A 56686-nucleotide genomic window follows, 5' to 3' on the forward strand; every position below is an offset into this window, starting at 1 on the left:
CCGGGAGCTGACCGAGCTGTCGCTGCCGAAGATCGGTCAGCACTTCGGCGGCCGCGACCACACGACGGTCATGCACGCCGAGCGCAAGATCAAGCAGCAGATGGCCGAGCGGCGCAGCACCTACAACCAGGTCACGGAGCTGACGAACCGCATCAAGAAGCAGGCGGGCGCCTGACCCGCAGCCGTCCCCGCCCGGGGTTCCCCAGGACCCCGCAGCACGCCCCCGCAGCACGCCCCCGCAGCACGCCCCCTGAGCCCCGCCGGCACCGACGCCGGCGGGGCTCTCGTCGTCCTGCCCCCGTTCCTCCCGCAGCCCTCCGGCGGCCGCAGACACGCCTGTCCACAGTTGTCCACACGCTGGGGACAGAGGTGTGGACGACGACGCCGCGAACGGTGGACCACCCGGTGGACGAGCCGTGGACGCCGTGGGGACCGCCTGGGGGCGACGGTGGACGACGGCGGCGCCACCCACCGGCCTGTGGACGACGACGCCGCCCGGTCCTCAACCCGTCCACACGCCCTCAGCAGGCTGAATCGGGCTCTGACCTGCGACGACACCCCGTCGTCCACAGCCTCCACAAGGGTGACTACGACGACTGATCCCTCCATGGTGAAGTCCGCCAACCCACGTCTGGTGTGGACTGGTGGTGGGGAAGGCGCCTGGACGACGGGGGTCGGAGGCCCTGAGGATGAGGAGGGACACCGGACGACCGACTCGCACCACACGATGGTCCGGAGCCGTTCGAACACCTCGGGCGGAGTGGTCTGATGTCTCCTCACTCCCCGTGAGCACCGCCGGACCCGGGCCTCGATCCGCCGTGGAGGCGGGTGCACGCGTTCCCGGCCTCTCCACTACTGTCGGGAGGCGTCGCGTCCGCCCGTCAGGGCCGCCGGCGCGGGACGGAGCGGTGCGCAACCGCGCAGGACGACTGGAAGGCGGTGCCTGGTGGAGTTGCAGGTCGAGCGCGACGTGCTGGCCGACGCCGTCGCGTGGGCGGCCCGGGCTCTGCCCTCGCGCCCCCCGGTGCCCGTGCTGGCCGGTGTGCTCCTGGAGGCCACCGACGAGGGCACCCTGAAGCTCTCCACCTTCGACTACGAGGTCTCCGCACGAGCCGAGCTGCCGGCGGACGTCCGGACGAGCGGTCGGGTCCTGGTCTCGGGCCGTCTGCTGGCCGACATCTCCCGCAGCCTCCCGGCGCGTCCCGTGACGCTGACCACCGAGGGCTCCAAGGTCGTCGTCACGTGCGGGGCGAGCCGCTTCACGCTGCTGACGATGTCGGTCGAGGAGTACCCCGCGCTGCCGCAGCTGCCGGACTCCTCCGGCGTGGTGCCCGGGGGCGACTTCACCGAGGCCGTCGCCCAGGTCACCATCGCCGCCAGCCGCGACGAGACGCTGCCGATCCTCACCGGCGTCCGCATGGAGATCGAGGGCGACCGCCTGACGCTCCTGGCGACGGACCGGTACCGCCTGGCCGTCCGCGAGCTGCGCTGGCGCCCCAGCACGCCGGACCTGTCCGCCGTGGCGCTCGTCCGCGCCCGCACGCTGTCCGACGTCGCTCGCTCGCTCGGCTCCTCCGCGGACCTCACGCTCGCCCTGGCCGACGGCGCCAGCGACCTCATCGGCTTCCAGGCCGGCGGCCGGTACTCGACCTCGCTGCTCGTCGACGGCGAGTACCCCAAGGTCCGGGCCCTGTTCCCGGCGGAGTCGCCCACGCACGCCGTGGTCTCCACCGCCGCCCTGACGGAGGCCGTCAAGCGCGTGGCCCTCGTCGCCGAGCGCAACACGCCCGTGCGGTTGCGCTTCGAGGACGGCGTGCTGTCCTTGGAGGCGGGACAGGGCGAGGACGCGCAGGCGACGGAGGCCCTGGAGGCCACCCTCGTCGGCGAGTCCATCGCCATCGCCTTCAACCCGCAGTTCCTGCTGGACGGTCTCGGTGCGCTGGGCGCACCGTTCGCCCGGCTCTCGTTCACCCAGGCGACGCGTCCGGCGGTCCTGACCGGCCAGGCCGAACCCGACGGGGACGACGACGACAGCTACCGGTACCTGCTGATGCCGGTCCGCCTCGCCGGCTGAGCCCGGCGGTCACACAGCCCGGCTCGAGAGCAGCCGGGCGCGAGAAGGGAAGCGTCTGGTCATGCACATCGGTCTCGTCGGTCTCGGCAAGATGGGCGGCAACATGCGCGCCCGGCTGCGCGACAAGGGCATCGAGGTGACCGGGTACGACCCGAACCCCGACGTCACCGACGTCCCCAGCCTCACGGCCCTCGTCGAGGCGCTGCCCTCGCCCAAGGTCGTCTGGGTGATGGTGCCCTCGGGCAGGATCACCCGGGACACCGTCGCGAACCTCGCCCCGCTCCTGAAGGACGGCGACCTGGTCATCGACGGCGGCAACTCCAAGTGGACCGACGACGAGGTGAACGCCAAGCTCCTGGCCGAGCGCGGCACCGGCTACCTCGACTGCGGCGTCTCCGGCGGGGTGTGGGGCCGGGAGAACGGTTACGGCCTCATGGTGGGCGGGGCCAAGGGCCACGTGGACCTCGCGCTGCCCGTGTTCGACGCGCTGCGCCCGGAGGGCCCGCGCGAGGAGGGCTTCGTCCACGCCGGCGGGGTCGGTGCCGGCCACTACTCGAAGATGGTCCACAACGGCGTCGAGTACGGCCTCATGCACGCCTACGCCGAGGGGTACGAGCTCCTCGAGGCGAAGGGCATCATCACCGACGTCCCCGCCGTCTTCAAGGCGTGGACCCGCGGCACCGTCGTGCGCTCCTGGCTGCTGGACCTCATGGTCCGCGCCCTGGAGGAGGACCCCAAGCTCGACAACATCCGCGGCTACGCCCAGGACTCCGGCGAGGGCCGCTGGACCCTGGAGCAGGCCATCGAGAACGCCGTCCCGATGCCCGTGCTCGCCGCGGCGCTGTTCGCGCGCTTCTCCTCCCGCCAGGAGGACTCGCCCTCGATCAAGGCCGTCGCCGCGCTGCGCAACCAGTTCGGCGGCCACGCGGTGACGTCGGCCGGTCCGACCTCGGGTTCCGGGTCCACCAAGGACTGACGGGAGGGGCGGGGCCGCGTGCACGTCGCGCACCTCTCGCTGGTCGACTACCGGTCGTACGCGAACCTCGAGCTCGACCTGCGGCCGGGGACGACGACCTTCGTCGGCCTCAACGGGCAGGGCAAGACCAACCTCGTCGAGGCGATCGGCTACGTGGCCACCCTCGGCAGCCACCGCGTCTCCGGGGACGCCCCGCTGGTCCGCCAGGGGGCCTCCCGGGCGGTGGTGCGGGCCGGGCTGGTCCGCGGCGGCCGGCGAGCCCTCGTGGAGCTGGAGATCACCCCGGGCAAGGCGAACCGGGCGCGGCTCAACCGCAACCCGGTCCGCCGGAGCCGGGACGTCCTCGGCGTCCTGCGGACCGTGCTGTTCGCCCCGGAGGACCTCGCGCTCGTCAAGGGCGACCCCACCGAGCGGCGGCGCTACCTCGACGAGCTGCTCGTCACGCGCTGGCCGCGCCTGGCCGGGGTGCGGGCGGACTACGACCGGGTCGTGCGCCAGCGCGGCGCCCTGCTGAAGTCGGCCGGGGCGGCGCTGCGCTCGGGGCGGACCGACCCGCACACCCTCGACGTGTGGGACGAGCACCTGGCGGCGTCCGGCGCCGAGCTCCTGTCGGCCCGGCTCGCGCTGCTGGGCGACCTGCGCGAGCCGGCCGCCGAGGCCTACCGGTCCGTGAGCCGGGGGCAGGGCGACCTGGAGCTGGGGTACCGGTCCTCCCTGCCCCTGCTGGCCGAGGGCGTCGCGACGACCCCCGGCGGCGCGGTCCCGACCCCGGCGGAGCTGCGCGAGGCGCTGCTCGCCGCGACGGTCGAGCAGCGCAAGGCCGAGCTCGACCGCGGGGTGTGCCTCGTCGGCCCGCACCGCGACGACCTCGTGCTGACCCTGGCCGGCATGCCCGCCAAGGGGTACGCCAGCCACGGGGAGAGCTGGTCGGTGGCCCTCGGGCTGCGGCTGGCCAGCTACCGGCTGCTGCTGGAGGACGACGCGCACGAGGACCCGGGCGGTCCCGTCCTCGTGCTCGACGACGTGTTCGCCGAGCTGGACGCGGGCCGGCGCGAACGCTTGTCCGAGGTCGTCGCCGACGCCGAGCAGGTGCTCGTGACGGCCGCGGTCCCCGAGGACGTCCCCGCCGCGCTGCGCGGGGACCGGGCCGACCGCGTCCACGTCAGCACCGGCGTCGCGGTGCGGGAGGACGACGGTGACCGACCCTCCTGAGCACGGCCCCGCCCCGGTCGACCCCGAGGACGCCACGCCCGGGGCGCCGGAGGAGCCGGGCGAGCCCGACACCACGGGCGCCGACCTCGCGCGCACGGCGCTGGGCCGGGCCCGGGCGGCCGCGGCCGCCAAGGGGTTGCGGCCGGGGCGGGCGCCGGCGGGAGGGGCGCGGCCGTCCGGGGCCGAGGCCCGGCGCGCGGAGGCGTTCCGCCGCTCCGGCGCCTCCGCCCGCTCCGGGGCCTGGCCCGACGCCCGCGACCCGCAGAGCCTGGACTCCACGCTGGGCCGGCTCGTGGGCGAGCGCGGCTGGGAGCAGCCCGTCGCCGTCGGCGGCGCGTTCGGCCGCTGGGACGCCGTCGTGGGGCCCGAGCTCGCCGGGCACTGCACCCCCGAGACGCTCAAGGACGGCACCCTGGTGGTGCGGGCGGAGTCGACGGCCTGGGCCACCCAGGTCCGGCTCCTGACGAGCCACCTCGTGCGCCGGCTCGACGAGGAGCTCGGCCACGGGGTCGTGACCAAGGTCGTCGTGCGCGGGCCGCAGGGCCCGTCGTGGCGCAAGGGGGGCCGTTCGGCCCCCGGGGGCCGGGGCCCGCGCGACACCTACGGCTGACGCCGGCCCCGGGGACGGGTCGAGCCGGGAGACGGCTCAGGACCGCCCGACCCCCCGGTGCGTGGTCCCCCACGTCGGAGGGGGTCACGACGCTCAGGGACGCGCAGAGCCGCGTGCAGCGACGGGGAGGGCCTCGGACGGGGTAGACTGTCCACGAACCTGGTGGTCACGCGGGCCCCTGGATCGCACGGGCCGCCGGCTCGCCACGCCCGCGCTCGGCCGCCTCGACGCGGAGGGAGAGCACGCTCTCGTGCCAGACCAAGAGACGCCCGGTCCCGAGGACGCGAACCCGCAGGACGTGAACCCCGAGGACGCACCCTCCCTGGCCGACGCGGTCACCCCCGACGGGGTCCCGAACCCCGAGTACGGCGCGGACGCGATCACCGTCCTGGAGGGTCTGGAGGCCGTCCGCAAGCGGCCCGGCATGTACATCGGGTCCACCGGTGAGCGCGGCCTGCACCACCTGGTCTACGAGATCGTCGACAACTCCGTCGACGAGGCGCTGGCCGGGTACTGCGACACCGTCGACGTCACGCTGCTGGCCGACGGCGGCGTGCGCGTCGTCGACAACGGCCGCGGCATCCCCGTCGACGTCATGCCCGGCGAGGGCCGGCCGGCCGTCGAGGTCGTCCTCACCGTCCTGCACGCCGGCGGCAAGTTCGGCGGCGGCGGGTACGCCGTCTCCGGCGGTCTGCACGGGGTCGGCAGCTCGGTCGTCAACGCGCTGTCCACCCGGCTCGACGTCGAGGTCCGGCGGCAGGGCTTCGCGTGGCGGCAGTCCTACGAGAACGGCGTGCCGCTCGCGCCGCTGGAGAAGGGCGAGGAGACCGACGCCACCGGGACGACCATCACGTTCTGGGCCAACGACGAGATCTTCGAGACGACCGACTACTCCTACGACACGCTGCGGACGAACTTCCAGCAGCGGGCCTTCCTCAACAAGGGCCTCACGCTGAACCTCACGGACGAGCGCGCCCACCCCGAGGACGAGACGGCCGAGAGCGAGGACGACGCCCCGGCGCGGTCGGCGGGCTACCGCTACGACGACGGGCTCATCGACTACGTCAAGCACCTCAACGCGCTGAAGAAGAACGACCCGCTGCACGAGACGGTGATCTCGCTGGAGGCGGAGGACAAGGACAAGGGCATCGCCGTCGAGATCGCGATGCAGTGGACGACGGCGTACTCCGAGGCCGTCTTCACCTACGCCAACAACATCAACACCTCCGAGGGCGGCACGCACGAGGCGGGGTTCCGCACGGCGCTGACGAACCTCGTCATCGACTACGCCCGCACCGCCAAGCCGGCCATCCTCAAGGAGAACGAGTCCCTCGACGGCTCCGACATCCGCGAGGGTCTGACGGCCGTCATCTCGGTGAAGCTGTCCGAGCCGCAGTTCGAGGGGCAGACGAAGACCAAGCTGGGCAACACCCTGGCCCGCACCTTCGTGCAGGCGCAGGTGCGCGAGCACCTCGGGCACTGGTTCCAGGCCAACCCCAAGGAGGCCTGGACGATCGCGAAGAAGGCTCAGTCGGCCTCGATCGCCCGGCAGGCCGCCCGCAAGGCGCGCGAGGCCAGCCGCAAGTCGCTGCTGGAGCGCAACTCCCTGCCCGGCAAGCTGAAGGACTGCCAGTCCAACAACCCGGCCGAGTGCGAGGTCTTCATCGTCGAGGGCGACTCGGCGGGCGGTTCGGCCACCCGCGGTCGCGACCCGCGCACCCAGGCGATCCTGCCGATCCGCGGCAAGATCCTCAACGTCGAGAAGGCCCGGCTGGACCGCGCCCTGGGCAACCAGGAGGTCCAGGCCCTCATCACGGCCTTCGGCACCGGCATCGGGGAGGACTTCAACCCCGAGAAGCTGCGGTACCACAAGATCATCATCATGGCCGACGCCGACGTCGACGGTCAGCACATCCGCACGTTGCTGCTGACGCTGCTGTTCCGCTACATGAGCCCCCTCGTCGAAGGCGGTCACGTCTACCTCGCCCAGCCGCCCCTGTACCGCATCAAGTGGCTGGGCGGCATGGAGAACCACGAGTTCGCCTTCTCCGACCGCGAGCGCGACGCCCTCATCGAGGCCGGCCTCGCGGCCGGCAAGAAGCTCCCCAAGGAGGGGAAGACCCAGCGCTACAAGGGGCTGGGGGAGATGAACTGGGACGAGCTGTCCGAGACCACGATGGACCGCACCCACCGCACGCTGCTCCAGGTGACCCTGGAGGACGCCGCGGCGGCCGACGCCGTCTTCTCGGTGCTCATGGGGGAGGACGTGGACTCCCGCCGCACCTTCATCCAGCGCAACGCCCGCGACGTGAGGTTCCTCGACGTGTGACCGCTGTTCCCCGTGGAACACCCGCCGAGAACCGTGAGCTGAGAGGCACCACCCCGTGAGCGAGAGCACCACCGAACCCCCCACCGGCGACCGCATCGAGCAGGTCGACCTGCAGGCCGAGATGCAGCGCTCGTACCTCGACTACGCGATGAGCGTCATCGTGTCGCGCGCGCTGCCGGACGTGCGGGACGGCCTGAAGCCGGTGCACCGCAGGGTGCTGTACGCGATGTACGACGGCGGGTACCGCCCCGACCGGGGGTACTCCAAGTGCGCCCGCGTCGTCGGCGACGTCATGGGGCACTACCACCCGCACGGCGACACCTCGATCTACGACGCCCTCGTCCGCCTCGCCCAGGACTGGTCGCTGCGCTACCCGCTCGTCGACGGCCAGGGGAACTTCGGTTCGCCGGGCAACGACCCGGCCGCGGCGCCGCGGTACACCGAGTGCCGCATGGCACCGCTGGCCATGGAGATGGTCCGGGACATCGACGAGGAGACCGTCGACTTCTCCCCGAACTACGACGGTCACACGAACGAGCCCGACGTCCTGCCGAGCCGGTTCCCGAACCTGCTGGTCAACGGTTCGGCCGGCATCGCCGTCGGCATGGCGACGAACATCCCGCCGCACAACCTGCGCGAGGTCGCGGCGGGGGCGAAGTGGTTGCTGGACAACCCGGACGCCTCCGACGACGAGCAGCTCGCGGCGATGCTGCAGCGCATCAAGGGGCCCGACTTCCCGACGGGTGCGCAGATCCTGGGCCAGCGGGGCATCGCCGACGCCTACCGCACCGGTCGCGGGTCGATCACGATGCGCGCGGTCGTGACGGTCGAGGAGATCTCGGGCCGCACCTGCCTGGTCGTCAGCGAGCTGCCGTACCAGGTCAACCCGGACAACCTGGCCGAGAACATCGCGAACCTCGTGCGCGACGGCCGGCTCACCGGCATCGCCGACGTCCAGGACCACACGTCGGGGCGCACCGGTCAGCGGCTCGTCATCATCCTGCGCCGCGACGCCGTGGCGAAGGTCGTGCTGAACAACCTCTACAAGCACACCCAGCTGCAGCAGAACTTCGGCGCGAACATGCTGGCGCTCGTCGACGGGGTGCCGCGCACGCTGCCGATCCACGCGTTCCTCAAGCACTGGATCACGCACCAGTTGGACGTCATCGTCCGCCGCACGCGGTTCCGGCTGCGCAAGGCCGAGGAGCGTGCGCACATCCTGCGCGCGCTGCTCAAGGCGCTCGACGCCATGGACGAGGTGATCGCCCTCATCCGGGCCAGCGCCACGGTCGAGATCGCCCGCGACGGGCTGATGGAACTGCTCGACATCGACGAGATCCAGGCCCGCGCCATCCTCGAGATGCAGCTGCGCCGCCTGGCCGCCCTGGAGCGGCAGCGGATCACCGACGAGTACGACGAGCTGATGCGGCTCATCGAGGACTACCACGACATCCTCGCCCGCCCCGAGCGGCAGCGGCAGATCGTCGGCGACGAGCTGGCCGAGATCGTCGAACGGTACGGCGACGAGCGCAAGACGCAGGTCCTGCCCTTCGAGGGCGACATGACGGCCGAGGACCTCATCCCCGTCGAGGACGTCGTCGTCACCGTCACCCGCGGCGGGTACGCCAAGCGCACCCGGACCGACCTGTACCGGGCCCAGCGCCGCGGGGGCCGCGGGGTGCGGGGGGCCAAGCTGCGCGAGGACGACGTCGTGGAGCACTTCTTCACCACGACGACCCACCACTGGTTGCTGTTCTTCACGAACCTGGGCCGGGTCTACCGCGCCAAGGGGTACGAGCTGCCCGAGGGCGGCCGGGACGGTCGCGGGCAGCACGTGGCGAACCTCCTGGCGTTCCAGCCGGGGGAGCGGATCGTCGCCGTCCTCGACATCGAGGACTACGAGCAGGCGCCGTACCTCGTGCTCGCCACCCGCGGGGGCATCGTCAAGAAGACCCGGTTGTCCGAGTACGACTCGAACCGCTCCGGCGGTCTCATCGCCATCAACCTCCGCTCCCACCCGGGTCCGGACGGTGACGAGGAGGTCGACGACGAGTTGTTCGGCGCCACGCTCGTCGGGGAGGGGGAGGACCTGTTCCTCGTCTCCCGCAAGGGCATGAGCGTCCGCTTCGAGGCGACCGACGAGAACCTGCGCCCCATGGGCCGGGCGACCTCGGGGGTCACGGGCATGAAGTTCCGCGGCGACGACGAACTGCTCGCGATGGCCGTCGCCCGCGACGACCTGTTCGTCTTCGTCGTCACCGAGCTCGGGTACGCCAAGCGCACCAGGATCGACCAGTACCGCCGGCAGGGTCGCGGTGGGCTCGGCATCAAGGTGGCGAAGCTGACCGAGGAGCGCGGTGACCTCGTGGGGGCGCTGACGGTCTCCGCGGAGGACGAGGTGCTCGTCGTCATGCAGGGCGGTCGCGTCGTGCGCTCCCGCGTCGACGAGGTGCCGGACAAGGGCCGCGACACCATGGGGGTCACGTTCGCCCGCCCCGAGACCGGTGACCGGATCCTCGCCGTGGCCCGCAACGCCGAGCGCGTCATCGACGAGGAGGTGGAGGCCGAGGAGGTCTCCGCGGCCACGACGGAGGCCGCGACGGATCCCACCGACGACCCGCTGCTCGACACCGCGGGCGGGGGCGACGACCAGGCGGCCGCCGACGGTGCCGACGAGGCGTCCATCGGTGGAGCACCTGTGGAGGATCGGGGCGACGACCCTGTGGCGGGGGCGGCCGATGGCGTACCGTCGTCCGAGGCTCCGCCGAGTGAGCCCGACACCGGAGGTGACGAGTGACCCCCGCCGAACGCGCGACAGCTTCGTCGGCAGCGGCTGGCACGCAGGGCAAGGCCCCGGCGACCGGTCAGACCGGGCGCCCCGCGGCCGACCCGGCCCGGCCGGCGGCGTCCGGCCCAGCTTCCGGGCAGCAGACCGGGCCCCGTTCCCGCAACGGGGTGGACGCCGTTCCCCGGCGGGTGCGGCTGTCCCTGGCCCGGGTCGACCCGTGGTCGATCACCAAGCTGTCGTTCCTGCTCTCGGTGGCCGTCGGGATCGCCCTCGTGGTGGCGACGGCGGTCATCTGGAGCGTCCTGAGCGGCATGGGCGTCTTCACCGACCTCAACGGGCTGCTGACGGACGTCGTGGGCAACGAGGTCGACTTCGACCTGCTCGACTACGTCGGCTTCAGCAAGGTGCTCTCGCTCGCGACGGTCATTGCCGTGGTGGACGTCGTGCTGCTGACGGCGCTGTCGACGATCGTCGCCTTCCTGTACAACGTGTCCGCCGCCCTCGTCGGCGGTCTGCACGTCACGCTCTCGGACGACTGACCTCGCGCGGGTTCGGAGCACCCGCGCGGGTCCGGTAAGGTTGTCCCCGCTGCGTGCAGCGAGCGGGCCTATAGCTCAGTCGGTTAGAGCGCTTCCCTGATAAGGAAGAGGTCGGAGGTTCAAGTCCTCCTAGGCCCACCTCCGAACCCCCGTGGACGTGACGTCCGCGGGGGTTCCGTCGTCCCCGGGCCCGTCGCGCCTGCCCCGAGCGTCGGTGACCGCTGAACTACCCACGGTAAGATCGCAGGGTGGAGGGACGGCTGCTGGCCACGGCCGCGCAGGTGCGGGAGCTCGTGGAGAGCCACTGCGCGGGCGACGAGACCAGGTTCCGGACCGCGGTGACGGACGTCCTGGACACCGCCGGGCGCAAGGGCGATCGCGCGCGCGAGGTCGAGGAGCTGCGCGGCCTGCTCGGCACCCGGCGGTCCGCCGCCCGCCCCCAGACCCCGCCGCCGCCGGCCCCCACCACCGTCGTCCAGCCCCGCGGGGAGCTGGCGCAGGTCCTCACCGTCGCCCTGCCCCGGGCCACCCTCGGCGACCTCGCCCTCGGCAGCGACGTCATGGCCCGGTTGCACCGGGTGCTCACCGAGCAGCGGCACGCCGACGCCCTGCGCGCCCGCGGGTTCGAGCCGCTGCGCACCGTGCTGCTGACGGGCCCGCCGGGCACCGGGAAGTCCATGACGGCCGAGGTGCTGGCCGCCGAGCTGGCCGTGCCCGTCTTCACGGTCCACCTGGAGACCTTCGCCGACCTGCCCGCCGCCGAAGCGGGCGCCAAGCTGTCGCTCGTCTTCGACCTGCTGGCCCAGAGCCGGGCGGTGTGCCTGTTCGACGGCGTCGACGCGCTCATCGACCCCGACGGCGGCGAACGCAGCCGCACCAGGCTGCGGGACGTGCTGCGCACCTTCACCGGCCACCTCGACACCGACGCCTCCGCCGGGGTCCTCGTCGTGACCACCGACCGCCCGCAGCTGCTGGACCGTCCTCTCCTGCGGCACTTCGACACCGTCGTCGAGTACCCGCTGCCCAGCTCGGGGGTCGTCCAGGAGGTCGTGCTGCGCAGGCTCCGGGGGTTCGACCTGTCCTCGGTCGAGTGGCCGCGGGTCGCCTCGACGGCCAGCGGCCTCAGCCACGAGCAGGTCTCGGCCGCGGCCGTCCTGGCCGCCAAGCAGTGCATCCTCGACGGCACCGCCCAGGTCGAGACCGGGGCGCTGCTCGCAGCGCTGCGGGAACGGCGGCAGATGCTCAAGATGGCCCCGTGAGGAGACCGGGGTGAGGGCCAGGTTCGAGGTCCTCCTCGTCTGCACGGCCAACGTCAGCCGGTCCCCGATGGCGGCCTCCCTGCTGCGCCACCACCTCCTCGAACGCTTCGGGGAGCGCGCCGCGACCATCCGCGTCGCCAGCGCCGGCACGGCGGCCCTCGCGGGGGTCCCGGTGGACCGCGACGTCGCGACGGTCCTGCGCACCCTCGGCCGGCCGGACCTCACCGGTGGGGACCCGGCGCGTCAGCTCGACGCCGGGCTCGTCAGGGCCGCCGACCTCGTCCTGACGATGACGCGCGAGCAGCGCGGCGCCGTCATCGCGCTCGTCCCCCCGGCGCAGCGGCGCGTGTTCACCGTGCTGGAGCTGGCGCGCATCGCCCGGATGCTCGGGGCGCAGGGGCGGTTGCCCGCGAGCGCCTCGCCGGCCACCGGGTGGAAGGCGCTCGTCGGTGCCGCCCCGGCCTGGCGGGGACCGACGGCGCCCAGGGACCCGGCCGGCGACGACGTCGACGACGTCCACCGGGCCGAACCGGCGGTGCAGGTGAAGGCGGCGCGGCGTCTGGACGAGGCGCTGGCCGCGGTCGTCGCGGTCGTGTGAACCCGCACCGGGCCGGGCTCAACGCTCCAGCAGGACGTGCTCGGCGTCGTCGGGCGTCGCCGGCTGGTAGCCGTAGCCGTACTCGTAGGCGCAGCTGTACTCCGACGTCTTCGTCGGCACCATCGTCAGGACCCCGCCCAGGACGGTGGCGTCGACGGCTCGCAGCCGCTCGAGACCGCGGGCGAGGTGCTCACGCGTCGTCTTGGCGTGCTTGACGACGACGACGGCGCCGTCGGCCTGCCGGGCCAGGACGGCCGCGTCGGCGACCGGCAGCAGCGGCGGGCTGTCGACGACGACGAGGTCGGCGCGGTCGCGCAGGCGCTGCAGCAGTTCGCTCATGTGCCGCGAACCCAGCAGGGCGGCGGGGTTCAGCGGGATCGGGCCGGCGGCCAGGACGGACAACCCGGTGTCGCCGTAGGGCTGCAGGACGTCGTCGAGGTCGGCCCGGCCGGCCAGGACGGTCGTCAGCCCGGCGCTGTCCTCCACGCCGAGGTAGTCCGCCACCCGCGGCAACCGCAGGTCCCCCTCGACGAGGATGGTCCGCAGCCCGGCCGTCGCCGAGGTCAGCGCCAGGTTCACGGCCGTCGTGCTCTTGCCCTCCCCGGGCAGCGCGGAGGTGACGACGACCAGGCGCGGGGGGTGGTCCACGTCGGCGAACTGCAGGTTCGCGCGGATCTGGCGCAACGCCTCCGACTGGGGGGAGCGCGAGCCCTCGACGACGAGTTCGGGGCGCTCGCCGCCGGCGCCCGAGGGCACGGACCCCAGGGCGGGGGCGCCGAGGTCGGAGATCGTCGTCAGCGTCTTCACCGTCGTGTCCAGGACCTCGCGCAGGACGGCGAGCCCGGTCCCCAGGACCGCTCCGGCGAGCAGGCCCAGGGCCAGGGCCTTCGCCAGGTCGGGGGCGATGGGGTCGCTGCGGACCTCCGCGGGTCGCAGCACGGTGATGCGGACGGGGCTCACGGTCTCGGGGGTGGCCTGCTCGAGCTCGGTGACGGCCGTCCCGAAGTGCTTCGCGACGGAGTTCGCGACGTCGGCGGCCAGCTGCGGGGAGGACTCGTCGACGGTGACCTCGACGAGGACGGTCCCGAGGGGGGCGTTGGAGCCCACGTGCTCGGCCAGGGCGCGCGGTGTGGTGTCCAGGCCCAGGTCGCGGATGACGGGTTCGAGGACCTTCGGGCTCTCGAGGACGCTCGTGTAGGACTGGACGCGCTGCTGGGCGAACATGCTGCCCTGCATGAGGAGAGCGGCGTTGCCGGTGTCGTACATGGAGACGAACATCAGGCAGTCGGCGCGGTAGACCGGCGCGCTGGTGGCGTAGGTGCCGAACCCCGCCCCGCCGCCCAGCAGGACCGACAGGACCACGAGGACCCAGTGCTTGCGCAGCGCGCGCAGGTAGTCGACGAGGTCCACGGGACCTCCATCGGTCGCCGTCCACCGCAGTTGACCCGGGCGCTCGACCTGCCCGGTGACCCCGACGCGACGGGGGACCGCCGAACGGGTTGAAACGGTCGGGACGGTCCCGCCGACCTCAAGCGGACACGCCGCGAGGACGACGAAGAACGGTGTCGAGCCCGTGGCGCGTGCTGCGGGCGCCCCGCTCCGGAGGACCCACGTGACCACGACCAGCGACCCGGGGACGAGCCCGCGCTCGCCCGGTCCTGCGTCGACCCGTCCGACCCCGGCGGGAGCGGTGCGGCGGGCAGGACGCCCGCGCCAGCCGCTGACGGCCCTCCTGGTCGCCACCGACGCGGTGTGCGTCCTGGCCGTCGTCCTCCTGCTGGGTCACGGCGATCCCGCCGTCGTGTTCGTGTCCACCTCCGCTCTCGTCGTGAACGCCGTCGCCGGTCTGTACCGGCCGCGGATGGACCTCAGCGTCCTCGACGACCTGCCGCTGCTGGTGGGGTCGAGCATCGCCTCCCTCGGTGTCGCCGCCATCGCCGAGGGTGCTCTCGGCGTCGGCGACGTGGACCGGAGCACGGTGTGGGCCGCGCTGGCGCAGACGGTCCTGGTCCTGTCGGCGCGGGCCCTCGTGTACGCGCTGCGCATCCGCCACCGGGTCGCCGGCCGGGTCGCCGTGCGCACTCTCGTCGTGGGGTGCGGTGGGCTGGGCGCCCAGCTCGTCGAGCACCTGCGCTCCCGTGAGCAGGGGCTGCTGCCGATCGGCTTCATCGACGACGACCCGCGGCTGCCCGCGGTCGAACGCCCCCTGCCGGTGCTCGGCGGCATCGCCGACCTCGAGCGCCTCGTCGTCCGGCACCGGGTCGACGTCGTCCTCATCGCCTACTCGAACGTCCCCGAGATGGTCGTCGTCGACGTGCTGCGCGGCTGCCGGGGACTCGCCGTCGAGATCTTCGCCGTGCCCCGGTTCTGGCAGGTCACCACCACCCACCGCTTGCTGCAGTCCGTGCGGGGGGTGCCGCTCGTGCAGCTGCGCCGGCCGGCGTTCCGCGCCGCGACCTGGCCGTGCAAGCGCGTCGTGGACGTCGTCGCCTCCGCTCTCGGCCTCGTGGTGGCGCTGCCCGTCCTGGTCCTGTGCGCCGCCCTCGTGCGCCGCGAGGTCGGCCCCGGGCCGCTGTTCCGCCAGGAACGGGTGGGGCTGGACGGCCGGACCTTCGCGCTGCTGAAGCTGCGGACGATGCGCCCGGACGCCGCCTCCGACGTGCGGTGGAACGCCCACGACGACGCCGGGCCGGTGGGCGGCTGGTTGCGCCGGCTGTCCCTCGACGAGCTGCCGCAGCTGTGGAACGTGCTGCGCGGCGACATGTCCCTCGTGGGCCCGCGGCCCGAGCGTCCGCACTTCGTCGAGCGCTTCACCCTCGACTACGACGACTACCTGTGGCGGCACCGCGTGCCCGTCGGGGTCACCGGCTGGGCGCAGGTGCACGGGCTGCGGGGTGACACCTCGATCTCCGAGCGCGCCCGCTTCGACAACTTCTACGTCGAGAACTGGTCGCTGTGGCTGGACGTGAAGATCCTGCTGCGCACGGTGGGGCAGGTCCTCAGGGCGGCGGGACGGTGAACGCGCAGCCGCTCGTCCTCGTGCTGGGCACGGCCGACTGGAACGCCCCCGTCGCCACGAACCAGCACCACGTGACGGCGGCGCTCGCGGCCGCCGGTCCCGTCCTGTTCGTCGAGGGCGCCGGGACCCGCTCGCTGCGTCCCGCCGACGCCGCCCGCGTGCTGCGACGGCTGCGGGCACGGCCCTCCCTCGCCGGTCGCCCGGTCCCCGCGGGGGTGCAGGTCGTGAGCCCCCGGATCGTCCCGCACCACACGGCGCGCACCCGCCGGGTGAACAGCGCGCTGCTGCACCGGCAGGTCCGCCGCTGGGCGCAGCACCCCGGCCCGCGGCTGCTGTGGACGTACACCCCGTTCACGTACGGGCTGGAGCACGTCGCCGACCGCACGGTCTACCACCTCGTCGACCTGCTCCACGAGAACCCCGGCGTCGACCGCGGACGCCTGCTGGCCGCCGAGCGTGGACTGCGCGCCGACCTGGCGATCGCCACGAGCCCGGCGGTCGAGGAGCACCTGCGCCTGCAGGGGTTCACCCCCACGCGGTGCCTGCCGAACGTCTGCGACGTCGCGCTGTTCAGCGCCGCGGCCGCGGCCGGCGATGTTCCACGGGAAACATCGGCGGTCTTCGCCGGCACCCTCGCCCCCCACAAGCTCGACGGCGACCTGCTGCTGGACCTCGCCCGCGTCCTCGGGGACCGGCTGCGCCTGGTCGGCCCCCTCGTGGAGCCGGCGGACCCGTTGTGGCGCCGCCTCACCGCGGCGGGGGCGCAGGTCGTCGGCCCGCTCGCGCCGGCCGCGCTCGCCCGGGAGCTGGCGTCGGCGTCCGTGGGTCTCGTGCCCTACCGGATCTCACCCCTGACCCGGGGGATCTCCCCGTTGAAGACCTACGAGTACCTCGCCGCGGGGCTGCCCGTCGTCAGCACCCCGCTGCCCGCGGTCGCACCCCTCGACGGTGCCGTGTTCGTGCGCGACCGCGCGGCCTTCGTCGCCCAGGTGCGCGAGCTCGTGGACCAGGACGATCCCACGCGCCCCGCGCGGATGACGCAGCTGGCCCAGGGCCACGACTGGGACAGCCGCGGCCGGGAGCTGCGCGCGCTCGCGGGCGCCCTGCTCGCCGCCTGAGCGTTCAGCGCCCCGGGCCGCGGAGGTCCCGGTCCTGCGGGGGCCGCCGGCCGCGCCGCACGAGGAGCACGACCACCACGACGGCGACGACGGCGACGACGAGGAACGCCACGACCAGGGTGAACGGGTGGTCGACCAGGTTGCGGAACACCCCTCGACCCTACGGCGGAGCCCCGGACCGCGTCGGGGTCGACGCGATCCGGGGCCCGGTCCCCTCAGAGCCGGAAGGTCTCCACCAGGGCGTTGAGCTCGGCGGCCGAGCGGGCGACCTCGTCGGCGGTCGTCGCGGTGTGCCCGGCGCTGCTGGTGGTCTGGGACGCCGCCGCGGCGATGCCGGAGATGTTCACCGAGATCTCCTGCGAACCGGTCGACACCTCGGTCACGTTGCGGACCATCTCCGCGGTCGTCGCCGACTGCTCCTCCACCGCGGCGGCGATGGTCGCCTGCAGGCCGTCGACCCGGACGATGACCTCCCCGATCTGCTCGATCGCCGCGGTCGCGGCCTGCGCGTCGGCCTGCGTCGCACCGACCTTGGCGACGATCTCCTCGGTCGCCCGCGCGGTCTGCTGGGCCAGTTCCTTGACCTCCCCGGCCACGACGGCGAACCCCTTGCCGGCGTCGCCGGCGCGGGCGGCCTCGATGGTGGCGTTCAGGGCCAGCAGGTTGGTCTGCTCGGCGATGGAGGTGATGAGCTTGACGACGTCGCCGATCTCGCGGCTGGAGGTGCTGAGCCGGGCCAGCGTCTGCGAGGCGTCCTGGGCCGCGGCCACGGCGGTGGCGGCGGTGGCGGAGGCGTCGGCGGTGGCCGAGGCGATCTCGCGGATGGCCGACGTCATCTCCTCCCCGGCGGCGGCGACGGTCCCGATCGAGGCGGTGATCTGCTCGGTCGCGGCCGAGACGACGTGCGACTGGGCCGCCGACTCCTCCGCGCCACCGGACAGCTGCGTCGCCACCGCCGTCAGCTCCTCGCTGGAGGTCGCCAGGGTCGTGGCGTTCGCGCTGATCCGGCTCACCGTGGTCGAGAGCGAGTCCAGCGAGGCGTCCGCCGCGGCGGACAGGCGACCGACCTCGTCCTTGGCGGCGTAGCCGACCCGCTGGTCCAGGCGACCCTGGGCCAGACCCTCCATGACGGACACGGCCCGGCCCAGCGGGCGGGCGATGGAACGGGTGATCAGCACCGCGACGACGACGGACAGGGCGAGGGCGAGCAGGACGCACCCGACGAGGAGGGCCACGGCGTGCCGGTAGGAGGCCCTGCCGTCGGCGGCGATCCGGACGGCGTCCGCCGCCTCGGCCTCGTTGACCCGGTCCAGGGCCGTCGTGACCACGACGCTCTGCGGGTCCAGGGTGGCGGTGCGCTGCGCGACGAAGCCGCTGAGGTCGTTGGCCAGGGCCAGCGGGACCAGCGCCTGCGCCGCGTCGCGGTAGCCGGCGATGGCCTCGGTGTAGGCCCCCTGCTCCGCGTCGGTCGCGGCGGGGTCGGTGTCGAGGTAGGCCTGCCACGCCGCGTCGAGCGCCGCGCTGTCGGTCTTCAGCTGCTCCAGCACGGCCGCCGTGCCCGCCGCGTCGGGGGTCAGGGCGGCGTTCGCGACGTCCATCCGCACGACGCCGAAGGCGATCTGCACCTCGTCGGCGCGGTCCACCGAGGCGATCCCCGACGTGGCCAGGTAGTCCATCGTGTCCTGCGCGCTGCTCAGACGTTGCAGGGCGACCCCCGCCACGAGGAGCAGCAGCACCCCGACGACACCGAACCCGACGGCGAGCTTTCCGCTGACCCGCAGGTCGCGCAGCCGAGCCAGCACGAGGACCACCTCCCGACGACGGCGGTCCCGGCCTGCCCGGTCCCGTCCGCCTCTCCATCGGTCGAGGTGGCGCCGACCTGACGGGCCGGGGGCGCGTGCCACGCGCCGCCGCTACCCCCGCGGGCCGGGGGCGGACCCGCGCACGATGCCGACACCCACCCGGCGCCACGGACCGACCCCCAGCCAGGCCGCCCCCCACACCCCACCGACCGACCCCGCCACCGCGAGCAGCGCGAGCCACCCGTCCAGGCCGCGCCCCGCCCACCAGCCGAGGAACCCCGCGAGACCGGCGACGGGCAGGCACGCGAGCACCCACCGCCCCAGCAGCCCGGCCACCCCGAGGGGCCGGGCGGCGACGACCGTCGTCACCACCGCTCCCGCCGACGCCGCCAGCCCCAGCACCACCGGGCCGAGCACGGCGTGCAGCGACAGGTTCACGACCAGGGTCACGACGAGGCCCGCCAGGAGGGCTCCCGCGGCCGTCCGGTTCCGCCCCGCCGCGTTGAGCGCCTTGACGAGGACGTACGCGCACGACTGCGCCCAGAAACCCACCCCGAAACCCGTCAGCACGGCGGCGGACGTCACCACGGCCGACGCGTCGAACGCCCCGCGCGCGTAGAGCACCTGCACGACCGGCGCGCTGCCCACGGTCAGCACCACCGACGCCGGCACGACCACCAGCAGCAGCCCGGGCAGCGTCCCGGCGAGGCGCTCGCGGGCGGCGGCCCGGTCGAGCCCGGCCAGGGCCGCGAGCCCGGCCAGCCCGAGCGGGACGGCGAGCAGGTTCACGCCCGTCGTCGCCACGAAGCGGGCGTAGTCGACGGCGGCGACGACCCGGTCCCCGAGCAGGGAGGCCACGACGCGTTCGGCGACGACGGACCCCTGGAGCACGACGGGCAGCAGCAGCAGCGGGCGGACCCGCCGCCACACCAGTCGCAGCGTCCCGCGCGTCGCCGCCGCCGGCCGGGCCGGCAGCAGGTCGGCGACCTGACCGACGCCCCAGGCGTGCAGGCCGACGTAGGCCAGCGCGAACCCCGAGGCGAGCACCACGGGTTCACCCAGCAGCCAGGCCGCGCCGAGGGCGGCGACCGTCCCGAGGTTCTGCACCGTGGCGCGCACCCCGGCGAGCCGGAAACCGCCGTGCGACATCTCCAGGTAGCTCAGGAGCGAGAACTGCAGGTAACTGGGGATCCCGAGCGCCGTGACGCGCAGGAACTGCGCGCACACCGCGGCGGTCCCGGGTTCGAGACCGGGGGCGACGACGCGGACCACGGTGCCCGCCCCCGCCACGAGCACGACGAGGAGGACGGCGGACAGCACCCACAGGGCCCGGCGCAGCGACCGGAACAGGTCGTGCGCGCGGGCGGGGTCGGTCCGCAGGAGTTCCTTGTGCAGGGGCAGGAAACCGGCGGACAGGACGTCGGCGGTGAAGAGGTCGACGGGGGCCAGGGTGCCCGTCTGCGCGACGCGGGTCGCCGTCGCGGGAACACCCGTCCCGTACGCCGCCGCGAGCAGGACCTCGCGCAGCATCCCCAGGAGCTTGCCGGCCAGACCCCCGAGGACGAGCCGCCGGACGCCGTCGCGCATCACCGGGTGCCGAGGAGCCCGGCGTACCGGGTGGCCACGCGGGTCAGCGCGTACCGCTCCGGCAGCAGGGAACCCCCCGACCGGCCGCGGGCCAGGACGGTCCGCACGGCCGCGGCGAGCGCGGCGGGGTCCCCGGTGTCCACGCGGGCGACGTCGGTCCCCTCGACGGGGGCGGTCGTCCGGGACGTCACCGCGGGGGTCCCGCAGGCCAGGGACTCCAGGACGGCCATCGGCAACCCCTCCCGCCACTGCGACGTCAGCAGCGAGACGTCGGCGGCGGCCAGCACCGCGGGAACGCGGGCGCGGTCGATCGCCCCGAGGAACCGGACCCGGTCCTGGACACCCAGCCCGCGCGCGAGGTCGCCCAGGGCGGCCCGGTCGGGACCGTCCCCGGCCAGGACGAGGGTCGCGTCCGGGAACTCCCGCAGCAGGCGGACCGAGCGGTCCACCCGTTTCTGCGGGTGCAACCGCCCCACGACGACGAGCACGGTCCCGTCGGCCGGCAGTTCCGCCCGGACGCGGGAACGGGCGACGGGGTCGGGCCGGAACACCCCGGTGTCGACGCCGTTCTCGACGAGGTGGACCGGCGGCATCCCGGCGGCACGGCCCAGCGGGAACCGCGTCAACGACCGTGCGACACCCGGGCCGACGGCGACGACGTCGTCGAACCGGCGGTACGTCGCCACGTCCTTGACCAACCCGGAGACGCTGCGCGGCAGCGACACCAGGGGTTTCAGGCGGCGACCACCGAGTTTCGAGGCGATCTCGTCGAGCGACGTCCCGTGCGCCTGCAGCACGCACCGCGCCCCGGCGGCCTGCGCGAGGTCGAGGACGCCGAAACCTCCGGCGCTCACCGACAGCACACCGCCGGCGCCCCGGGTCAGGTCGGGCGCCACCGCGGCGCGGGACGCGGCCCACCACGAGCGCGAGTAGCGGCCCGGGACGGTCCCGGGCAGCGCGCGGACGCGGACCCCGTCCCGGTCGAACTCGGCCGGGTGCCCGGGGACCCGCGTGGTCACGACGGTGACGTCCGTCCCCCGCGCGGCGAGGGCGCGGCACAGGTCCCACGTCACCGACTCCATCCCGCCCGCGTGGTGCAGCGGCAGCGACCGCGCCAGGACGAGGACCCCGCTCACCGCGGGCCCCCCTCGGGCACCCCGTCGCGCAGCTCGTCGAGCAGGAGTTCCAGGTGCGCGGTCCGGGTGCGGACGTCGAAGTTCTCCCGGACGTGGCGCGCGGCGGCCTGGCCGAGGTCGGCGGCCAGCCGCGGACGTTCCAGGACGCGGCGGATCGCGGCGGCCAGGGCGTCCGGGTCCTGCTCGGGCACCAGGAGCCCCGTGGTGCCGTCGAGGACCGCGGAGGGGATGCCGCCGTGCCGGGTGGCGACGACGGGCCGGCCGAGGGCGCCGGCTTCCAGGAGGACCTGGCCGAGCCCCTCCTGGTCCCCGGTGGGCCCGGTGGTGCTGGGCAGGCACAGCAGCGACGAGCGGGCGGTGCGCCGCAACGTCTCGGCGTGGTCGAGGGCGCCGGTGAACTCCACGTCGAGCCGGAGGTCGCGCGCGAGGGCGGTGAGCTCGGCGCGCAGCGGCCCGTCCCCGACGCACGTCAACCGGACGCCGGGCATCCCCGTCAGCGCCCGGAACAGCGTGGCGTGCCCCTTCTTCGGCACGAGCCGGCCGACGTGGACGACGGTTCCCGGGACGGGGTCGGCCACGGGCAGGTCCTCCAGGTCGATGCCCAGGTGGTGCGTCACGGTGCGCTCGGCGGGGAAACCCCGGTCCAGCACCCGCCGGCGCAGGTGGTCGGAGACGGGCAGGAACAGGTCACCGCGGTGGGCCAGGGCGCGTGCGCGCCGCGCGTACGTCGCCCACGAGACGTGCCGGGCGCGCAGGAGGTCGGTGCGCGAGGTGGTGGCGTCCACGCCGTGGAACACCGTCGCGAGCGGAACCCCCGCGCGCCGGGTCGCGGGCAGCGCGCACGCCGCCTCGAACCCGAAGTGGGCCAGGACGGCGTCGACCCGCAGCGAGCGCAGCACCGCCGTCAGGGGCCCGCTGGCGAGCCCGGCCGTGTGCAGCGCGGCGGCCCGCGCTCCCGCGGCCGCCGCGAGCGAGTGCGACGCCAGGGCGCCGGCGACCTCGGCGGGCACCTCGTCGCGGGAGACCAGCACCGGTTCCCACCGGGTGAAGGCGCGGGCCTGGGTGAGGACGAAGGGTTCGGACGGCAGGCCGAAGGTGTGCCGGACGACGGCTACGCGGGGCACGGGACCTCCCGGGGTGCGGCCGCCAGCGCGGCCCGGTGCGCGGCGAGCCGGCTCGTCACGAGCCCGAGCAGCATCGCCAGCAGGATCATCGACTTCGCCTCCCCGTACACGGCGGTGTTGTCGCCCATGCCGTGGACGAGGACCCACCACCACGCACCGAGCGCGAACGCCGTGGTCCGCGCGAGGTGCGTCCCGACGTTCTTCACGACGGTCGCGGTGAGCACGACGAGGATCGTCAGGGCCAGGAGCAGCAGCCCGGCCACCCCGGGCAGACCGCTGGCGGCCCAGGCGGCGATGAGGAGGTTGTGCGGCGGCAGCGTCTGGATGCCGAGGGCCGCGAACTGCTCGACGGTGCGCGACCAGCCGCCGAACCCCAGACCGAGGACGAGGTGCTCGCGGAACATCCGCACCGCGAACTCCCACAGGGGAGCCCGGCTCGCGAGGCTCTCGGTGGAGGCGTCGGCGTACCCGGGCACGTACCGCTCCAGCAGCCGCGGCACGAGCCAGGCGCCCAGCCCGACGGCGGCCGCGGCCTGGGGCAGGAACCACCGCGCGTTCGGCCGGCCCAGGACCTGCACGCCGCGCACCGCGAGCGGCAGGACGAGCGCGAGCGCCGCCGCGGTCTTGGACCCGGTCGCGAAGGTCGCCGACCAGCAGAGGAGGGCGCCGGCCCCGTGGAGGCGTCTGCGGCGCCGGTGCGCGGCGCCGCGCAGGCCCACGCCCAGGGCGAGGAAGCAGAACGTGGCGACGCCGAGGAACATCGAGGAGACGTTGGCGTCGAGGAAGAACCCGCCGGCCTTCAGCGGGTCGGTGACGTTGTTGGCGCCGTCGGCGAAGAAGGCCCGCATGGCGTCCGGGCCGACGACGAGCGTGGCCAGCGGGGAGTGCAGGAACACCGACTCCACGGCGGGCGAGAGGCGGAACACCCACACGAGGACCGCGTTGACGACGGCCCAGCACAGGACGACGGTGAAGGGGCCGGTGAGGGCGCCGGCGCGGACCCGTTCGACCCGCGCGGCGTACAGGGCCAGGAACGCGAACGACAGCAGCCGAGCGACCTCCAGGACCCCGACCACCGGGTCCGGGGACCAGCCGATGGCGGCGCCCTGCGTGATCGCGAGGACGAGGATCGCGCGGAACACGGGGTCCCGGACGGGCAGCTCCTTGCGTTCGAGCAGCCAGCAGACGGCGATGAGGATGACCCAGCACTGGCTCAGCGGCAGGTTCAGCGTCCCCAGCGGCCCGACGAACACCTGCGGGACGGCGAGGAACGCGGCGACGGTCAGGCGCGTGCGGTCGGTCGCGGTGACGCAGAACAGCAGTCCGGTGAAGGCGCCGGCCACGCCGAGCAGCACCAGGACGATCACCGGGCGCTCACGGGCGCAGCACCCTCGTGTGCTCACCGACCCACTCGCGGACCCTGGCGGTGAAGCGGTCGACGTCGAAGGCGAGGGCCCGCGTCCGGCAGTCGGCCGCGCCGCACGCCTCGGCGCGGGGGAGGGCCTCGGCGAGTGCGTCGACGGCGAGGTCGTCCACGAGGGCCCCGGAGACGCCGTCGAGGACCGTCTCGCCCGACCCCCCGCGGCGGGGGGCCAGCACGGGGGTCCCGGACGCCATGGCCTCCACGGGGACGATGCCGAAGTCCTCGACGGTCGGGAACACCAGGACGGCGGCCCGTCGCAGCAGTTCCCGCACGGTGTCGCGGGAGGGACGGTCGAGGACGACGACGGGGACCGACGCGGTCGCGGCCCGCTCGCGCAGCACCGGCAGCAGCGGCCCGGTGCCCGCGACGACGACGGGGCGCCCCGCGCGTTCGGCGACGTCGACGGCGAGCAGGTGGTTCTTGTAGGGGACGAACCGGCCCAGGGCCAGGAGGAACCCCTCGGGCAGGTCGAGGGTGTCGGGCCCGGCGGCGGCGAAGCGGGCGACGTCGACGGGCGGGTGGACGACGACGGCCTCCCGGCCCCAGAACCGCTCGACGCGGCGGGCGACCTCGGTGCTGTTCGCCGCGAAGGCGGTGACCCGCCGGGCGGCGCGGTGGTCGGCGGCGGCCAGCGCGCGCCGGACCGGGGTCAGCAGGGGGGAGGTGCCGCGCCCGTCGAGCTCGGGGCTCCAGACGTACCGGGCCGGGGTGTGGACGTAGGCGAGGTGGACGCCGCCGGGGGCGACGAGCCGGTTCGACGTCGCGAAGGCGTGGTGGGACGTGAGGACGAGGTCGTAGGTGCCTTGGACGTCGCGGGCGTGCCGGGCCCAGGCGGCGGGCATGAGGGGCAGCGCGAGGGCGCGGTGGTCGCGGAGCCGGTCGAGCGCGGTGGTGCGGACGGCGCGGCCGCCGAGGTCGAGCGCAACGCCGGGCGCGGCGCTGAGCGCGTGCAGGTCCGCGTCCGGCCACGTCCCGGCGAGCACCTCGAAGACCTGCTCGGCGCCCGCGCGTGCCGCGATCCACTCGTGCACCAGCGCGGTGCGGGAGCCCGGGTCCGTGGTCATGACACCCCTCGGTCGGCGCCGTCACCGTCGACCTGAGCGCGATCACTCAGCGTGCTAGCGTTTCCGCGTCGTGACGGGTGTCCGCCGCGGCTCGTCCCGTGGGGAGGCCCGAACGTGAAGAAGCTGCTGGTGGTGGGTCTGCTCGCCGGGGGGGTCTTCGCGTGGCGCCGTCGGGCGTCGCAGAAGGCCGAGCGCGAGCTGTGGGCCGAGGCGACGGACACGGTGCGCTGAACCAGCACCACCCGGGGGCATGGCGCAATTGGTAGCGCACCTGCTTTGCAAGCAGGGGGTTAGGGGTTCGAGTCCCCTTGCCTCCACCGGTTGGACGAGGCCGGTCACGTCGAGGACGTGACCGGTCTCGCGCGTCGGGGCCCGTCAGGGCAGCACGGCGTCGAGGACGCGGCGCGCGAAGCGGCAGAACCGCGGGTTCGTCGCGTGGTGGTGCGGCATCGCGGTCAGGCCGACGAAGACCGCCCACCCGCGCGTGCGCAGGTCGGTCGCGTCGTCGAGGTGCGTGAGCCGGCGGAACTCCTCCCGGGCGTCGCCGGTGAAGAGGGTCCAGGCGGGGAGCCCGTCGCAGGCGGGGTCCCCGCCGCTCGCGCAGCCGAGGTCGATGACCGCCGCGAGGTCACCGTCGCGCAGCAGCACGTTGCCGGGGGTGAGGTCGCCGTGGAACCACACGGGCGGGCCGGTCCAGGCGGGCGCCTCGACGGCCCGGCGCCACAGGTCCAGGGCGGCGTCGACGTCCAGCCCGGCGGTCGGTCCCGTCGTGTCCCCGAGCTGCCGGGTGAGCGCGGCGCAGCGCTGGACGTGCTCGTCCGACCGGGCCAGCGGTGCCCCTCGTCCCCCCGTGCTCGGGCCGGCGGCGGGAGCGTCCGTCGGGTCCACGCGGCGCAGCGCGGTGACGACGCCGGCCAGGGACCGGGCCACCCGGGTCCAGTCGGCCCGAGCCGTGGGGACGGCGTCCTGACCGGGGATCCACCGCTGGACCGTCCACCGGCGCGCGAAGCCGTTCCCGGGCCGCCCGACGGCCACGACCGCCGGTAGCGCGGTGGGCAGGGTGCGGCTCAGGACGGGCAGCCAGCGCACCTCCCGGTCGATCTGCTGCTCGGCGGCGGGGGTGCGGGGCAGCCGCACGAGGAGCTCGCCACCCAGCCGGTGCACCACGTTGTCGGTGCCCGTCGTGCGCAGCGGGACGACGGGCAGGTGGGCCAGGTCCGGGAACTGCTGCTCGAGCAGCGCCCGGACCACGTCGGCGTCGGGGACGGTCACTCCCGCACCCGCCGCCTCGCCCCGCCGCGGTGCGGTGCGGTGCCGGGGCGACGCTCGTGCAGGAGGGGGGACCGCTCACCGTCCGAGGGTGGCGGGAGGGTCCCGGGTCCGGCAAGGGTCGACGCGCCACGCTCCCCCGGCTACCTTGCGGTGCATGACACCGGAGGGCCCGGACCGCCGGGCACAACTGCTGCGGGGCTCCCTCGACCTCTGCGTCCTGGCCGCCCTCGCCCAGCGACCGGGGCACGCCTACGAGCTGGCCACCCGCCTCGCGCGGGCGGGGCTGCGGGAGGTCAGCTACGGCACGGTCTACCCGCTGATCACGCGGCTGCGCCGGTCGGGGCTGGTGCACGAGCAGACGGAGGTGAGCCCCGTCGGACCCGCGCGCAAGGTCTTCTCGCTCACCGGCGCGGGCCGGGACGCCCTCGACGACTGGCTCGCGCAGTGGCAGCGGGCGACGCTCGACGTGGAGACCGTCCTGCTCGCCACCGGGGTGTGGGCGGGGAGGGACGCGTGATCGCGCGGCTGCCGCCGGGCGACCGGTCGGTCCCCGAGGACGTGCGGCGCGTGGTCCGGCTCCTCCAGCGCGAGTGGCGGCTCATCGGCGTCCCGCGCGCCCTGCGGGACGCCGTCGCCCGGGACGTGACGGCCGACCTGCAGGAGGCCCACCGGCAGGGCCGGACCCCGGAGTCGGTGCTGGGGACGCCGGTGCGCGAGTTCGCCACCGAGGTCGCCCGGGAGAACGGGTGGCTCATCGCCTGGCCGGTGTACGGGCGGGTGCTCGCCGCCGCGGGGGTCGGAGCAGCGCTGTCGCTGGCTGCCGGTCTCGTCCTCCTCGTCCCGCTCGTGGCCGGGGCCACGTACGCAGCCGGCACGGTCCTTCGGTGGGCCGGTGTCCCGGTGGGCGGTGACCCGTCCTGGTACCTGCCGATCGTGCTGGGCGGCTACGTCGTCTTCGGCGTCGCCTTCGTCACGGTCGTCCTGGCGTGCGTCCGGTGGGCGTTGCGCTCGGCCGCCGGACCGACCCGCACGCTGCGCGCCGGAGCGCTGGGGCTGCCCGTCTCCGCGGCGCTGTCCCTGCCCGTCGCGATCTGGACCGGGCACGTCACCGGGTTCAGCACCGCCCCGCACGTCGTGCTGACCGAGTGCGGCCTCGTCCTGGGGGCCGCCGCGGTCGCCCTCGTGGCGGCACGGGCGTGGGCGGTCCGGCCGCTCTGAGCAGGCGTCAGGACGGCAGGTCGACCCGCTCCGCAGCAGCTCCACGGCGTCGACGTCGTCGCGCGACACCGGTGGGCAGGGCCACCGGCACGAGGGCGAGCGGCAGCGTCGCGCCCCGGCGTCGTCCCACCCCGGCCCTCGTCGTCGACCGCCCCACCACGTCCGTGGACCGTGCTGCGGGGACCTCCGCTCCGCTGCCCGGCGGGACGACCGTGAGGTCGCGTGCAGCGTGGGACGAACGAGCGTCCGACCGTGCGCCGTGATCCTCCGGTCACTCGGGGGTCGCCCATGGGTCGATCACCACGGCGACCAACGGGGGATGGGGTTCGCGGTCCGGTCGGGCACGGTTGATCGCACTCACCAGCGGCGCAGCCGCACCAGGCGGCGCCTGGACCGTCTCCCGACATCGAGGAATGACACGATGATCCGCAACGTCCCCGCTCCCGCTTCGAACCCGGTGGGCCGCAGCAGAGCCGTTCTCCTCGCAGTCTTCGTCGTCGCAGCGGTCGCCGCTGCGCTCTTGGAGCCGGTCATCGGTTCGACGGCGTCGCGGGTGATCTCGTGGGGTCTCCTGGGTGCAGCAGCCGGGGGCGGCCTCGTGGCCGTCGTGCAGCACCGCAAGGCTCGGCGGGGCTGACGGCCGCGTCCTGCGCCGACCGCGGTGCGGGGCGGTCGCGCGTCCTGGCCGAGGTGGCGGCCGATCACCTCCGCCAGTTCTGCGGCGGCGACGACACCGGCGGCGATCTCGTGCAGGTCCTCGGTGGACAGGTGGTCCAGCCGATGGTGGGGCTGGTTCACCGCGCGAGAACGTACCGCACCGCGGAAGCGGTGCGTCGCAACCCGTTCACCACGATGGAGTGGCGTGGAACGTACCGCTCCAGCGCCGCCGGCGACGGCCCGGTCGCACCGCCCGCTGCCGACCCTGGCGGAATCCCCGCGGGCTTCAGTACTCCCCGCCGCTGTCCAGCCCGGACCCGTGACGGCGGGTGAGGTGGATCTTCCGCGTCAGGCGGATGGCGGGGCGGATGAGCAGCTCGACGCTGCCGGCCAGGAAGAACCAGGTGCCGATCGTGGTGGTGCTCTCCCAGAAGAACAGGATGCTGCCGGCCACGAACCAGAGGGCGACGAGGACGTCGTTGGCGATGCTGAGGACCTCGTAGCGCCCGCGGAGCACCAGCTCGTCGCGGCCGAGCTCGAGGTGGACGGAGCGGTCGTCCGGCACGGTGGGGCCTCCTGAGGTCGGCGTGGACGTGCCGGGGGCCGGTCCCGTCGCACGACGGGACCGGCCCCCGGTCACCGCGGGTCAGTCGCCCTTGAGCTCCTCGGGCGTCCCGTCCTCGACGGGGGCGTACCCGTGCTTGCCCGCCGCGGGCGCGTCGGTCGAGGTGGTCGAGGGCGCGGTGGCCTCCTCGAGCTTCTCGGTGCTCTTCTCCGCCGCCGGCGTGCTCGGCGTCGTGGTGGCGGGAGCGGGCGTCCAGGCGGCGCCCGGCGCGGCCCACGGGTCCTCCTTCTGGGAGTTCTTCACGGCCGCGTAGACGGCGGCGCCGCCGGCGGCGATGAGCGTGAAGACGAGGAACTTCTTCCCCGCGCTGCCCTTCTTCTTCGCGACGGCTTCGCCCTTGAGCACGGCGAGGGCGTCGGTGGACCGCTGCTGGGTGACCTTCTTCGTGCGCTTCGCGGCCGCCTTGGCGGCCTTCTTCCCGGTCTTGCCCGCGGCCTTGCCGGCCTTGGTCGTCACCTTCGCGCGCCGCTGGGCCCGGTGGGCCTTCTTCGACAGCGACTTCTCCAGCGACGCCTCGGTCTTCTTGCCGTCCTGAACCGCGCTCTGGACCGCGTCGCTCGTCGAGGCGGCGGCCGCGGTCGCCGCGCCGGCGGCCGCGGTCACCGCGGGGGCGGCGGCGTCACGGGCGCTGCCCGCGGCGTCCTGCACGGCTTCGACCAGCTTCGGCAGCAGGTCCTCGACGATCTTGTCGCGGGCGCTGTCGACGGCCGGGGACACCTTGTGCGCGGCGGCCTCGACCTTCGGCGCGGCCGCTTCGATCGTCGTGTCCCAGGCCTTCTCCAGGCGCGGCTGGGCCCAGTCGACGGCGGACCCGACCGCCGGTGCGACCTTGCCCGCGAGCGTCGCCCCCTGGGCCTGCAGCTTCTCGGTGTGGCTCTTGGTCAACGACATCCGTTCCTCCTCGTGCTCGTCCTCTGGCCCGTTCATCCGATGTCGCGTACGTGCGGGTTCGCGGTCCGTGCCCCACGCCGAACGGTCGGCGACGATCACCACCCGTCATCTGACCGCACCCGGGCGCTTCCCGCCACCAGACGCCCCGCCGGGTGCCGTGCAGGACCCGTGGAAGGATGAGCGTCATGTACGCCACCCTGCACACCAACCACGGCGACATCCGCCTGGAACTGTTCGAGAACCACGCCCCCAAGACGGTGGCGAACTTCGTGGGCCTCGCCGAGGGCACGAAGGAGTGGCAGGACCCGGCCACCGGTGAGAAGAAGAGCACGCCGTTCTACGACGGCCTGACCTTCCACCGCATCATCGACGGCTTCATGATCCAGGGGGGCTGCCCCCGTGGTGACGGTCGCGGCGGTCCCGGGTACCAGTTCGACGACGAGATCCACCCGGACCTGCGCTTCGACAAGAAGTACCTGCTGGCCATGGCCAACGCCGGCAAGATCGCCGGTCACGGCACCAACGGGTCGCAGTTCTTCGTGACCGTCACGCCGACCCCGCACCTCAACGGCAAGCACACGATCTTCGGCGAGGTCGCCGACGACGCCAGCCGCGCCGTCGTGGACGCCATCGCCACCGTGCCGGTCGGTCCGGGCGACGCCCCGCGCGAGCCCGTCGTCATCAGCTCGGTGGACGTCGAGCGCGACTGACCCGCACCGCACCGCGACCCGGGACACGCTCTGAGCGTGAACGACGGGGGCGTCCCGCGCGTTGAGCCCGACGTGAGCGACGTCCCCGTCTGTCCCCGCCACCCCGACCGCGAGTCGTGGGTCCGCTGCCAGCGCTGCGGGCGCCCCACCTGCCCGCAGTGCCAGCGCCCGGCCGCCGTCGGCGTCCAGTGCGTCGACTGCGTCGCCGAGGGCAACAAGGGCGTCCGTCAGGCCCGCACGACGTTCGGCGGCGTCCTCAGCAACCGGGACACCCTCGTCACGAAGGTCCTCATCGGGGCCTGCCTGCTGGTGTTCCTGGCCCAGCAGGTCATGCCGACGATCGTCTTCTACCAGCTCGCGCTGGTCAACGGGCCGTTCCCCGGGTCGTTCGCCCAGGGGGCGTGGTGGCAGCCGGTGACGTCGGCCTTCTTGCACGGCGGCGTCCTGCACCTGCTCTTCAACATGTACGCCCTGTGGATCTGCGGGCAGTACCTCGAACCGCTGCTGGGCCGGGTGCGCTTCACGGCGCTGTACGTCGTGTCCGCGCTCGGCGGGGCCGTCGGTGCGTTGCTGCTCGGCGCGGCCGGCAGCGCGACGGTCGGTGCGTCCGGCGCCATCTTCGGCCTCTTCGCCGCCCTGTTCGTCGTCAACCGGCACCTGGGCCGCCAGACCGGGCAGATCGCGGTGCTCATCGGGCTCAACTTCTTCATCGGCGTCTTCGTCGCCGGCATTTCCTGGCAGGCCCACCTCGGCGGTCTCGTCACGGGCGCGCTCGTGGCCACGGCGATGGCCCGCGGCCGCCGCGGCCACCCCGTGGTGCAGTGGGCGGGCACGGCGGTGGTCGCCGTCCTCGTGCTGGCGGGTCTGGGGTACGGCGCGGCGCTGTACTGAACCGCGGCCGACCCCGGACTGGACGCGCCCGCACCGATCACCCAGCGCGACGGGGGAGCCGCGAGTTCTGTCCACAGGGATTCGCACACCTGTGCGAGCCGGGGAGCCTCCGTCCACCGGTTGTGGGGCGCCCTGTGGATCGGAACGACTCTTACCCACACTCATCCACAGCTTGTGGACGAATCGGTGGACAAAGCTTGTGGACGACGGTCCGCGTCCGTCCACACGCCGTCCCCAGGTCGTGGACAACGGGGGGCGACCGCCCCGGCCACTGGTCTGACTCTGAGTGATCGATTGTGAGCTGAAAGTCAGACGGTGACGTGGTGCCGGGCGTCCCCGTCCGGGTCGCGCGCCGCCTCCGCCCACCGCCGCGTCTGGGCCGCGAGGTCCTCCCAGTACCGGGGCCGGCCGTCCGGCGCGGGAGCCAGCCACCCCTGCTCCATGTGCGTGCAGACGGCCGGGTCGGCCGCCACCAGGCGCCGCCGACGCGACGGGCGGCGCAGCGACGCGACGTCCACCGCGCTGCGGAAGGACGTCAGGTAGACGGCGCGCGCGAGCCGCACGACGGGGTGGGTCGACGAGCCCGGGTGGTGCGCGACGAGGTCGCGCAGCGTGAAGCGGGGAACGCCCTGGACCGCCAGCAGGCTCGTGTGGTCGAAGTCACCGCCGGACAGGCAGCACAGCACGAGCAGCCGGTGGTCCTCGCGCAGCGCGCCCAGACGGACCGCGAAGGTGCTCGTCGTGCTCTGGTGCGGCACCCAGCGGACGACGTCGGCCGGGATGGACTCCTCCCCCCGCCCCGAGCGCGGGCGCCGCCACCCCGCCGCCCGGCCGTCGACGTCGTCGTGCGTGCCGATGCCGTACGGGGCGAGGTACTCGGCCCGGTCCTGCGCCGCGGCGCGGGCGAGGCGGACCAGGGCGTCCGGGCGCCACAGGTAGTCGTCCTCGGCGAACAGGACCACGTCGTCCGAGGACCAGTCCGAGCGGGCGGCCAGCCTCAGCCCGGCCAGGTAGCTCGCGCGGTTGCTGCCCCCGGTGATCGCCCGCACGGTGCCGTGGGCGCGCATGAGTCCCAGGCGCTCGGCCGGGACGGGACCGTCGTTGAGGAAGAGCACCGCGACGTCCACGCCGGCGGCACGAGCCGCGGCGACGGTCCGCAGGAAGGAGTCCAGCGCCAGCGACTTCGAGTACCAGGACGGCCGACCCTTGGCGTTCTCCCCGCCGTGGGATCGGTAGACGACGTGCAGCACTCGGCCCCCTGGTGGCTGTGGACGACAGCCGTCACCCTAACCGTCACGCAGGGGGAGGGCGGCCGCTCGAGCGCGGCCGGCCGCTCCGGTCACCCGTCGGGCGCAGCGGGTCCCACCGGCGCCCCCGGGACGGGTGCCCTCAGCGCCACCGCGTCGTCATCGCGAACCCCGCGAGCACGAGCGCGAAGCCCGCGACGAGGTTCCAGTTGTCCCAGCCCGGCACGGGCAGCAGCGAGCTCGACAGGTAGAACACGACGATCCACGCCAGACCGAGGACCATGAGGCCGATCATCGTCCAGATCCACCAGCGCGGCGTCAGCTGGTTCTTCCGCTTGACCTCGCGGTCGGCGTCCGAGACCCCGCCGCGACGGCGCTTCCCGGCGTCCGCCGTGGCGGTCGCGTCGCTCGTGACGTCCGTCTCGTCGGACTTCTTGCGGCGGGGCACGTCGACCTCCAGTCGGGGGTGGGCGGGGACGGGGACCGTCACCTGCTGCTCAGCGTAGTGCGACGATCGGTGTTCGGGACGGACCGCAGGGCACGAGGGAGGCACGTGAGCACGGGACGCATCGCCCGCCGGGCCGGGGTGGTCCTCGTCCTCGCCGCCGCCGGGCTCCTCTTCGCGACGAGCGCCCTGACGGCGGACGGGACGGACCTGCGCTCGGAGTCGGCCGACCTCGGGTCCGTCGTCGCGCAGCGCTCCCAGGACAACGCCGAGCGCGCCGCCCGGGTGGCGACGCTGCGCGCGGAGGTCGACACCCTCAGCCACGACGGCGAGACCGTCCCCGGCGACCTCCCCGGCGGGGGGGCCGACCCGCTGGCCGATCCCGCCCTCGGGACGGCCTCGGGGGCGCTCGCCGTCCAGGGGCCCGGGGTGAGCGTGACGCTCGACGACGCCCCCACCACCCAGCGCCCCGCCTCGGCCTCGCCCGACGACCTCGTGGTCCACCAGCAGGACGTCGAGGGCGTCGTCAACGCGTTGTGGCTGGGAGGCGCCGAAGCCATGATGATCATGGACCAGCGGATCGTGTCGACGTCCGCCGTCCGCTGCGTGGGGAACGTCCTCGTGCTGCAGGGGCGCACGTACTCCCCGCCGTACCGGATCACGGCCCTCGGCGACGCGTCCCGGCTGCGGGCCGCGCTCGACGCGTCGGCCGAGGTCTCGATCTACCGCGAGTACGTCGCCGCCTACGGCCTCGGCTACCAGGTCTCGACCGCCGAGGACCTGTGGCTGCCCGCCTTCGACGGCACGACGCGCCTGACCTACGCGCGGGCGGGTGCCGCGTGATCCGCCGGGCCGTCTCCGTGCTCGGCGAGCTGCTGGTCACCGCCGGGGTCCTCACGCTGCTGTTCGTCGTCTGGCAGCTGCACTGGACCGACCTCACCTCCGGCCGGGCGCAGGCGGCGACGGTCAGCTCCCTGGAGCAGCGCTGGGAACGCGCCGCCCCCGCACCGGCCCCGGCGGCGCCCACCCCGGCGGCCCCCGCCGCGGACCCGCCCGTCGACCCCGTCGCCGTGCCGCCCGTGGGGCAGCCGTTCGCGATCTTGCACGTCCCGCGCTTCGCCACCGACTACTCCGTCCCCGTCGTGGAGGGCACCGGCACCGAGGAGCTCAAGGACGGCATCGGGCACTACACCCGGTCCGTCATGCCCGGGCAGGTCGGCAACTTCGCCATCGCCGGGCACCGCGTCACCTACGGCAAGCCGTTCCACCTGATCGCCGAGCTGCAGGACGGCGACGCCGTCGTCGTGGAGACCGCGACGCAGTGGCTGACGTACCGGGTGGCCTCGCACGAGATCGTCAGCCCGCAGCAGGTCTCCGTCATCGCCCCCGTGCCCGACCAGCCCGGTGCGACGCCCACCGAGGCGTGGCTGACGATGACGGCCTGCCACCCGATGCACTCGGCGCGGCAGCGGTACGTCGTGCACGCGCTGCTGGAGTCCGTGCACGACCGCGCCGACGGGCCGCCGGCCTCGCTGGACGCGCCCGGCGGTTCGGCCGGCTGAGACCCCCCAGGACAGGAGGCGACAGGTGTACGCGTGGTGGTGGCGGGTGCTGCCGGGGCCGTGGTGGGTGCGGGCGCTCCTCAGCCTGCTCGTGGCGGCCGGGATCGTGCTGCTCTGCTTCACCGTCGTGTTCCCCGCGATCGCCGACCACCTCGCCATCAACGACGGGACCGTCGACAGGCAGTGATCGCCGTTCCCTGGGACGATCGCCGTCCACCGATCAGGGAGGACGCACAGCATGTCCAACGAGTACCCCCCGCCCCCCGGCTACGGCGAGCACGGGCAGTACGGGCAGACCAAGCCGCGCAACGGCCTCGCCATCGGTGCCCTCGTCCTGGGCATCGTCGCCCTGCTGCTGTCGTGGATCTTCGTCGGTGTCGTGCTGGCGGTCGTCGGGCTCATCCTCGGCATCTCCGCCCGCAAGCGCGTCAAGCGCGGCCAGGCGACGAACGGCGGGACCGCCACGGCCGCGATCGTGGTCAACGTCGTCGCGCTCGTCGCGAGCATCGCCCTCTCCGTCCTGTGGGTCGTCGCCGGCAACTGGCTCGCGAACAACGGTGGCGAGGACTACGCCCAGTGCCTCGCGCAGGCCAACGGGGACCAGGCCGCCATCGAGCAGTGCGCCCAGGACTTCCAGCAGGACCTCACCAACGCCAACTGAGCGACCCTGTGAAGGGCTCGCGCACACGCTGCGCAACGTTGACGACTCCGCTCCAGGGGACGGCCGCACCGGCCGTACGGTGGTGACGTGCCCACCTCCACCGACCCCGCGCCGCACGAGGTCCCCGGAGCGGGGCGTCGTGCGCGCGGCCGTCACTCCGACCACTCCCACGGCACGGCCTTCCGGGTCCTGCGCGGCGTCCTCGTCGCGGCCGTGGTGCTGGCGGTCGTCGCCACCGGGGGCGGCGTGTACGCCTACTACCGGCTGCAGGGCAACATCAACGCGCAGGACATCGGCAGGCTGACGGGCGTCCGGCCCTCGGACGAGTCGAAGACCGACCCCACGACGGGGCAGGACGCGGTCAACATCCTCGTCATGGGCAGCGACACCCGGGACCTGTCCGACGGCACCGGGGACGAGTACGGCGGGGCGGCCGCCGACCCGGGGGCGCGCTCGGACACGACGCTGCTGGTGCACCTGGCCGCGGACCGCCAGAGCGCGACGATGGTCAGCATCCCCCGCGACTCCCTCGTGCAGATCCCGGCGTGCACGCTGCCCGACGGCACGACGACGAAGCCCGAGAGGGGCATGTTCAACTCGGCCTTCTCGATCGGCGGCGCGGCCTGCACGGTCACCGCGGTCCAGGACCTGACGCAGGTGCCGATCGACCACTACGTCGTCGTCGACTTCAGCGGGTTCCGCTCGATGATCGACGCCCTCGGCGGGGTCACCATCTGCACGCCCGACGCGATCGACGACAAGGACGCCGACCTGCACCTGACCGCGGGCACGCACGACGACGTCGACGGGCAGACCGCGCTGGCGTACGCGCGCGTGCGCCACATCGGGGACGGGTCGGACCTCTCGCGCATCGACCGGCAGCAGGCGCTGATGAGCTCGATGGTGCAGAAGGTCACCAGCTCCTCCATCCTCACCCGGCCCGACAAGCTGTACGGGTTCCTGGACGCGGCGACGAAGTCGGTGACGACCGACCCGGGCCTGGCGAGCCTGTCCGAGATCGCCTCCCTGGCGCAGTCGCTGCAGAAGATGCCCGCCGACGGCGTGCAGTTCATCACCGTGCCCAACGAGCCGTACCCGGCCAACCCCAACCGCGTGCAGTGGACGGACGCGGCCGACGCGCTGTGGCAGCAGATCCGCACCGACACCGCCGGCCCGGCCTCGGCCACGCCGACGGCCTCCCCGACCGCGGACCCGGGCACCAGCTCGGAGCTGCTGGTGGCGCCGGCGCAGATCTCCGTGCAGGTGCTCAACGTGGGCGGGGCGGCCGGGGCGGCCGGAACGCTGTCGAAGGCGTTGACCGGGGTGGGGTTCGTCCCCGGCGGCACCGGGGACGCCCAGCCCACCGTCCCGGGCGAGGACGTGCTGGTGCGCTACGGCACCGACCGGCAGGACTCGGCCAACACGGTCGCGGCGGCCCTGGGCGGGGCCAGGACGCAGCTGGACCCGTCGCTGGGCCGCGACGTCGTCGTGGAGGTCGCCTCTGCCGGGGTGGGCGTGACCGACGTCCGCTCCCGCGTGACCGGTACGCCGCCGCCGGCGGCGACGCCGACCCCGACCATCACCTCCCGCGTCGCCACCGACAGCATCTGCGCCTGACCGCGCGCCCCGGCAGCGGGTGGGAGTCAGCCCACGCGGACGGGCGCCCCGGTGCGCAGCGACTCCTGCGCGGCGTCGGCGACCTTCGAGGCGGCGACGGCGTCCTCGGGCGTGCACAGCTCGTCCGGCTCCCCCCGCACGAGACCGGCGAAAGCCGCGATCTCGGCCCGGTAGGCGTCGGCGAACCGCTCGGCGAACGTCGTGTGCGGGGTGCCGCCCGGGAAGACCACGCCCGGCTCGGCCGAACGCAGGGCGCTGCGCTCGTCCAGACCCACGACGAGCGACCCCCGCGATCCCTGCAGCTCCAGCCGGACGTCGTGGCCGGCGCCGTTGCAGCGCGAGGCGGTGACGACGGCGAGCGTCCCGTCGTCGAGCGTGCAGACGGCGAGCGCCGAGTCGACGTCCCCGACCTCCCCGATCGCGGGATCGCCGTTGTTGCTGCCGCGGGCGTAGACCTCCACGACCTCCCGGCCGGTGATCCACCGGATGACGTCGACGTCGTGGACGCTGCAGTCGCGGAACAACCCTCCGGAGGTGGCCAGGAAGGCGATCGGCGGGGGAACGACGTCGCAGGTCGTGGCCCGGATCGAGTGCAGCCAGCCGAGTTCGCCCGCGGCGTGGGCGCGCCTGGCCTCGCGGTAGCCGCGGTCGTAGCGGCGCTGGTGCCCGATGCGCACCACGCCGCGGTGGCGGGCGATGAGGTCCAGCACGGGCAGTGACAGCGCCACGTCGGGGGCGACGGGTTTCTCGCACAGCACGGGGACGCCGGCCTCGACCCCGGCGCGGATGAGCTCGGGGTGCTGGGCGGTGCCGGTGGCGACGACGAGGCCGTCGACGCCGGCGGCGAGCAGGGCGGCCACGTCCACCACCGCCTCGGCGCCCACCTGCGCCCCGACCTCGCGCGCGCGGGCGGCGTCGACGTCGGTGAGGGTGACCCGGCCGACGCCGGGGGTCTCGACGAGCGTGCGGGCGTGCATCGCGCCGATGCGTCCGACTCCGGCCAGGCCGAGGTGCAGGTCGGTCACGGGGTCCTCCTCGTCGAGTCTGTTGGACCGGTCCAACAGCCACTACCATCGTCGGACGGACTTCGGCTGTCAAGGGAGGCGACCCGGGTGACCCGACCGACCATCCGCAGCGTCGCCGCCCGCGCCGGCGTCTCCAAGTCCCTCGTCTCCCTCGTCCTGCAGGACAGCCCCAAGGTCTCCCCCGAGCGGCGCGCCGCGGTCCTGGCCGCGGTGGCCGAGCTCGGCTACCGCCCCGACCCCACCGCGCGCAGCCTGGCCCAGGGCCGCACCCGCGCGATCGGCCTCGTCCTGGACGACCTGCGCAACCCGTGGTTCGTCGACGTCCTGGAGGGACTGCGCCCGGTCCTGCACGCGGCCGGTCTGCGACCCGTGCTCGCCGAGGCGCGCAGCGAACCCGACGCCCCCCGGACCTTCGCCGACCTGCGCGTCGACGGTCTCGTCGTCATCGGCACCCTGCCCGACCTGGCCCTCGTCGAGGAGGTCGCCGCGGAGGTCCCGACCGTCCTGGCCGGCACCCGCCTGGCCGCCGACGACCCCTTCGGGGTCGACGTCGTGGCCGGGGACGACGCGGCCGGGGTGCGGCTGGCCGTGGAGCACCTCGTGGGTCTCGGGCACCGGCGCCTCGCGCACGTCGCCGGCACCGGACCCGTCGGCGACCTGCGCCGCAGCGCCTTCGAGGGAGCCGCCCGCACCGGCGGGGCCGAGGTCCTCGTCGAGACCGGCCCCCTGACCGAGGACGGCGGCCACCGCGCCGGCCGGGCCCTGCTGACCCGGACCGACCCGCCGACCGCGGTGCTCGCCGCCAACGACGCGAGCGCCGTCGGCGTGCTGGCCGCTGCCGCCGACCTCGGTGTCGAGGTGCCCGGGGCGCTGTCCGTCGCCGGGTACGACGACACGTCCCTGGCCCGGTTGCGCGCGGTGTCGCTCACGAGCGTCGACAACGCCGCGAGCGAGGTGGGGCGGCTCGCGGCACGGCGCCTGCTCGACCGCCTCGTGGACCCCGACGCCCCCGCCGACCTGCAGCTCGTCGCCCCGCGGCTCGTGGTGCGGGCGACGACGGCCCCCCCGGCGGGCGGCGGACCGTCCACCGACGCGGGGCCACCGGACCTCCGGCGGTGACGCCCGGGACGAGCCGGCCCGAGGCCGCGTCCCGGTCAGCTGTCGAGCCAGACCTCCCGGGGTGGCAGGAGACGAGCGGCCCGTTCCCAGAACTCGTGGGGGACGTCGGTGTCGAGGGCGGCCACCAGACCGGGCAGGCGTCGAGGGCTCGAGAGCCCGACCACGGTCGTGTCGACGCGCGGGTCCCGCAGCGAGTGCTGCAGCGCCGCGTCGGCCAGCGGGACGCCGAGCTCGTCGGCCAGGTCGTGCAGAGCGGCTGCGGCGGCGAGGACCTCCGGACGCGCCGGGCGGAACCCGTACAGGGGTTTCGACGACCGCTTCGCCAGGAGCCCACCCCCCAGGACGGCGGCGTTGACCGTGCCCAGCCCCTCGTCGCGGCACCGGTCGAGCAGGTCGTCGGCCCCGCGGTCCAGCAGGGTCAGGCGGGAGTGCGTAAGCACGACCTCGAAGGCCCCCGTGTCCAGCATCCGGTGCAGCGTGGGGGTGTGACCCCCGGCGACCCCGAGGTGGCCGATGACACCCTCCGCGCGCAGCGCGACCAGCGCCTCGATCGCGCCGCCGGGCAGCTCGAACCCGGCGTCGGGGTGGAACTCCGGGTCGTGCAGGTGCACCAGCGGCAGGAACTGCATCCCGAGACGTTCCTGGCTCTCGCGCACCGAGTCGCGCACGCGCCGGCCGGAGTAGTCCCCGTCCGCGGCGTCGACCTTGGTGACGACGAGGAAACCGGCGGTGCGTTCGGGACCGAGGTCGGCCAGGGCCTGGCCGATGCGTTCCTCGCTGCGGCCGCCGGAGTACCCGTTGGCGGTGTCGATCACCCTGAGGGGGCTCAGCACGGCCTGGCGGGCCAGTTCGACGCCCTCGGCGGCGGGGTTGTCGTAGCCGAACAGGTCCGGCATCCCGCCCAGCGGACCACCGCCCAGGGAGACGGCCGAGACGTCCAGCCCGGTCGCCCCGAGGGGGCGTACCCAGTCGGGGGAGCGGGGGGTGACCGGTCGGGGGTCGAGCACGTCAGGCACCTCCGGGTGAGACCGGTGCGCCGAGCTGGCGGCGGACCTCGTCGATGGTCGCGATCACGTCGACGACCTCGGACAGGGGGTGCACGGGGGACTCCAGCAGCCCCTGCCCGACGTAGGAGGCCAGGGCGTCGGCCTCGTGGTGCATCGCGGCGTACAGGTCCGGGTGGCTCGTGTCGCGCCACGTCAGGGGGGCGGCGTCCCGGCCCCAGCCACCGGGGGTGAACGTGACACCGCTGGCGGCCAGGAAGGGGGAGTGCACGTCGATCCGGCCCTGCGAACCGCTGACCGTGGCCAGCACCGGGTAGGCGGCCTGCGTGGAGGTGGTGGCGATGCCGTGGGCGTCGTGGCCGGCGTAGGTCATGAGCACCGACGCCTTGTACTCCACCCCGGTCGGGGCCAGGGCGCCCCGGGCGACGACGTCGGCCGGGCTGCCCAGGACGGAGGAGATGAACGACAGCGGGTAGATCCCGGCGTCCAGCAGCGCCCCACCGGCCCGGGCCGGGTCGTACATGCGGCTGGAGGGGTCGAACGGCAGTTGGAACCCGAAGTCGGAGGTGACGAGGTCGACCTGGCCGACCGCACCGTCGGCCAGCAGCTGCCGGACCACGTCCAGCTGGGGCAGGTACCGGGTCCACATCGCCTCCATGACCAGCACGCCGGCGGCCCGGGCGGCGTCGACGACCGCCTTCGCCTCGTCGCGGCCGGTGGCGAAGGGCTTCTCGACCAGCACGTGCTTGCCGGCGGCGACGGCCTGCAGGGCCAGCGGGGCGTGGGCCTGGTGGGGAGCCGCGACGTAGACGACGTCGACCCCGGGGTCGGACACCAGTTCGTCGGCGGACCCGTACGACCGGTCGATGCCGTGCTGGCTGGCGAAGGCCGCGGCCCGGTCGGTGGAGCGCGATCCCACGGCGACCGCGCGTTGTGCGGTGTGGGCGTGCAGGGCCGCCACGAACCGGCCGGCGATGCCTCCCGGGGCCAGGACCCCCCACCCCAGGGGTGGTCCCGGCACGATCGGCCGGGGCGGGGGGAGGGCAGTGGTGGACAAGGGCGCTCCTGATGCTCGATCGGCGGTGACTTCCTCAACCTAGTACGGGCAAGTGGGTTCGCACAGCCCCGTCGAGAGGTTTCGTGGAACGGCAACTTCCTTACCTGACTATTGCTTTGTCTGGTCGGGATGGATTACGGTCGGAACGAGCCCGCCTCACTGACGAGGCCGCCCGAGCCGTGGGCCCCGCCTGCGCACCACGACTTCCCGCCCTCCGAACGCACAGTCAGGAGAACGATGCGGTTTTCACGAGTCAGGAACGCGACCCTCAGCGCGGTCGCCGGAGTCGTCCTGCTCTCCACCACGGTCACGGCCTGCGGAGGTTCCTCGCCCGCGGACGGCGACGGCGGGTCCGCGACGGCCGGCACCGTGAACTGGTGGAGCTGGACACCGGACAACGACCTCGCCGCCCGGGAGATCGCCGCGTTCAACGAGCAGTACCCCGACATCGAGGTGATCTACAAGAAGGTCCCGACCGACAACTACGCCGCGGTCCTCAGGCCGGCCCTGGCCTCGGACGACGGCCCGGACGTCTTCACGGTCAACGCCAGCGGATCCTTCTCGGCCGAGGCCTTCGCGCCGTACTCCTACGACCTCGCCCCGGACGTGGAGGAACTCCTCGGGCCGGACTGGAGGAACGAGGTCTACGAAGGCGGGGTGGAGGCCTTCACCGTGGACGACCGGCTGGTCGCCGCCCAGTGGGCCAAGGTCGGTGCCGGGATCATGTGGATCAACAAGGACGTCTTCGACCGGTACGGACTGGTTCCTCCCACCACCATGGCCGAGTGGGTCCAGGTCTGCCGGACCTTCCGCGCGGAAGGCCTCGGGTGCTTCCGGGAAGGCCTGGCCGGCACCTCGGGCTTCATCGTCGACACCGTCCACTCGATCGCTGACAGCGTGCGCACCGGGTCGTTCCAGGACGCCGTGACCGGTGAGATGGAGTGGACCGACCCCGCGATCGTCGAGGCGCTCGGCCTGCTGCGGGAGCTGTCGCGCAACGGCGTCCTCGACGAGGGCTCGGTCGGCATCCAGCAGTACCCCGACGTCAACAACGCCTTCCTCACCGGGCAGGTGCCGATGGTGCAGATGGGCACCTGGTACCAGCAGTACGCGACGGTCAACAGCCTGACCGCCGCCCTCGACGGCGCCGGGGTCCCCGCGGACACCCCGAGGATCACCATCGTCCCCGTCCCGTTCCCCGACGTCGCCGGGTACGGGAACCCCTCCACGATGTTCGCCGACCCCGACGCGGGACAGGCGGTCAACCTCAAGTCCGGGAACCGGAACGCGGCCGTCACGTTCGCCCTCTGGCTCGGGCACACGCAGGAGGGCCAGCAGGTGGTGGCGAACAACATGGACTCCTTCCCGACGCTGGAGGGGGTCGGGCCCGAGTTCGACGAGATCGAGTTCGTGAACCCCGACGTCCAGCTCCCGGAGCTGCAGGAGGTCTCCGAACAGCTCGCCCGGGCCACCGACGCGCGGTCGCGGGGGATCTCCGCCGAACTGAACCAGGCCATCATCGACGCGGCCCAGGCGATGGTGAACAGCGACACGCCCCCCGAGGACGCCGCCGCCGCGATCCAGAAGGTCGCGGACGCGCAGCGCTGAGGACCGATGCAGGGAGGGACGACGATGACGACGACGGTTCCCGGGACGGTCACCACCGCCCGGACAGGAGCACCCGGGCGACGACGGGGGGTCCGGCGTTCGCCCGGGCTTCCGTGGATCCTGCCGGCCCTGCTGTTCTCGGCCGGCCTGCTCTACTACTGCATCGGGTACACCGGCTACCTCTCGACCCTGGACTGGGACGGGGCCAGCCCGTTGCAGGAACGGGTCGGCGCCGACAACTTCGTCCGGATGGTGCAGGACCCGGTGTTCTGGGGCGCGCTGCGGAACACGGCGATCTTCTTCGTCGTCACCTTCGCCGTGCAGGTGGCGCTCGGGATCGTCTTCGCGAGCCTGCTGCACTCCAGGCTGTGGTTCCGGACGGTGTACAAGGTGCTCATCTTCGTCCCGGTGGTGCTCTCGACCGCGACCGTGGCACCCGTCTTCCGCCAGATCTACGCCCCGGACGGTGCGCTGAACGAACTCCTCGGCGGTCTGGGCCTCGGCGCGCTCACACAGACCTGGCTGGCCAGCGGACCGGCCGCCCTGGCCATCGTGATCTCGATCCAGGTCTGGCAGTCGACGGGTGTCGTGTTCGTCCTGTACTTCGCCGCCATCGGCCAGATCGAACCCGACGTCGTCGAGGCGGCCCGGCTCGACGGTGCCGGTGACCTGCGCGTCCTCGTCTCGATCGTGTGGCCGGGAGTGCGGGGCACGACGATCGCCATCGCGATCCTGTCGGCGATCGGGTCGCTGAAGACGTTCGACGTCCCGTTCCTGGTGACCGGCGGTGGGCCCAGCTACGCCACCGAGTTCCTGGGGACGATGATCTACCGGGTCAGCGTGGCGTTCTCCGACGTGGGTTACGGCGCGGCGCTGTCGATCGTGCTGCTCCTGCTGGCCCTGGTGGCCGCCATCACCATCAACGTCGGTGGACGGCGGGGGGAGGGCTGAGGTGTTCGAGACACGACGGTTGCGTTCACGCATCGGGTTGCAACTGCTCCTGACCGTGCTGGTCCTGCCCTTCGTCTTCCCGTTGGTGACGATGGTCCGCGGTTCGCTCGCCGGCTCGGGGTGGGGGAACTACGCGACGGTGCTCTCGCTGCCGCTGCTGCCGGGGTTCTTCGTCAACAGCGCCCTGCTGTCGATCGCGGTCATCGCCATCGTGCTGCTCTGCACGCTGACCGCGTCCTTCGGGTTCTCCAAGCTGCACGTACCCGGCAAGGAGGTCTTCTTCTGGATGCTCCTGGCCTGCTTGACCCTGCCCGGGGTCGTGCTGCTCGCTCCCCTGTTCGCCACGATCACGCGGATCGGTGCCTACAACACGTTGTGGGCGGTCATCCTGCCGGTGGCGGCCCTGCAGGTGCCGTTCACGGTCCTGCTGGCCCGCAACTTCGTCGACGGGATCCCCGACGCGTTGCTGGAGTCCGCACGGGTCGACGGGGCCAACGTGCTCCGCACCTTCTGGCACGTCCTGCTGCCGCTGACCCGACCGATCGTGGCCGCGGTCGTGGTGCTCGTGTTCATCAACTCCTGGAACGAGTTCCTGCTACCGCTGCTGTTCCTGCAGACCCCCGACCAGCAGACGGTGACCCTGGTCCCGCAGTTCTTCGTCGGGATGTACAACAACGACCAGACCAAGGTGCTGGCCGCGGCGGTCCTGACCGGTCTGCCGGTCGTCACCGCCTACGTCTGCCTCCAGCGCTACTTCGAACGCGGCCTCGCGGCCGGCGCGTTGAAGTGACGCACGACCACCCACGCCGAATCGAGGGAACGACCATGCCGCACGCACGCATCGATCTGCACGAGACCCACCGCGACCTGCTGCCCAGCTTGAGCAGGGCAGTCCTGGCCGGGATGGTCCGGGGTTTCGAGATGCCCGAGGACGACCTGTTCCAGATCTTCCGTCTGCACCACGACGGTGAACTCGTGTACTCCCCGACCTTCCCGGAGCAGGAACGCACGGACATCGTCTTCGTCGAGATCGTGGCCCAGGTCGGCTACACCGACGCCCAGAAGCAGGCGACGGGGTCGGCCATCTCCGACGAGATCGCCGCGCTGGGCATCAAGCGCGACAACGTCCTGTGCGTCTTCCTGGAGGTCCAGGGAGCCGCCTGGTACGCCGCGACGTCCGCTCCGACGGGTGCGGGGGTCTGACCGTGGCGAACTCGCGCGAACTGGCGCCCGGCCAGGTGGCCCGCATCCACGTGCACGACGTCGTCACCGGCGAGGACGTGGTGGTCCACGAGAGCCACGACGTGCTCTACGAGGCGCCCAACTGGTCCTGGACGCGGGACGAGCTGCTGCTCAACGGTGACGGTGCCCTGTGGCGGCTGGGCCTGGCCCCCGGTGCCGGACCCGAGCGGATCGAGCACGAGGGGCTGCCGCCGATCAACAACGACCACGTGCTGGACCCCGACGGTGAACACGTCTTCTGCTCAGCCGGCGACGGGCACGTGTACCGGGCGCCGCTCGCCGGTGGACCCGCCGTGCGCGTCACCGACCAGGACGGTGTCTGGCACTTCCTGCACGGCGTCTCCCCGGACGGGAAGCGGCTGGCGTACGTGCGGATGACCTCGTTCGAGGAGCCGGGCCGGCTGGCGTTGCTGGCCGCCGACGGCAGTTCGGGGTCGCTGGTCGACACCGGGCCCGGGCACGTCGACGGCCCGGAGTGGTCGGGTGACGGTGCCTGGATCTACTTCAACACCGAACGGTGGGCAGCCCGTCCCGGGCACGCGCAGCTCGCCCGGGTCCCCGACGGCGGGGGGGAGGTGGAACGGCTGCACATCAGCGACACCGTCGACTGGTTCCCGCACCTGGCCCCGGACGCCGCGACCGCGGTCTACCTGGAGTTCCCCACGGGGACGCAGGGGCACCCCGCCGACCGGTCCGTCGCTCTCGTCGTCGTGTCCCCGCAGGACTGGAGCGTCGAACGCGAGCGGATCCCGCTCCCGGGTGGCCAGGGGACGATCAACGTCAACAGCTGGGCGCCGGACTCCCGGCGCTTCGCCTACGTGTCCTACCCCGTCCGCGGCTGAGTCCGCCGGGGCCGGGCCGGGCGTCCGGGACCGGGGTCAGAGCCTGGCCGCGTAGTGCGGGGTGAGGCTGCTGTGCAGGACGAGGGAAGCGGCCCCGATGGCGGTGACGTCGGGGCCGACCTCGCCCAGCTCGACCACCACGTCGTGCAACCCGCGGGAGACGGCGCTGGCGGCCAGGCGTTCGCGCACGGCCCGGACGTAGACCTCCCCGAGGGTGGCGAAACCCGGCCCGGCGAGCCGGACCTCGTCGAGGTCGAGGGTGTTCACCAGCCCCAGCACCACCGTCGCCACCTGTTGCGCGGCGTTCTCGATGAGTTCCTCGGCCGCGCCGTCCCCGGCCCGGTAGGCGCGGGCGATCTGCCCGAACGGTTCGGACGCGCCGCGGTCCTGGGCCGGACCGCCCGGCAGGAAACGTCGGGACAGGACCGGGTCGGCGGCGACGGTGCGGACGACGCCGCGCGGGGGCCCCACGGTCTCCAGGCAACCGCGCCCCCCGCACCAGCACTCCGCCCCCTCCGGGTCCACCACGACGTGGCCGATCTCGCCCGCGTTCCCGGACGCTCCGCGGTAGAGCGAGCCGCCCAGGACGATCCCGGCCCCGATCCCGGTGGACATGTAGACGGTCATGAAGTCCCGGCGCGCGTCGGTGCCCGTCCAGAACGACCCGAGCGCCGCGCAGTTCGCGTCGTTCTCCATGACGACCCGGATCCCGGTCCGCGCCTCCAGTTCGGACGCGGTGTCGAAGGTGTCCCAGACGTCGGCGATGGCGGCGTCGACCCCCCACCCGTCAGGTCCGCGGCGACGGCCGCTGGTGGCCACCCCGAGACCGACGACGTCGGAAGGGTCGACCCCGTTGCGTTGCAGCAGCGTCCGGACGTGGCCCGCGGCGCGGGAGACGACCCGGCGCGGGGACTGCGACCCCGAACCCGCCGCCACCGTGCGGTCGACGACGGAACCGTTCAGCCCGCACAGCACCAGCACGGTGCTCCACCGGTCCAGCGCCACCCCGAGGGCGTAGAGCCTGCCGGTGTTCAGCGTCAGCAGGGTGGGACGTTTCCCCCCGGTGGACCTGCCCCGGCCCGCTTCGATGATGATTCCCTCGTCGAGGAGCTGGCGCACGATCTTCGAGATCGTGGCTTCGGTCAGGGACGACGCCAGGGCCAGTTCGGCCCGTGAGATCCCCTCGCCGGCACGGATGAGGTCGAGCACGGCACTGCGCGTCTCGGCGGACGTCCGGCCCTTGAGGCGTCGGGGAGCGGCGTCGTTCATGGTGCTGCGAACCTACACCCGCGCAACCGTTCTGCTCGGGGGATCGGCGGTGCCGGACGGGCCGGCGGGACACCTCGTCGGACCCGCTGCCCGGCCCTGTCGGAGAACCCCGCACCCGACCCCGCCCGACGACACCGGTCGTCCCCCGAGCCCCTGCGCCGTGCGGTCACGACCACCGCCCCCACGGCGCGCGGTGGCGACGCGGTGCATCATGCGGGGGTGCCTGAGCGAGCGGTGCGGCCCGACCACCCGTGTCCCTGCGGCTGGGGGGAACCGCTCACCGGCTGCTGCGGCCGCTACCTGGCCGGGCAGGACGCCCCCACGGCCGAGGCCCTCATGCGCTCGCGCTACACGGCGTTCGTCCTCGGCGACGTCGACCACCTGCTGCGCAGCTGGCACCCGGCCACGCGCCCGGCCGACCTCGACCTCGACGACGACGTCCAGTGGCGCCGGCTCGTCGTGCTGGGCACGGACTGCGGGAGCCCCTTCGACGACGCCGGGACCGTCGAGTTCGAGGCGCACTACCGCCACGCCGGCCGTCGCGGGGTCCAGCACGAGGAGTCGGCGTTCTCGCGCGTCGAGGGCCGGTGGGTGTACCAGGGGCCGGTGGGAAACCGAGTCGCGTGATGCGGCGGTCTTCCTGCACTGTGGGTGACAGGCAAGAGCGGACAGCAACACCGTCACGAGGGAGTCCCTGTGAAGCTGACCTGGCTCAAGGACGTGGCCACCGACCCCGGGCCCTCCGTCTCCGTGTACGTCGACGCCACCCGGGACCGGGCGACGGGCGCGCACGACGTCGACCTGCGCTGGGCCGAGGCCCGCTCGGCCCTCGCCGACCGGGGCGCCCCGGGACCGGCGCTCGCCGCCCTCGACGCCGTCGCCACCGAACCGACCGGTGTCGGCGGTCCCGTCGGCCGCGCGCTCGTGGCCACCGCGACCGGCCTGCGGCTCGACCTCGTCCTGACCGCGCCGCCCGAGCGCGAGGAGGCGACGACCGGGCCCGTCGCCCACCTCATGCCGCTGGTCCGCTCGATGGCCGGTGACGTCCGCTACGTCCTCGTCGAGGTCGACCGCGCCGGCGCCGACGTCACCCTCGCCCGCACGGGGGCGGTCGTGGGCCACGAGAGGCGCACCGTCGAGGGCGGGCACGACCTGCTGCACAAGGGGTCCGGCGACAACCGCGCCGAGCACCGCTACCAGCGCACCGTGCAGGACTCCTGGGACCACAACGCGGCCGCCGTCGCCGCCGACCTCGCCGACCTCGTCCGCCGCGAACGCCCCGACGTCGTCCTCGTCACCGGGGACCCGAAGGCGACGGCGGCGCTGAGGGACAAGACCCCGCCCGCCCTCGCCCCGCTCCTGTGCGAGGTCAAGGGCGGTGGCCGGGCCGCCGGGACCCGCGAGAAGGCGTTCGAGGCCAACGTCGCCGCGGCCCTCGAGACCGTCCGGACGCACCGCCGGCAGAGCGTCGTCGACGAGTTCGCCCAGGAGCGGGGCCGGCAGGGTCGTGCCGTGGAGGGGCTCGAACCGGTCGTGGCGGCGCTGCGCGCCGGCCAGGTGCGCACCCTCCTGCTCGTCGACGACCCGACCTCCACCGAGCGGCTGTGGACCGGCCCCGGTCCGCTGGAGGTGGCCACGACCCGCGAGGACCTCGACGCGCTCGGCGTCACCGACGCCGTCCAGGTGCGCGCCGACGCCGCGCTCGTGCGGGCGCTGGCCGCCTCCGACGCCGAGATCGAGCTGGTCCCGCGCCCGGCGGAGGACGACGTGGAGCCGCTGCTGTCCATGACGGACGGGATCGGCGCGCTCCTGCGCTACGCCGTCTGACCCCTCCCCGCCGTTGCGCGAGGAACGCCTCGTTGCCTCCCCGCGGTCGATGACCGGCCCCGTGGAGGCAACGAGGCGTCTCCCCGCCGCCCGCCGCGGTACCCTCCAGGCTCCTGACCTGGGAGGACGACGCACCGTGATGGGACCGGCGCACGCCGCCAGCGGACTGGCGGCAGGGGCCCTGACCCTCGGTCCGGCCGCCGCGCACCTCGGCATCGACCGACCCCTGGAGCAGCTCGCCTGGGTCGTGGCGTGGGGCGGGTTCGCGTACCTGCCGGACCTGGACCAGAAGGGTTCGACGGCGGGGTCGATGTGGGGCCCGCCGACGCGGTGGCTGTCCCGGTTCATCGGCGTCCTCGCGCGCCGGCACCGCGGCGGCACGCACGACGTGGTGGTGGCCCCCCTCGTCTTCGGGGTCCTCGCCGCGCTGGCCGCCACCCACCCCTGGTCGGCGCTGGTCGTGCTGGCCCTGGCGATCGGGCTGGCCCTGCACTCGGTGGCCCAGCTCATCCCCGGCGACACCGAGAAGACCGCCTTGGGCAACCTCGTGGTGTCCTTCCTGGCCGCGTGGTGGCTGACGGCGCAGGGCGTCTCGCTGCCCTGGCTGCCCGTGGCCGTCGCGGGCGGTGTCGTCGTCCACGTCCTCGGCGACGCCCTCACCACCGACGGGGTGCCGGTGCCGTTCACGACGTGGTTGCGGAAGAAGCCCCTCACCGTGGGGCTGCGCCTGTTCCGCGCCGGCCGCGGCCCCGAGCCGCTGCTGCAGTACTTCGTGTTCCCCACGCTGACGGTGCTGGGCCTGGTGCGCTACGTCGGGCCGGTGCGGGACCTGCTGACGCCGCTGGTGTGAGGGCGGGCGGCCGCACCTGGGCACACTGGGGGTGTGGCGAGACAACCGTGGTGGCGGGCGACGAAGACCCTGGAGCAGTCGAAGCGGTCCGGGCTGCTGTACGCGGCGGTGGCCGCGCTCGCGTGGGGCGTGGTCCTCACCGACGGCAGCCCCCTGGCCTGGCTGGCGGCGGGCGTCTTCACCGCGGGAGCCGTCTACTTCCTCGCCGCGTGGCGGGTCCGGCGCTCGCGCGAGGGGCAGCAGCCGCCCGTCAGCTGAGGCGGCGCCGCGCGACCGGGGTGCCGATGAGGCCCGCGTCGCGGGCGAGCCGGACGGCCGCGGCGGTGCTGCGGACCCCGAACCGGGTGCGCAGGCCGTCGACGGTCGCCACGACCGCCCGCACGTCGAGCGCCACCTCGGCGCCCGCCGAGACGAGGGGCCGCCCGTCGGCGACGAGCTCCAGCAGGCGCCGTTCGACCGGGGTGACGTGGGGGAGGCCCCCCAGGGGGTCGCTCACGGTCTGCTCCTCGGCCCGGTGACGCGCCCGGTCGGACACTCACGCAACGTTACGGTTCCTCGTGGGCCCGCGCCAGGGGGCGGTCAGTCGCGGGAGCGCTCCTCCTCGGAGAGCTCGTCCGCCAGCTCGTCGTGGTCGAGCGCGGACGGGTCGACCTGCCCGGTCCGGTAGGCGGCGCGGCCGACCATGTGCGTCGCGACGGGCACCGTGAGCAGCTGGAACGCCGCGATCGCCACGAGGGTGGCCACGTCGGCGCCGCGCCGCAGCGTGATGCCCACCGCTAGGAGGGACAGCACGACACCCAGCACCTGCGGTTTGGCCGTGGTGTGCATCCGTGCCAGCACGTCGGACAGCCGCAGCAGCCCGACGGCCGCGACGAGGGTCAGCAGGCACCCCAGCAGCAGCGCCGTCGCGCCGACGACGGTCCCGACCGTGGTCCAGTCCATCAGCCCCGTCCCCTCTCCTGGTCGCTCTCGCGGGACGCGTACCGCGCCACGCTCACCGACCCCACGAACCCGACGAGGGCGAGCACGACGATGACGGGCAGCGTCGTGTCGTGCCGGTTCGCCACGGCCTCGACGCACAGCCCGATGACGACGACCGCGACGATGACGTCGAGGGCGATGACGCGGTCGAGCATGGTGGGGCCCTTCGCGACCCGGACCAGGGCCAGCAGGGCCGCCACGGTGAGCATCCCCACGCACAGGGCGATGACGACGGGGTTCACGGGCGGTTCCCTCCGCACAGGGCGTCCGAGCCGTCGGCCCGGCAGCGTTCGAGGTACTCGGCGTAGTCCTGCGGCGCGGCGACGGTCCGCATGATCCGCCGCTCGGTGAGCAGGACGGTGCGCCGGGTCCGTTCCCGCCCCTGCGCGCTGTCGACCCCGAGGGCGTGGATGTAGATGGAGCCCTGCCCGCCGAGGGCGGACGGCGCCCCGATCTCGACGACGACCGAACCGGGCACCAGGGAGACCAGTTCCGCGGTCATCGTCACGACCAGGTCCGAACCGCTGTGCAGCGGGATCCGCACCACCGAGCTGCGGGGTTGCGGGCCGGGCCGGACCGCGAGCCACGCCACCTGCGCGCTCGCGGCGAACAGGTCCACCAGGAACCGGCCCAGGAGCAGCAGGACGCGCACCGGCCGGACCCGCAGCCGGGACGGGACCGGGGGCAGCGGCAGCACGACGGTCACGAGCAGGCCGACGAGCGTCCCGGACAGCACGTTGGCCCAGGACAGGTCGCCCCACAGCAGCAGCCACAGCACGACGAGCCAGACGAGCACCGGCAGGCTGACCCGCCCGCGCAGCGAGAGCACCCGGTCGATCACGAGCCCACCTCCGTCGCCCCGTCCGCGGCCCCGCCCCGCAGGACGGTGGCCGTGTAGGGGGTGCCGTCCAGCAGGTCGTGGGCGGCCCGGTCGCTGACGCCGAACAGCGGGCCGGCGACGACGGTGATCGCGACCCCCACGACGACGAGCGCGGTGGTCGGGACGACCATGCCGAGCGGGGTGCGGGTGCCGATCCGGGTGGCCGTCGCCAGGCCCGCGACGTGGTCGCGGTCGACCTGTTCCTGCGGTTCCTGCCAGAACGCCCGGTTCCACACCTTGGTGACGGCGTACAGGGTCAGCAGGCTCGTCAGGACGCCACCGGCGACGAGGACGAGCGCGGGCCAGGTGCCGACGTCCACGCCCGCCTGCAGCAGCCCGACCTTGCCGAGGAACCCGGAGAACGGCGGGATGCCGGCGAGGTTCACCGCCGGGACGAAGAACAGCACCGCGAGCAGGGGGGTCCGCTTGGCGAGCGAGCCGAGGGCGTCCAGCGACGTGCTGCCCGCGTACCGCTCGACGAGTCCGGTCACGAGGAACAGCGTGGTCTGCACGGTGATGTGGTGGGCGACGTAGAACACCGCCCCCGACAACCCGGCCGCCGTCCCGAGCGCCACGCCGAACACCATGTACCCGATGTGGCTGACGAGCGTGAACGAGAGCAGGCGCTTGACGTCGTTCTGCGCCACGGCGCCGAGGATCCCCACGAGCATCGTCGCCAGCGCCACCCACATCAGCAGGCTGGACGCCTGGCCGCCGGGGAACAGCAGCGTCTCGGTGCGGATGATCGCGTAGACGCCGACCTTGGTGAGCAACCCGGCGAAGACGGCCGTGACGGGTGCGGGGGCGGTCGGGTAGGAGTCCGGCAGCCAGGCCGACAGCGGGAACACGGCGGCCTTGATGCCGAACCCGACGAGGAGCAGCAGGTGCAGGACGAGCTGGACGTCGGGGTCCACCTCGCGCAGCCGGACGGACAGCTCGGCGAGGTTCACCGTGCCCGTCGCGGCGTAGACGAGGGCGATGGCGGTGAGGAACACCAGCGAGGACAGCAGGCTCACGACGACGTAGGTCGTGCCCGCCCGCACGCGGGCCCCGGTCCCGCCGAGGGTGAGCAGGATGTAGCTGGCGGCCAGGAGGATCTCGAAACCGACGTAGAGGTTGAACAGGTCGCCGGACAGGAACGCGTTGGAGACGCCGGCGGACAGGACGAGGTACGTCGGGTGGTAGATCGAGATGGGGGTCCCCTCCTCGCCGTCGGCGACGCCCTGGGCGAGGGAGTAGAGCAGGACCGCCAGGGTGACGACGGAACTGACGACGAGCATGAGCGTCGACAGGCGGTCGGCGACCAGCGGGATCCCGAGGCGGGAGGGCCAGCCACCGACGGAGATCGCGTACGTGCCGTTGCCGCGGTCGGTGAGGACGAGCATCGCGACGCAGGCCACGACGACGACGCTCAGCGCGGTGACGCTGATGGTCCGCTGGGCCCGGGGTCGGCGGGCCAGGGCCAGCGTCAACCCGGCCGCGAACAGGGGCAGGACGACGGGCAGCGGCAGGAGGACGCGGGGCCAGTCGTCCCAGGCGGTCCCGGTCACCGGCTCACCCCCTCGCCCTCTTCGTCGCTGGTCTCGCGGGTGTCGTCGTCGTAGCTGGCGGACGTCTCGTCCCGTTCGGCCCGCCGCACGATCCGGCGGTCCTCCACGTCGTCCTGGACCTCGTCGTGGCCGTCGATCTGCCAGCTGCGGTAGGCCAGGGCCAGGACGAACGCGACCATCCCGAGGGTGATGACGATGGCGGTCAGGACCATCGCCTGCGGCAGCGGGTCGCTCATCTGCTCCGCGGTGGTCCCGCCGGTCACGAACGGCGCCTGGCCGGGGCGTCCGCTGGCGACGAGGAACAGCACGTTGATGCCGTTGCTCAGCAGGACGATGCCGACGATGACGCGGGTCAGGGTGCGTTCGAGCAGCAGCGTCACGCCGCAGGCGACGAGCACCCCCGCGATCACGACGAGCGTCAGGTTGGGGCTCACGAGGTCTCCGTCCCCTCTTCGATCTGGCGGTCGATCTCGGCGCCGAGGCTGCGGATGACGTCGACGACGAGGCCGACGACGAGCAGGTAGACCCCGACGTCGAAGAACAGGGACGTCACGAGCTTGACGTGGCCCAGGACGGCGACGTCGAACTCGATGACGGCCGTCTGCAGCACGCCCTGGCCGATGAGGATGCCGACCAGGCCGGTCCCCGCGGACAGGAACAGACCGCTGCCCAGCAGCCAGCCCGCGTTCACCGGGACCGCGGTGTTGAACTCGTACCGCCCGCCCGCGAGGTAGCGCACGACGAGCGCGAGCCCGGCGACCAGACCCCCGGCGAAACCGCCCCCGGGCTGGTTGTGCCCGGCGAACACCAGGTAGAGCGACAGCACGAGGATCGCGTGGAACGTCAGCCGGGTGACGACCTCGAAGACGACGGAGCGGCGCTCGGGGGCGACGGTGCTGCCCGCGGGCAGCCAGTTCTGCTGCCGCGACCGCTCCGGCACGTCCTGCTCCGGGTCGGTGTGCGCCGCGAACGCCTGGTCGATGGACCCCATCCGGCGGCGGAACACCAGGCTCGCCACCCCGGTCGCCGCGACGAGCAGCACCGAGAGCTCGCCCATGGTGTCCCAGGCGCGGGCGTCGACGAGGGTCACGTTGACGACGTTGCGGCCCCCGCCGAACTCGTACGCGAGCGCCGGCAGGTCCAGGGACACCGGGCGCTGGACGCGGGCACCGGCCGCGACGAGGGCGAACAGGGAGGCGCAGGTCCCGACGGCGACGCCGATGCCGATGCGGACCCACCGGGTGCCGACGAGGGGGCGGGAGGAGAAGAACGGCGGCAGGCGCCGCAGCGCGAGGACGAACACGACGAGGGTGATGGTCTCGGCGAGCGCCTGCGTCAGGGCGAGGTCGGGGCCGGCGTGCAGGACGAACAACAGCGTCACGCCGTACCCGGTGACGCCGGCGAGCACCACGGCCCGCAGGCGGCGGCGGGCCCGCACGGTCAGCACGGCGGCCACCACGACGACGATCCCCACGAGGACCTGGCCGGGGGTGTCGTAGAGGACGACGTCGCTGGGCCACGGCCGCGTCCACAGGAGGGCCCCGCCGGGCACGAGCACCACGACGAGCAGGATCGAGGCGAGGTAGATCGGCAGCGACCCGCGCTGGGTGGCGCCGGTGACCTCGACGGCGACGCGGTCGACGGCGCGCACGGTCCGGCGGTACCCGCGGTCGGCGGCGGGGACGGCCGGGGCCCTGCGCTGCAGCGACTCCACGCGGTCCTTCGCGACGACCAGCACGGCGGCCAGCGCGAAGGTGACGACGGTCAGCAGCAGCGGGACGGAGAACCCGTGCCACAGGGCCAGGTGCTCGGCTTCGCCGGGCAGGTCGCCGGCGACGAGCGCGGCGGGCCGGTCGACGAGGGGGGCGAGCGGCCCGGCGAGCAGCGTCACCCCGGCCAGCACGAGCGGGGCGGCGGTGAACCCGGGCGAGGGCCGCGGGGCCGTGGAGTCCGGGACGCCCGGTTTGCGCCAGAACGTCCCCCAGACGAACCGCGCGGAGTACGCGGCGGTCAGCACCGACCCGAGGACGAGGCCGGCGAGCACGAGGGGGTCGTCGAGGAACGCGTCGTACGCGGCCTCCTTGGCGACGAAACCGGCCGCGACGGGGATCCCGGCCATCGAGGCGGCCGCGACGGTGCCGGTGACGGCGAGCAGCGGCATCCGCCGTCCCAGGCCGGACAGCTCGCGCAGGTCCCGGGTCCCGGTCTGGTGGTCGACGATCCCCACGACGAGGAACAGGGAGGACTTGAACGTCGCGTGGGCGACGAGCAGGGCGATCCCGGCCGTGGCGGCGGCGGCCGTCCCGGCGCCGACGAGGACGGTGAGGAACCCGAGCTGGCTGACGGTGCCGAACGCGAGCAGGAGTTTCACGTCGTGCTGGCGCAGCGCCCGGTAGGCGCCGACGAGCATCGTCGTGGTCCCCAGGACGAGGACGGTGGTCCGCCACTGCGGTAGCTCGGCGGCCGCCGGGGCGAACCGGGCGACGAGGTAGACCCCGGCCTTCACCATCGCGGCGGCGTGCAGGTAGGCGCTGACGGGGGTGGGCGCCGCCATCGCGGCGGGCAACCAGAAGTGGAACGGCACGAGGGCCGACTTCGTGATCGCCCCGAGGAGCAGCAGGACGACGGCGACCGTCGCGGCCGTTCCCGTGGGGAAGTCCGCCAGGACCTCCGAGAGCCGGTACGTCCCGGCCTGCTGCCCGATGAGGATCAACCCGACCAGCATGGCCAGCCCGCCGAACGTCGTGACGACGAGGGCCTGCGTCGCGGCCCGGCGCGCGGAACGCTTCTGCGCGTCGTACCCGATGAGCAGGTACGAGAACACCGTGGTCAGTTCCCAGAACACGTAGAGCTGGATCAGGTCGTCGGCCAGGACGAGCCCGGTCATGGCGCCGGTGAACGCGGTGAGGACGGCGGCGAAGCGCGCGGAACCGGGGTCCCGTTCGTGGAAGTAGCTGCCGCAGTAGAGGAGGACCAGCGCCCCCACACCGCCGACGAGGAGCGTCAGGACCCAGGACAGCGGGTCGAGGCGGAAGGCGAGCTCGGCGCCGAGGGAGGGGACCCACGGGACGACGACCTCGGGGGTCTGCCCGCGCAGCACGGCGGGGCCCTGGGACGCCGCCCAGACCGTCGTGGCCGCGGGGGCGAGGGCGAGCACGGCGAAACCTCGCCGGTCGACCCGCTTCACCAGGGGCGCGGCGAGGACGGCGGCGACAGCGTGGACGATCAGCAGTGTCAGCACGGCCGGTCCTCACGTTCGGGGGCAGGTCGGTCCCCGCAGACTACCCCAGGGTTTCGTTCTGTTCGATTCGAGATAGCGCCTGTTACGGTGGGGAGGTGTCGCCGTCCGTCGCCTGCCACGGCGCCGAGGTCACCGTACGACCCGGCCTGGAAGGTCTCGCCGAACTCGTCGAACTCCTCACCGCCCAGCCCGACGCGGAACTGTCGGTGAAGGCCGGTCGCCGCGGGGCCGCCCTGCCGGCCGAACTCGCCCACGCCCTGCGCCAGACCGTGAGCGCCCTCGCCGCCGGCGAGGCCGTGACCCTCACCCCGCACGAGGCGCTGCTGACGACGCAGGAGGCCGCCGACGTCCTCGGGGTCAGCCGCCCCACGATGGTGCGCCTGCTGGAGTCCGGCGCCCTGCCCTACACCAAACCCGGCACGCACCGCCGCGTGCTCCTGGAGGACGTGCTGGCCTACGCCGAGGAGCACCGCAGCGGACGGCCGGCGCGCCCCCGCGACGCCTGAGCCGCTGCCATGATCGAGCGGTGACCGGTGAGGGCCCGGGTGGGGAACCGGCCGACGACCTGCTCGCGGGGCCGCGCGGGCGGCGGTTGCTGTCCGCGCTGGTGGGGGAGGGGTCCGACGCTGAACCGTGGGCGTGGTCCGCGCACGAGGACGACCTCGGACTGCCCGGTCTCGCACCGCTGCCGGACCCGCTGCGGACCGAGCTGCGCGAGCGGTTGCGGCGGGCCGTCTCCACCCTCGACCTCGACGCGCTCCGCGCCCGCTCCGACCCGCGCGACCT

59 protein-coding genes and 2 tRNA genes (2 of these 61 only partly in view) are annotated in these 56686 nt (G+C 73.9%); 36 read left to right on the forward strand and 25 right to left on the reverse strand.

Annotated elements, in window-relative coordinates; all coding sequences use genetic code 11:
- The 11 genes from dnaA to AB2L28_RS13920 all read left to right on the forward strand — a co-directional run.
- Nucleotides 1-175, forward strand: partial view of a chromosomal replication initiator protein DnaA gene (gene dnaA / locus AB2L28_RS13870; protein WP_370719568.1) — the final stretch only. 1391 nt of this gene lie to the left of the window's left edge; 175 of the gene's 1566 nt are visible here — the last part of the coding sequence; the start codon falls outside the window, past its left edge; it ends in the stop codon at nt 173-175.
- Between the two features lie 771 nt (nt 176-946).
- Nucleotides 947-2074 (forward strand): DNA polymerase III subunit beta, encoded by a 1128-nt coding sequence (gene dnaN, locus AB2L28_RS13875; protein WP_370719569.1) that lies wholly within the window; start codon nt 947-949, stop codon nt 2072-2074.
- A gap of 61 nt (nt 2075-2135) precedes the next feature.
- Entirely contained in the window at nt 2136-3050 is a 915-nt protein-coding gene (gnd, locus tag AB2L28_RS13880) for a phosphogluconate dehydrogenase (NAD(+)-dependent, decarboxylating) (RefSeq protein ID WP_370719570.1), read from the forward strand.
- A gap of 18 nt (nt 3051-3068) precedes the next feature.
- Complete coding sequence (recF, locus tag AB2L28_RS13885) at nt 3069-4262, forward strand: DNA replication/repair protein RecF (RefSeq protein WP_370719571.1); 1194 nt, start codon at nt 3069-3071, stop codon at nt 4260-4262.
- Complete coding sequence (locus AB2L28_RS13890) at nt 4246-4872, forward strand: DciA family protein (protein WP_370719572.1); 627 nt, start codon at nt 4246-4248, stop codon at nt 4870-4872. Before recF ends, AB2L28_RS13890 begins: the two co-directional genes overlap by 17 nt.
- A 250-nt stretch (nt 4873-5122) precedes the next feature.
- On the forward strand, nt 5123-7201 hold the full coding sequence (gene gyrB, locus AB2L28_RS13895; protein ID WP_370719573.1) for a DNA topoisomerase (ATP-hydrolyzing) subunit B: 2079 nt from the start codon (nt 5123-5125) through the stop codon (nt 7199-7201).
- A 55-nt stretch (nt 7202-7256) separates the two neighbouring features.
- Complete coding sequence (gyrA, locus tag AB2L28_RS13900) at nt 7257-9998, forward strand: DNA gyrase subunit A (RefSeq protein ID WP_370719574.1); 2742 nt, start codon at nt 7257-7259, stop codon at nt 9996-9998.
- A 158-nt stretch (nt 9999-10156) separates the two neighbouring features.
- On the forward strand, nt 10157-10528 hold the full coding sequence (locus AB2L28_RS13905) for a DUF3566 domain-containing protein (RefSeq protein WP_370719575.1): 372 nt from the start codon (nt 10157-10159) through the stop codon (nt 10526-10528).
- A gap of 64 nt (nt 10529-10592) precedes the next feature.
- Nucleotides 10593-10666 (forward strand) — tRNA-Ile (locus AB2L28_RS13910).
- Nucleotides 10667-10776: 110 nt separating this feature from the next.
- Complete coding sequence (locus AB2L28_RS13915) at nt 10777-11787, forward strand: AAA family ATPase (protein ID WP_370719576.1); 1011 nt, start codon at nt 10777-10779, stop codon at nt 11785-11787.
- Between the two features lie 10 nt (nt 11788-11797).
- The gene (locus tag AB2L28_RS13920; RefSeq protein WP_370719577.1) at nt 11798-12385 is read left to right on the forward strand and encodes an arsenate reductase/protein-tyrosine-phosphatase family protein; all 588 of its coding nucleotides are present in this window, start codon (nt 11798-11800) and stop codon (nt 12383-12385) included.
- 18 nt (nt 12386-12403) lie between these two features.
- Here the strand turns inward: AB2L28_RS13920 and AB2L28_RS13925 are convergent, their stop codons facing one another.
- A complete protein-coding gene (locus tag AB2L28_RS13925) occupies nt 12404-13795 on the reverse strand; it encodes a tyrosine-protein kinase domain-containing protein (protein WP_370719578.1) in 1392 nt (463 codons plus the stop codon).
- A gap of 202 nt (nt 13796-13997) precedes the next feature.
- On the opposite strand from AB2L28_RS13925, the gene AB2L28_RS13930 reads away from it, so the two are divergent.
- Together AB2L28_RS13930 and AB2L28_RS13935 are read left to right on the forward strand one after the other, a co-directional pair.
- Complete coding sequence (locus tag AB2L28_RS13930) at nt 13998-15404, forward strand: sugar transferase (RefSeq protein ID WP_370719579.1); 1407 nt, start codon at nt 13998-14000, stop codon at nt 15402-15404.
- Nucleotides 15401-16522, forward strand: a complete 1122-nt coding sequence (locus AB2L28_RS13935) for a glycosyltransferase (protein ID WP_370719580.1) — start codon at nt 15401-15403, stop codon at nt 16520-16522. Before AB2L28_RS13930 ends, AB2L28_RS13935 begins: the two co-directional genes overlap by 4 nt.
- 4 nt (nt 16523-16526) lie before the next feature.
- On the opposite strand, the gene AB2L28_RS13940 is transcribed toward AB2L28_RS13935, so the two are convergent.
- The 7 genes from AB2L28_RS13940 to AB2L28_RS13970 form a co-directional block, all read right to left on the reverse strand.
- Entirely contained in the window at nt 16527-16673 is a 147-nt protein-coding gene (locus AB2L28_RS13940; RefSeq protein WP_370719581.1) for a hypothetical protein, read from the reverse strand.
- A gap of 64 nt (nt 16674-16737) precedes the next feature.
- A complete protein-coding gene (locus tag AB2L28_RS13945) occupies nt 16738-18324 on the reverse strand; it encodes a methyl-accepting chemotaxis protein (RefSeq protein WP_370719582.1) in 1587 nt (528 codons plus the stop codon).
- A gap of 111 nt (nt 18325-18435) precedes the next feature.
- Nucleotides 18436-19911: a lipid II flippase MurJ gene (locus AB2L28_RS13950; protein ID WP_370719583.1), complete on the reverse strand. Its 1476-nt coding sequence runs from the start codon at nt 19909-19911 to the stop codon at nt 18436-18438.
- Entirely contained in the window at nt 19911-21047 is a 1137-nt protein-coding gene (locus AB2L28_RS13955; protein ID WP_370719584.1) for a glycosyltransferase family 4 protein, read from the reverse strand. Before AB2L28_RS13955 ends, AB2L28_RS13950 begins: the two co-directional genes overlap by 1 nt.
- On the reverse strand, nt 21044-22171 hold the full coding sequence (locus tag AB2L28_RS13960; protein ID WP_370719585.1) for a glycosyltransferase: 1128 nt from the start codon (nt 22169-22171) through the stop codon (nt 21044-21046). Before AB2L28_RS13960 ends, AB2L28_RS13955 begins: the two co-directional genes overlap by 4 nt.
- Entirely contained in the window at nt 22159-23574 is a 1416-nt protein-coding gene (locus AB2L28_RS13965; protein WP_370719586.1) for an O-antigen ligase family protein, read from the reverse strand. The genes AB2L28_RS13960 and AB2L28_RS13965 overlap by 13 nt, the downstream gene beginning before the upstream one ends.
- Entirely contained in the window at nt 23546-24658 is a 1113-nt protein-coding gene (locus tag AB2L28_RS13970) for a glycosyltransferase (RefSeq protein ID WP_370719587.1), read from the reverse strand. The genes AB2L28_RS13965 and AB2L28_RS13970 overlap by 29 nt, the downstream gene beginning before the upstream one ends.
- Before the next feature lie 114 nt (nt 24659-24772).
- Here AB2L28_RS13970 and AB2L28_RS13975 point away from each other — a divergent pair, with 114 nt between their 5' ends.
- The gene (locus AB2L28_RS13975; protein ID WP_370719588.1) at nt 24773-24889 is read left to right on the forward strand and encodes a DLW-39 family protein; all 117 of its coding nucleotides are present in this window, start codon (nt 24773-24775) and stop codon (nt 24887-24889) included.
- A gap of 13 nt (nt 24890-24902) precedes the next feature.
- Nucleotides 24903-24975 (forward strand) — tRNA-Ala (locus AB2L28_RS13980).
- Between the two features lie 58 nt (nt 24976-25033).
- On the opposite strand, the gene AB2L28_RS13985 is transcribed toward AB2L28_RS13980, so the two are convergent.
- A complete protein-coding gene (locus AB2L28_RS13985; RefSeq protein WP_370719589.1) occupies nt 25034-25930 on the reverse strand; it encodes an aminoglycoside phosphotransferase family protein in 897 nt (298 codons plus the stop codon).
- Nucleotides 25931-26084: 154 nt separating this feature from the next.
- On the opposite strand from AB2L28_RS13985, the gene AB2L28_RS13990 reads away from it, so the two are divergent.
- Complete coding sequence (locus AB2L28_RS13990) at nt 26085-26447, forward strand: PadR family transcriptional regulator (protein ID WP_370719590.1); 363 nt, start codon at nt 26085-26087, stop codon at nt 26445-26447.
- Nucleotides 26444-27148: a hypothetical protein gene (locus AB2L28_RS13995; RefSeq protein WP_370719591.1), complete on the forward strand. Its 705-nt coding sequence runs from the start codon at nt 26444-26446 to the stop codon at nt 27146-27148. Before AB2L28_RS13990 ends, AB2L28_RS13995 begins: the two co-directional genes overlap by 4 nt.
- Nucleotides 27149-27505: 357 nt before the next feature.
- On the opposite strand, the gene AB2L28_RS14000 is transcribed toward AB2L28_RS13995, so the two are convergent.
- The 3 genes from AB2L28_RS14000 to AB2L28_RS14010 all read right to left on the reverse strand — a co-directional run bounded on the left by AB2L28_RS14000 (nt 27506) and on the right by AB2L28_RS14010 (nt 29357).
- Nucleotides 27506-27946 (reverse strand): hypothetical protein, encoded by a 441-nt coding sequence (locus tag AB2L28_RS14000; protein ID WP_370719592.1) that lies wholly within the window; start codon nt 27944-27946, stop codon nt 27506-27508.
- A 145-nt stretch (nt 27947-28091) separates the two neighbouring features.
- Nucleotides 28092-28370, reverse strand: coding sequence for a YrhK family protein (locus tag AB2L28_RS14005; protein WP_370719593.1), 279 nt, complete (start codon nt 28368-28370; stop codon nt 28092-28094).
- Nucleotides 28371-28451: 81 nt separating this feature from the next.
- On the reverse strand, nt 28452-29357 hold the full coding sequence (locus tag AB2L28_RS14010; RefSeq protein WP_370719594.1) for a hypothetical protein: 906 nt from the start codon (nt 29355-29357) through the stop codon (nt 28452-28454).
- A 149-nt stretch (nt 29358-29506) separates the two neighbouring features.
- Between AB2L28_RS14010 and AB2L28_RS14015 the strand changes: the two genes are divergently transcribed.
- Both AB2L28_RS14015 and AB2L28_RS14020 read left to right on the forward strand, forming a co-directional pair.
- Nucleotides 29507-30031, forward strand: a complete 525-nt coding sequence (locus AB2L28_RS14015; RefSeq protein WP_370719595.1) for a peptidylprolyl isomerase — start codon at nt 29507-29509, stop codon at nt 30029-30031.
- 72 nt (nt 30032-30103) lie between these two features.
- Nucleotides 30104-30922: a rhomboid family intramembrane serine protease gene (locus AB2L28_RS14020; RefSeq protein ID WP_370719596.1), complete on the forward strand. Its 819-nt coding sequence runs from the start codon at nt 30104-30106 to the stop codon at nt 30920-30922.
- 308 nt (nt 30923-31230) lie between these two features.
- On the opposite strand, the gene AB2L28_RS14025 is transcribed toward AB2L28_RS14020, so the two are convergent.
- A complete protein-coding gene (locus AB2L28_RS14025; protein WP_370719597.1) occupies nt 31231-32172 on the reverse strand; it encodes a hypothetical protein in 942 nt (313 codons plus the stop codon).
- 139 nt (nt 32173-32311) lie between these two features.
- Nucleotides 32312-32659 (reverse strand): cell division protein CrgA, encoded by a 348-nt coding sequence (locus tag AB2L28_RS14030; protein WP_370719598.1) that lies wholly within the window; start codon nt 32657-32659, stop codon nt 32312-32314.
- A gap of 63 nt (nt 32660-32722) precedes the next feature.
- Between AB2L28_RS14030 and AB2L28_RS14035 the strand changes: the two genes are divergently transcribed.
- The 5 genes from AB2L28_RS14035 (at nt 32723) to AB2L28_RS14055 (ending at nt 36454) form a co-directional block, all read left to right on the forward strand.
- A complete protein-coding gene (locus tag AB2L28_RS14035; protein WP_370719599.1) occupies nt 32723-33457 on the forward strand; it encodes a DUF881 domain-containing protein in 735 nt (244 codons plus the stop codon).
- Nucleotides 33454-34176 carry a class E sortase gene (locus tag AB2L28_RS14040; RefSeq protein WP_370719600.1) on the forward strand — a complete coding sequence of 241 codons (723 nt, stop codon included), beginning with the start codon at nt 33454-33456 and terminating at the stop codon, nt 34174-34176. Before AB2L28_RS14035 ends, AB2L28_RS14040 begins: the two co-directional genes overlap by 4 nt.
- A 25-nt stretch (nt 34177-34201) precedes the next feature.
- Nucleotides 34202-34363 (forward strand): hypothetical protein, encoded by a 162-nt coding sequence (locus tag AB2L28_RS14045; RefSeq protein WP_370719601.1) that lies wholly within the window; start codon nt 34202-34204, stop codon nt 34361-34363.
- Nucleotides 34364-34414: 51 nt separating this feature from the next.
- The gene (locus AB2L28_RS14050) at nt 34415-34837 is read left to right on the forward strand and encodes a DUF4190 domain-containing protein (protein WP_370719602.1); all 423 of its coding nucleotides are present in this window, start codon (nt 34415-34417) and stop codon (nt 34835-34837) included.
- A gap of 87 nt (nt 34838-34924) precedes the next feature.
- Nucleotides 34925-36454, forward strand: a complete 1530-nt coding sequence (locus tag AB2L28_RS14055) for an LCP family protein (protein ID WP_370719603.1) — start codon at nt 34925-34927, stop codon at nt 36452-36454.
- Nucleotides 36455-36480: 26 nt separating this feature from the next.
- Here the strand turns inward: AB2L28_RS14055 and AB2L28_RS14060 are convergent, their stop codons facing one another.
- Nucleotides 36481-37479 (reverse strand): Gfo/Idh/MocA family protein, encoded by a 999-nt coding sequence (locus AB2L28_RS14060; RefSeq protein ID WP_370719604.1) that lies wholly within the window; start codon nt 37477-37479, stop codon nt 36481-36483.
- 87 nt (nt 37480-37566) lie between these two features.
- Here AB2L28_RS14060 and AB2L28_RS14065 point away from each other — a divergent pair, with 87 nt between their 5' ends.
- Nucleotides 37567-38598: a LacI family DNA-binding transcriptional regulator gene (locus tag AB2L28_RS14065; protein WP_370719605.1), complete on the forward strand. Its 1032-nt coding sequence runs from the start codon at nt 37567-37569 to the stop codon at nt 38596-38598.
- A gap of 35 nt (nt 38599-38633) precedes the next feature.
- Here the strand turns inward: AB2L28_RS14065 and AB2L28_RS14070 are convergent, their stop codons facing one another.
- Both AB2L28_RS14070 and AB2L28_RS14075 read right to left on the reverse strand, forming a co-directional pair.
- On the reverse strand, nt 38634-39605 hold the full coding sequence (locus tag AB2L28_RS14070) for an aldo/keto reductase (protein ID WP_370719606.1): 972 nt from the start codon (nt 39603-39605) through the stop codon (nt 38634-38636).
- 1 nt (nt 39606) lies between these two features.
- Nucleotides 39607-40659 carry a Gfo/Idh/MocA family protein gene (locus AB2L28_RS14075; protein ID WP_370719607.1) on the reverse strand — a complete coding sequence of 351 codons (1053 nt, stop codon included), beginning with the start codon at nt 40657-40659 and terminating at the stop codon, nt 39607-39609.
- 237 nt (nt 40660-40896) lie between these two features.
- Here AB2L28_RS14075 and AB2L28_RS14080 point away from each other — a divergent pair, with 237 nt between their 5' ends.
- The 5 genes from AB2L28_RS14080 to AB2L28_RS14100 are packed head-to-tail and all read left to right on the forward strand — an operon-like array spanning nt 40897 to nt 45302.
- Entirely contained in the window at nt 40897-42267 is a 1371-nt protein-coding gene (locus AB2L28_RS14080; protein ID WP_370719608.1) for an ABC transporter substrate-binding protein, read from the forward strand.
- 24 nt (nt 42268-42291) lie between these two features.
- Entirely contained in the window at nt 42292-43218 is a 927-nt protein-coding gene (locus AB2L28_RS14085; protein ID WP_370719609.1) for a carbohydrate ABC transporter permease, read from the forward strand.
- Between the two features lies 1 nt (nt 43219).
- On the forward strand, nt 43220-44008 hold the full coding sequence (locus AB2L28_RS14090; protein ID WP_370719610.1) for a carbohydrate ABC transporter permease: 789 nt from the start codon (nt 43220-43222) through the stop codon (nt 44006-44008).
- A 35-nt stretch (nt 44009-44043) separates the two neighbouring features.
- Nucleotides 44044-44421 (forward strand): tautomerase family protein, encoded by a 378-nt coding sequence (locus tag AB2L28_RS14095; protein ID WP_370719611.1) that lies wholly within the window; start codon nt 44044-44046, stop codon nt 44419-44421.
- 2 nt (nt 44422-44423) lie between these two features.
- Nucleotides 44424-45302: a TolB family protein gene (locus tag AB2L28_RS14100; RefSeq protein ID WP_370719612.1), complete on the forward strand. Its 879-nt coding sequence runs from the start codon at nt 44424-44426 to the stop codon at nt 45300-45302.
- A 36-nt stretch (nt 45303-45338) separates the two neighbouring features.
- Here AB2L28_RS14100 and AB2L28_RS14105 read toward each other — a convergent pair whose 3' ends face one another.
- Entirely contained in the window at nt 45339-46571 is a 1233-nt protein-coding gene (locus tag AB2L28_RS14105; protein WP_370719613.1) for an ROK family transcriptional regulator, read from the reverse strand.
- Between the two features lie 219 nt (nt 46572-46790).
- Here AB2L28_RS14105 and AB2L28_RS14110 point away from each other — a divergent pair, with 219 nt between their 5' ends.
- The 4 genes from AB2L28_RS14110 to AB2L28_RS14125 all read left to right on the forward strand — a co-directional run bounded on the left by AB2L28_RS14110 (nt 46791) and on the right by AB2L28_RS14125 (nt 49506).
- On the forward strand, nt 46791-47198 hold the full coding sequence (locus tag AB2L28_RS14110; RefSeq protein WP_370719614.1) for a YchJ family protein: 408 nt from the start codon (nt 46791-46793) through the stop codon (nt 47196-47198).
- 69 nt (nt 47199-47267) lie between these two features.
- Nucleotides 47268-48398 carry a baeRF2 domain-containing protein gene (locus AB2L28_RS14115; RefSeq protein WP_370719615.1) on the forward strand — a complete coding sequence of 377 codons (1131 nt, stop codon included), beginning with the start codon at nt 47268-47270 and terminating at the stop codon, nt 48396-48398.
- 139 nt (nt 48399-48537) lie between these two features.
- A complete protein-coding gene (locus AB2L28_RS14120) occupies nt 48538-49248 on the forward strand; it encodes a metal-dependent hydrolase (RefSeq protein ID WP_370719775.1) in 711 nt (236 codons plus the stop codon).
- A 33-nt stretch (nt 49249-49281) separates the two neighbouring features.
- Nucleotides 49282-49506 carry a hypothetical protein gene (locus tag AB2L28_RS14125; RefSeq protein ID WP_370719616.1) on the forward strand — a complete coding sequence of 75 codons (225 nt, stop codon included), beginning with the start codon at nt 49282-49284 and terminating at the stop codon, nt 49504-49506.
- On the opposite strand, the gene AB2L28_RS14130 is transcribed toward AB2L28_RS14125, so the two are convergent.
- From AB2L28_RS14130 to AB2L28_RS14160, 7 genes are all read right to left on the reverse strand, one after another.
- Nucleotides 49499-49744, reverse strand: a complete 246-nt coding sequence (locus AB2L28_RS14130) for a helix-turn-helix domain-containing protein (protein WP_370719617.1) — start codon at nt 49742-49744, stop codon at nt 49499-49501. The genes AB2L28_RS14125 and AB2L28_RS14130 overlap by 8 nt on opposite strands.
- A gap of 83 nt (nt 49745-49827) precedes the next feature.
- The gene (mnhG, locus tag AB2L28_RS14135; protein WP_370719618.1) at nt 49828-50190 is read right to left on the reverse strand and encodes a monovalent cation/H(+) antiporter subunit G; all 363 of its coding nucleotides are present in this window, start codon (nt 50188-50190) and stop codon (nt 49828-49830) included.
- Entirely contained in the window at nt 50190-50471 is a 282-nt protein-coding gene (locus AB2L28_RS14140; protein ID WP_370719619.1) for an MrpF/PhaF family protein, read from the reverse strand. Before AB2L28_RS14140 ends, mnhG begins: the two co-directional genes overlap by 1 nt.
- Complete coding sequence (locus AB2L28_RS14145; protein WP_370719620.1) at nt 50468-51070, reverse strand: Na+/H+ antiporter subunit E; 603 nt, start codon at nt 51068-51070, stop codon at nt 50468-50470. Before AB2L28_RS14145 ends, AB2L28_RS14140 begins: the two co-directional genes overlap by 4 nt.
- Nucleotides 51067-52659: a Na+/H+ antiporter subunit D gene (locus AB2L28_RS14150; RefSeq protein WP_370719621.1), complete on the reverse strand. Its 1593-nt coding sequence runs from the start codon at nt 52657-52659 to the stop codon at nt 51067-51069. The genes AB2L28_RS14145 and AB2L28_RS14150 overlap by 4 nt, the downstream gene beginning before the upstream one ends.
- Entirely contained in the window at nt 52656-53093 is a 438-nt protein-coding gene (locus AB2L28_RS14155) for a Na(+)/H(+) antiporter subunit C (protein WP_370719622.1), read from the reverse strand. The genes AB2L28_RS14150 and AB2L28_RS14155 overlap by 4 nt, the downstream gene beginning before the upstream one ends.
- Nucleotides 53090-55900, reverse strand: a complete 2811-nt coding sequence (locus tag AB2L28_RS14160; protein ID WP_370719623.1) for a Na+/H+ antiporter subunit A — start codon at nt 55898-55900, stop codon at nt 53090-53092. Before AB2L28_RS14160 ends, AB2L28_RS14155 begins: the two co-directional genes overlap by 4 nt.
- Nucleotides 55901-55995: 95 nt before the next feature.
- Here AB2L28_RS14160 and AB2L28_RS14165 point away from each other — a divergent pair, with 95 nt between their 5' ends.
- Together AB2L28_RS14165 and AB2L28_RS14170 are read left to right on the forward strand one after the other, a co-directional pair.
- Complete coding sequence (locus tag AB2L28_RS14165; protein ID WP_370719624.1) at nt 55996-56406, forward strand: helix-turn-helix domain-containing protein; 411 nt, start codon at nt 55996-55998, stop codon at nt 56404-56406.
- A gap of 20 nt (nt 56407-56426) precedes the next feature.
- Nucleotides 56427-56686, forward strand: the 5' end (the start) of a protein-coding gene (locus AB2L28_RS14170) for a hypothetical protein (protein WP_370719625.1). Its footprint extends 901 nt past the window's final position; the window shows 260 of its 1161 coding nt (coding positions 1-260); it begins with the start codon at nt 56427-56429; the stop codon falls past the right edge of the window.

Source organism: Kineococcus mangrovi (assembly GCF_041320705.1).
Classification (GTDB): Bacteria; Actinomycetota; Actinomycetes; order Actinomycetales; family Kineococcaceae; genus Kineococcus; species Kineococcus mangrovi.

Bases quoted from the DNA above. Each gene is read 5' to 3' on its own strand.
- gnd (WP_370719570.1), top strand. From the start codon at position 2,136: ATGCACATCGGTCTCGTCGGTCTCGGCAAGATGGGCGGCAACATGCGC.
- AB2L28_RS13950 (WP_370719583.1), bottom strand. From the start codon at position 19,911: ATGCGCGACGGCGTCCGGCGGCTCGTCCTCGGGGGTCTGGCCGGCAAG.
- AB2L28_RS13970 (WP_370719587.1), bottom strand. From the start codon at position 24,658: ATGACCACGGACCCGGGCTCCCGCACCGCGCTGGTGCACGAGTGGATC.
- AB2L28_RS13990 (WP_370719590.1), top strand. From the start codon at position 26,085: ATGACACCGGAGGGCCCGGACCGCCGGGCACAACTGCTGCGGGGCTCC.
- AB2L28_RS14010 (WP_370719594.1), bottom strand. From the start codon at position 29,357: ATGAACGGGCCAGAGGACGAGCACGAGGAGGAACGGATGTCGTTGACC.
- AB2L28_RS14015 (WP_370719595.1), top strand. From the start codon at position 29,507: ATGTACGCCACCCTGCACACCAACCACGGCGACATCCGCCTGGAACTG.
- AB2L28_RS14050 (WP_370719602.1), top strand. From the start codon at position 34,415: ATGTCCAACGAGTACCCCCCGCCCCCCGGCTACGGCGAGCACGGGCAG.
- AB2L28_RS14080 (WP_370719608.1), top strand. From the start codon at position 40,897: ATGCGGTTTTCACGAGTCAGGAACGCGACCCTCAGCGCGGTCGCCGGA.
- AB2L28_RS14085 (WP_370719609.1), top strand. From the start codon at position 42,292: ATGACGACGACGGTTCCCGGGACGGTCACCACCGCCCGGACAGGAGCA.
- AB2L28_RS14095 (WP_370719611.1), top strand. From the start codon at position 44,044: ATGCCGCACGCACGCATCGATCTGCACGAGACCCACCGCGACCTGCTG.
- AB2L28_RS14105 (WP_370719613.1), bottom strand. From the start codon at position 46,571: ATGAACGACGCCGCTCCCCGACGCCTCAAGGGCCGGACGTCCGCCGAG.
- AB2L28_RS14120 (WP_370719775.1), top strand. From the start codon at position 48,538: ATGGGACCGGCGCACGCCGCCAGCGGACTGGCGGCAGGGGCCCTGACC.
- mnhG (WP_370719618.1), bottom strand. From the start codon at position 50,190: ATGGACTGGACCACGGTCGGGACCGTCGTCGGCGCGACGGCGCTGCTG.